We start from the raw sequence: 54,178 nt of genomic DNA on the forward strand, positions 1-54,178 counted from the left end.
GGGTCTAGAGGTCGCCGAAGGCGTCGTACCGGATGTTCTCCGGCGGTACGTCGTCCGCGGCCAGGGTCCGGAGCGCGGCGCGGACCAGCGCCGCCGAACCGGAGACGTAACAGTCGTGGGTGGTCCACGGGCCGTACCGGGCGAAGACCTCGGAGATCTCCCCCTGCTCGCCGACGAACCCGGGGTCGGCGCTGCAGGCCGGAATGATCGACAACCAGGGGTGGTTGGCCGCCAGTTCGTACAGCTCGGCGAGGCCGTACAACTCGTCACGGGTGGTCGCACCGGCGAAGACGTGCATCCACCGGGTGCGGTTGGTCCGGGCCAGTTCCTCGGCGAGCGCCTTGACCGGGGCGAGGCCGACCCCGCCGGCGACACAGAGCAGGTCCCGCTCCGAGTGCGGGTCCAGGACCATCGACCCCATCGGCGCGGCCAGTCGCAGCAGGTCACCGACCCGCACCCGGCGGACCAGCGCGCTGGAGACCCAACCGGCGCCGACCGACCGGACGTGGAACTCCAGGGTGTGGTCCTCGCGGGGCGCGTTCGCGATCGAGTACGTCCGCCACATCCGCGGCCGGTGCAGCGGCACCTCGACGCTGACGTACTGGCCGGCGCGGTACGGCAGCGGTCCGGTCAACGGTCGACAGGTCAGTACGGCGATGTCGCTGCCCCGCCGCTCGTGGCCGATCACCTCGGCGTGCCAGAACGGCGGATTCTCGTCGGCGGCCGCCCCGGCCTGCATCCTCTCCGCGATCGCCCGGTACGCGTCCCGCCACGCCTGGTCGTACTCGACACTCCACTGGTCGCCGGTGGCCTGTCGCAGCGCGTCCAGCAGCGCGGCGCCCATGGTGTCGTAGTGCTCTGGCTTGACGTGGTACTTCCGGTGGTCCCGGCCCAGGGCGCGGAGGTACTCGTCGAAGTTCTCCGGGTCGTCGATGGTCTGGACGGCGGTCACGATCGCCTCCAGCAGCCGGTCCCGCTGCCCGTCCATCTGGATCGGGAACAGGGCGCGCAGTGTGGGGTCGGAGAGGAACATCCGGGCGTAGAAGTATCCGGCGAGCTTGTCCCGCTGCTCCTCGACAAGGGTCCAGCTCTCCTTCAACAGCTGCGCGAGGTTGTCCATGACACCTTCCCGGTCGAGGGGCTCTGCGTGAGCCCGGTCAGGAGCCCTGCGCGAACAAGGATGACCACTCAGCGTTGATTCAGGTCGCACAGAGTGTGCGATCGGGGCGTACCGGGTGGGTGAACCGGTCGGCGGACCCCGGCCGCCGGCCCGATCGGGCACAGTTGTCGGGTGACGGTTGATCTCGCCCGGCCCCGCACCCGCCGGGTCCTGGGTACCGAGGTGCTGCTGGTCCTCGGGGTGTCGCTGGGCCAGTCCGCGATCTACTCGCTGGTGACGATCATCGCCCGGCTGACCGCCGACCGGCCACTGTCCCAGCAGACCGCGACGCTGAACGCCTCCCAGTCGACCCGGCCCTGGCTGGACCTCAGCTACCAGCTGCTGGGCATCCTCTTCGCGCTGGTGCCGGTGCTGCTCGCCGTACACCTGTTGAACCGGGACCGGGTCGGCGACCGGGCCGGGCTGCTGCTCGACCCGGCGCGGGTCCCGGGCCTCCCCGAGGCCCTCACCGGCCGGGCCCCGGCCCAGCCGGAACCCGCCGGCCAGACCGCAGGCCAGACCGCAGGCCAGCCGGAAGCCGCCGGGGCGCGGGTCCTGCTCGGCCTGGACCGACGGCGACCCGGCCACGACCTCGCCTGGGGGGCGGCGCTCGCCGCGGTGATCGGACTGCCCGGCCTCGGCCTGTTCTGGGTCGCCGCCCAGCTCGGCATCAACGCCACCGTCGTGCCGGCGAGCCTGCCGCAGCTCTGGTGGACGGTTCCGGTGCTGATCCTCTCCGCCGCGCAGAACGCGATCCTCGAAGAGGTCGTCGTGGTCGGTTACCTGATGACCCGACTACGGCAGATGGGCTGGCGGATCGGGGCGGTGATCGCGACCAGCGCCCTGCTGCGCGGCTCGTACCACCTCTACCAGGGATTCGGGGCGTTCCTCGGCAACGCGGTGATGGGCGTGGTCTTCGCGCTGTTCTTCCTGCGTACCCGACGGGTGCTGCCGCTGGTCGTGGCACACACCCTGCTCGACGTGGTCGCCTTCGTCGGCTATGCGCTACTGCCCCGCGACTGGTTCGACTGGCTCTGACCCGGCACCGCCGCCCGGTACAGGGTCGTGGCCCGGGCGGCGAGACGCTCGGTGGCGGTCGCGCCGGCGAGGCCGGCGGCCAGCGCCGTCGTCCCGGGCAGCCGCCGGGTGACCAGCCGCACCGCCAACCACCCGGTGGTACGCGCCAGCGTCGGCGCGCCGAGTCGCCAGGCGGCCTGGGTCATCCGGTCGGCCGGATCCGTGGTCGGCTCCACGTGGTGGCGGTTGCCCACCCGTTCGGCGGCGGCCAGGGCGGCGAGGGCGCTGGGCCGGTCCGGATGGATCCGGGTCAGCACCAGCAGGTCGGCGGCCCGGTCCGGCCCGGTCGGGTCGTGCCCGTACGCGGCGGCGAGCCGGAGCACCAGTTCGGTCTGGGACCAGACGAGTGTGACGAGTTCGGCGACCGGGGCGAGGACGCCGGTGCCGACCGAGAGGGCCGCCCCGACGGTGGAGAACCGGACATACCGCCGGGTGGCGAGCCGGGCCAGCCCGGCCGGGGTCGCGGCCGGGTAGGTCGCCCGCAGTCGCGCCGCCCAGGCCGCCGCCTCCGGCCCGAGCGCCTGTACGGCGGCCAGGGCGAGCAGTTCGGGGGCGTATCCCGGGTGGTCGAGGATCCACCGGGCCGCCGACGGTCGCGGTCCAGATTCCGGCGTACGTCCCGACGCCGCGTTTCCGCCGCCGACGGTTGCATCTTCCAGCAGGTTTGTTCCCGTGGTGGCGTTCTGCCTGCCCACAGCCTTCCCGGCTGGAGTCTTCCCAGTCGGAACTTCACTGGTCGGAGTCTCGCCGGCCGAGCCGGACAGTTCGGCCGAGCCTGCTACCCCGGCAGCCGTGGTCTTCCTCGCGGCCGGGGCTTTCTTGGCGGCCGTGGTCTTCTTGGCGGGGGCCTGCTTCGGGGTGCTCTCCGGCGGCTGTGGCGGGTTGTTTCCCGCCGAGGTGGCCTCGGTCACCTTTCCGGCCGCCTCTGGTGCGGCCTTCTTGACCGCCTTCCTGGTTGCCTTCTTCGCCACCTTCCGGACCGCACCGGCAGACGTGGGCGTCGCCGCGTCCGACGGCGGAACGCTCTGACCGGCGGCAGCGGCCTCGTCGGCTTCCGGTCGGTCTCCGGCGCCCGGGGTCGGCTCCTCGACCGGTACGGCCGTCGGCGGTGGTGTCCGCACGGCCGCCGGCGGCCTCGGATCAGCGCTCGGTGGCGGCTCCGGGCTCTCAGCCGGCGGCTTGAAGAGGACGGCCGGCGCGGTCTTCCGGCTCCGGGGCCGGGGCGCGGGAGCGGAGGACGGGGCCGCCTCCGGGTCAGCGTCAGGGTCCGCCGGCGGGGCGAAGGTGGCCTTGATCACCTCTGGGCGGCCTGGCGACCGTGGCTGTGAACGGCGGCGTGGAGACTCGGCGGGCGGCTGCTCCTCCATGGCACCCGAGCCTAGTCGCGGTGCGGCCTCCGCACCGGACGGGAATCGACGCAGATCGCCGGCGGGTCGGTGGGGCTGGTCACCGCCGAGGTCGTACGGCGGATCGGGCCCGCTCGGGAAAGCCGTTTTGCTCCGGTGGCGGCCTGCCCTGTATCCTCGGTCAACGTGGTCTGCTGACCACAGGGAGACTTCGCCTAGTCTGGTCTATGGCGCCGCACTGCTAATGCGGTTGGGGTCTTAAAGCCCCTCCCGGGTTCGAATCCCGGAGTCTCCGCGCTGAGATGGGTGTGTAGACTGACTCGGCACCTGCGCCCGTAGCTCAACGGATAGAGCATCTGACTACGGATCAGAAGGTTAGGGGTTCGAATCCCTTCGGGCGCACAAGTTTTACCAGGCAATACTCACGAGCTTAACTGGGATTCAGAGGCGTGTGGGGCACGTGTGGGTCACATCTGTGACCCACACGAGGGGCCTGGTTGGGCTGCGCTGAGCTGGGCTTTCGGGGTCGGCGCGCAGCGGAATCGCGTTTGGATGACGCCGATCCGCCCTTTTGTGCTGCGTTGATGATTCATTCGTCTGATGATCACGACGTGTGTGCTGCCTAGCCTGTCCCGGTGTCTTGGGGGATGAGTGGCTAGAGCTAACGAGTCGGGCCTGGTGTACCGGCGGTGCGGCTGTCGGTGCGAGCAGACCAATCGTCAGATGGGTGTGCGGTGCGAGCGTCTCGCCGAGTTCGACCACGGTCGCTGGTACTTCGCCGTGCAGTTGACCGGTGTTGATGAGCGGCGTGTCCGGGTGCGCCGCGGCGGTTTCACCAGCCGGGCGGACGCCGAGCGGGCCTGCTGGGCGCTGAGGGAGACGCCAGGGCACGAGGTGGCCGGCATGTGGACGCTGAGACGTTGGCTGGAGTTCTGGCTGTCGGACAACGAGGGGCGGCTGCGTCCCACGACCATGGTCAACTACCGCGGCATCGTGACCGATTACCTCATTCCGCAGCTCGGGCACCTGCAGATGCGGAAGTTGCGCACCCGGGATGCCCAGCGGGCGATGGACCGGATCTCGCACCGCCATGTTCGAGGTGGACGGTTGATCTCTCCGGGCACGCTGAACGGTATCCGTGCGGTGCTGCGCAGCGCGCTGTCCGCGGCGCGGCGGCAGGGCGTGATCGACCGCAATCCCGGTCGGGGACTGCGGCTGCCGAACGGGGCGCGCCCGCGGGCGGTGGTCTGGGACGCCGAGCGGGAGAAGGCCTGGAACAACACGGGCGTGCGCCCTCGGGTGGCGGTGTGGGGGCTGCATCAGGTCGGCCGGTTCCTGGAGTCCGTGCAGACCGATCCGCTGTTCGCGTTGTGGTGGCTGGTGGCGTTGCGAGGGCCGCGCCGGGGCGAGATCGCCGGGTTGCGGTGGGAGGACATCAACCTGACCGATGGCGAATTGACCATCCGGGAACAGGTGGTCGTCGTGCGTGGGGTGGAGCGGTTGGGTCCGCCGAAGTCGGCAGCCGGGGTGCGGACCTTGGCTTTGGACGGGTTCAGCGTGCGGTTGTTGACGGATCTGTGGCACCGGCAGCGTCGGCGGTTCGGCCGGGTCGACCCGAAGCAGCGGGTGTTCCTGCACGAGGATGGGCGGCCGGTACGCCCGGACTGGCTGACCCGCCGTTTCGCGAAGCTGGTCAAGGAGCTGGATTTGCCGCCGGTCCGGCTACACGACCTGCGGCACGGCGCCGCGGGGATCGCTTCGGCCGCCGGGGTGGACCTGAAGCAGATCCAGGAGGACATGGGCCACAACACCCCGCTGACCACCATCGAGACCTACATCTGCGTGTTCAAGCAGATGGCCAAGCAGGCGGTACGGGCGTCGGCCGAACTCCTCCTACAGCATGTGCGGGTCAGGGCGTCCCTGGCGGGGGCCTACCAAGCCTGATCTCTGAGGTGGGCGTTTCCCGGGTGGGGCCTGCCCAGAAGCAAGCGAAGGGGTTCCTGGCTTCGGGGCAGGCCGTTCGGTGGGTGAGGTTGATCAGCGAGTTCCGCGTCTGCGTCGGCCCGCGGGATTCGGTTGCATGTCGATCTTGCCGTCGGCTCTTGGCGGCACCTGCCGGTCCCGTTCGGAGAGGGACTTCGTCCTCGCGGTTGTTGTCGGGCGTCGCTTTCGGCTGTCGCGACGCCGGGCGGGTGGTCGCATCTCGGCACCGGGTTTGCCGGCGTTGAGGACGAGGTGGGCGGTCGCTTCGGCGGCCTTGTGTTGGGTGGCGGGGAGACTGGTGGTGTAGGTGTCGGCGGTGATCCGGATCGTGGCGTGGCCGAGCTGATGTTGGATGGTCTTGAGGTCCGCGCCGGCGGCGTGGGCGAGGGTGGCGGCGCCGTGGCGGAGGTCGTGCAGCCGGATCGGCGGTAGCCCGGCCCGGTCGACCAGGAGCCGCAGGCGTTGGGTGAGGTAGCCGGGATGGACGGGCAGCCCGTCGGGGCTGGTGAACACGTAGCCGCTGTCGTGGCAGACCTTCCCGCCCTCGGCTCGGCAGGTGCGGTGGTAGCGTTGCTTTTCCGCGTGCTGACGGAGTATCCGCACGGTGTGCCGGTCCAGGGCTATGGTGCGGCGGCTGGTCGCGGACTTGGGTGGGCCTTCGTGGACGTTGTAGCCGGCGGTGGTGCGCTGCCGTACGACGGACAGTTGGCGGGCTTGCAGGTCGATCTCAGTCCAGCGCAGGCCGGCGGCTTCGCCGCGGCGCAGCCCGCGCAGGGCGATCAGCCACCACAGGGCGAACAGGTTGTCGTCGCGGACGTCGTCGAGGAACGCGGCGAGCTGGACCGGTGTCCAGACCGCGACGGACGGCCGCTCGCCGGTGGCTTCCCACTCAGCGACCCTGTTCTCGGTCCACAGCCGTGCCAGGGGACGCTCCTGGGCGGGCAGTTCTACCCGCCGGGCGGGGTTGTCGACGATCAGGCCCTCGCGGATGGCGGCGTTGAGCGCGGCCCGCAGGGTCGTGTGGAGGTGCCGCAGCGTGCACGGCGTCTGGGGCTGGCCGGACCGGTTGCGGGTGGCGGCGATCTGCGCGAACGCCGCGTTGAGCTGCCGGGAGGTCAGGTCGCCGAGGATCAGGTGTCCGACGTGGGGGACGAGGAATCCCTCGACATCGCGCGTGTAGTGCATCATGGTCGTCGGCCGGATCCTGGTCCTAGTCGACAGCCAGTACCGCAACCACCGGGTGACCGTCCACGACCGGCCGGCCTGCTGCTCGCGAGACAGGATCAGGAGTTCGTCGCGGGCCTTCCGCGCGGCCGCCTCCGACGCGTACCCACCGCGACGTACCCGCTCGGCCTGTCCGAGCAGATTCCGCGTGGAGCAGTGGAAGTACCAGCTTCCGTGGTCAGGCTCCGGCAGCTTTGGGCAGCTCTTGCCCAGCGTCCGCCCGGTCGCTGGGTCCAGACAGCCGCACCGCTTCACAATCGCACCCTGGCTTTTCATCGTTTTCTCCCTTTGTTGGTGGTGGCCACACCCTCACCCAGGGAGATTGGGTAAAAATCGGTTTCCGGATTGGTTCACGATTTCCGTCGACTACGAGCCGTCCGGCGCGCGTAAGAGCTTCAGTTCAGTTCGTTGTCCGGGATTCGGTCTTGGCCCGGGATTCGGACTGGAGGAGGCAACGGGGTAGGCAAGCGGCTCTGTCGCATTAGCGGATCGGTGGGCACGCGCCGGGACGGGTCAGGCCACGCCTACGCGGCTGGCGAACTCGCGTACGCCTGGGAGGCTGTGGCTGCGGGTCAGCAAGTCGGTGGTGAGCTGTTGCGCCCACGGGCGGAAGCGGACCTCCTGCGGGGTGTCGCGTTCGGCGGCCAGCAGCGCTTGGAAAGTCGCCTGCGGGCGGCCCCGGCCGTGCAGTGCCAGAGCGGTGTCCTCCCAGTACCGGGCGCGGCGCTCCGGGGAGACGATGCGGGCGGGGTCGACCAGCCGGGCGTAGTCGACGGCGCTGCCGTAGTCGCCGAGCACCCGCGACACGCTGATCTTGTAGACGGCCAGTTCGAGCATGTTGAACCGGTCCGCCTTGGTACTGCCGACGCGACGAGCGGCGTCTTCGGCCTCACCGAGCAGCGCCCAGGCGGTCTCGCGGTCGTCGCGCACCGCCGCGGTGTAGGAGGCCGCCGCCAGCAGTTGGCCGTAGAGGGCGCTGTGGGCGGCATCGGGCAGGCCGGTGTCGACCTGCAGCGATCGGGCGGCGTCGAGCATGAGCTTCTGCGCACCGTCGCGGTGCTTGGTGCGGCGCATCACGGTCGCGGCCAGACGTCGGGCTTCGGCCAGCACCATCGGGTCGTCGCCGCCACGGGCGGCCTGCACCGCGCGGTCGGCGGTGGCCCACGCCATACCGTTGTCGTGCAGCTTGATCAGCAGCTGGGTGGCCACGTTGTACGCCTGGGCCAGACGGCCGGCCGCCAGCGGCACCTCGTCGACGGCGGCAGCCTCACGCCCAGCGATGGCCTGCGCGAGTAGCCGGGGCAGGCGGCGGGCGAGCTGGGTGTAGCGGGTGGCCCGAAAGTCGGCGCGGGCTGCGGCCAGCTGCGCGGCCAGCTGATTGCCGGGAATCGGCGCGACGCTGACCCTGCCGAACAGCACGTCCTCGACGGTGTCGGCCATCCCGTGCGCGGCTGCGGCTTGGTTCAGGGGCAGGACCAGCGCCCCGGTCACTACGGCGGTGGTCGTCGCGATCAGGTCGCGTCGGCGCATCGGGTCACCATCCTCATCGACACCTGTGCTCAGGCTATCGGCGCCGGTGTCGAAGGTCGATCGCGACAGCCCGAACAGGTGCGCCGGGATGGCGAACACCTCGGCCAGGCGGCGCAACTCGCGCACGTCCCAGTGGCGGTTGCGTTTGGTCTCCATCCGGCTCAGCGTCGAGGCGGAGAACCCGGCCAGGGCAGCGGCCTCCTCCAGGTTCAGCCCGGCCGCCACTCGCGCGGTGCGCAGCACGGCGCCGTAGTCGCCGTTGCTGGCTGCCTGCGCGACGGCCGGCATCGTGGTCCACGCGGTCCGGGTGCTCATCCGGCACCTCCATCCACGATGGCGAGAGTTTGAGCGTGACCGATGTTTGCGGGTTGTGCAAGCAGGTTGCACCCTGCCCGGCGACGTCTTCGATCCGGTCGGGCGGGCGGGTGTGCTGGATGCATCCACCAGGGCAAGACAAGGAGAACCCGCGATGATGCACCTGAGCACACCGGACGTGCCGATCACGGTCACCGACCTGATCCGGGCCGGGCTGCTGGAGCTCGGCGACGGCTGCCAGATCCACCCGTCGGCAGTGTTCCTGCCCGCCGACATGCTCGGCACGATCCGCCCGATCGCGCTCGGCGACCGGGTCGCCGTCGGCGCGTTCACGGTCGTGCACGGCGGCACCAGCATCGGCCGCGATACCCGCATCGGGCACCGGGCGACGGTGGGTGAGCCGGAGTACGGCTACGCCGTGCGCCGTGTCTACCAGGGCGCGGGCGCGCCCACCACGATCGGGTCCGGGGTGGTGCTGCGCGCCGGCGCGACCGTCTACGCCGGAGCTAGCGTCGGCGACGACACCACCATCGGCCACAACACCCTGCTGCGCACCAACGTCAAGGTCGGCTCGGCCAGCCAGCTCGCGGCGAACCTGACCGTCGAGCGCGGCTGTGCCATCGGCGACGGCGTGCGCTGCTCGCCCGGCTCGCACCTGACCGCCGACACCGTCGTCAAGGACCGGGCCTTCATCGGCGCGGGGGTGCGGACCATCAACGACAAGGAGCTGATCTGGCGCGACCCCGACAACGAGCAGCCACTGCTGCCGCCGAGCTTCGCCTACGGCTGTAAGGTCGGCTCCGGCGCGGTCATCCTCGCCGGTGTCAACGTCGGTGAGCACGCCCTGGTCGGCGCCGGATCGGTCGTCACCAAGGACGTGCGGTCCCGCGCCATCGTCTACGGCGTGCCCGCCACCCAGCACGGGGAGGTGACCCTGTGACCAGCGCAATGACCTGGCTCGACCCGCTGCGCACCAGCGTGCCCGAGATCGACGACACCGGCTGGCAGGAGCTGCACCGTCTTGCCAGCGACTTCGGCAGCCTGTGCGCGAACGGACCGGCGCCGCAGGACACACCCGCCTGGTCGCGGTGGCTACTCAATCTGCGTCGCGAGCTCGCCGGTCGTGGCCACCGCGCTCCGGCCGGGCGGGCCGGGCTGATCTGGCAGGCCCTCGCGCAGTTCACCGCCGGGTTCCACGACCTGGACCTGCGCGACGCCACCGGAGACGGACACGGCGCGATGATCCTGGCCGAGGGCACCCCGCAGGCCGCCATGCACTGGGCCGCTCGGCTGGCCGCCGGAGAACTGGTCGGGATCGCCGCGACCGAACGGCACGGCGGCTCCCGCATCCAGGAGATCACCACCAGAGCCACCGTTCGCCGTGACGGGACCTGGCGGCTCACCGGCGAGAAGTGCTGGGTGTCGCGGCTGATGGAGTCGGCCGGGTTCGTGGTGTTCTTCCGCGACCCCGACGGCCGGATCAGCGCCACGGTCGTCGACGCCGGCTCCCAACGGCTGGAGCGGGAGGTGATCGAGCCGTTCGGGCTGGGCGGCTGGTCCTGGGGCGTGCTACGCCTGCACGAGGTGCCCGTCGACCCGGCGACCGACCTGGTCGGCCGGACCGGGGACGGCCTCGGGGTGTTCCGACGCCACTTCGCCCGGTTCCGGCCCCTGGTGACCGCGACGGCGCTGGGCACCGCTGCCGGGGCACACACCCTGGTCACCTGCGCCCTGGCCGCCAAGACCAGGGTCGGCGTGCTGCCCCGGGTACGCGACAACGCCCTGGTGGTCCTCGGCCGCACCCACGCCGAAATCACCGCCGCGCTGCTGGCGGCGCTCACGACCAGCCGCCTGGCCACCGACTCGCATCCGCACGCCGACTTCGCCGCCAGGGTCGGCAAGGCCGCCGGCGTCGACACCGCCGTCCGCGCGGTCGCCGACCTGGCACCGCTGATCGGGGCGGCCGGGTTCCAGCGGGCCCACCCGATCGCCAAGGCCCGCGCCGACCTGACCGGGCTGCTGTACGCCGACGGCATCCACGACAGCCTCTACCGCTCCGGCGGCATCACCCTCCTGACCGAACCGGTCGCCGAGGTGGTACCGATCCGACCCGGCACCGCAGCCGCCAACCGCTACGACAAGGCAGCCTGAACAGCAAGACGGCGCGCACCCTCCTGACGAAGGTGCGCGCCGCCGGCGCATGTCAGTGCGGGTGAAAGCCGTTCTCCAAGTCGAACATCATGCCCTCGGCCTTGGCGCGCAGCGCGGCGATCACCCGGCGGGCCAGCAGCTCCGACATCCGCTCCCGGATCTGCGCCTGGTCGCACCAGGCCCAGCTGCGCAGCTCGTCCGGCGGCAGATGGATGTCAGCTGTGCCCAGCTCGTCGAGGGTGCCACCGTCGTAGACGAACATGACACCCTCGGTGCGTCCCGGCCGCGGCGGCACCCAGTCGGTCACCAACAGCCGGCCGGGGACGATCGACTTGCCCAACTCCTCCTTGACCTCACGGACCGCCGCCTGCCGGGGTGACTCGTCGGCGTCGACGCACCCGCCGACGATCTCCCAGTAGTCCTTGTAGGCGGGCTCGACCAGCAGAGCCCGCCTGGCAGCGTCGGTGAACAGAACCGCGGCGCCCATGCGTTTTCGTGGAAGCGTCGCCGTGTAGTCGCCGGATGGAGTGCTCACCACCGCAGGCTACCCGTGCCGGCGACCTCACCACGCACCTTCGGCACTCTTACGAGGCCAGCGTCGCCCACAGACAACCCGTTCCGCATCCATTGAATTGGAACACCTCACGCAGACACGGCATCCCTCCCGGCGCATCTGCTCTGACTGGTTGGCGCGGCGACAATCTGCTACCGTCTGCGACCGCATATTCTCCAACTGTGAGGCGGACCGGTGGACGGCTTCCATCGATGAAGCCGTGGCCGGGGGAGGAATGCCAGACAAAGCGCCGGCCTCGCCCAGTGCGCCCGAGGTCCTCGCTGCGGTGCCGACTCCTCGAGAGTCGGACGAGACCGGAAACCCGGGCCGGTGGATGGCGTCGGCGGGGTTGGCGGGCAGCGTGTCGCCCATCCGGGTCGCACCGAGCGTCTTGGCGAAGCGCAACCACAGCTGTCCTACTTATTTAGCGGTCAAGTCCCGCCCTGCGCTCGAGCCGCTTGGTTGGCCGCGCCTCGACAAGCCGCCGGTGCCGGTCCGCTGCGTGATGGACGCTTTGGACGCGGTGGAGTTCCGGGACAGGCCGGTCGATGACGCGGTGGCCGCGGTGACCTGCGAACAGATGCTGTCGGCTGGAGTCGAGGCATTCGTCCGTGCGGCCGTTGAGGGGGTATCTGACGATGGCTGAGAGCTCGCCACCGCTGGAGCCGGTGCCCTTCTGGTGGGTGGTTCAGTACGCCGATCAGGGGATACGCGAGCTATGGACGTGGGGCCGTCGTTACCGGTCTGACGACGGGTCCACGCGGGAGCTGAGACTGCTGCGCTTGAGCGGAGTGGTTGCGCGCCCGCGCAGCCAACCGGAGATCGCGGTGGCCGCGTACACCGCCGCGAGCTACCAGCATCCACTGGTCGGTCCGCTCACCCTCGATTCGCAGCAATTCGACGTCAGCGGCAAGTCCGACCAGCACCTCGTGGTGTTCACCGCCGAACCAGACAGCTCATCCCACGAGGCACTGAAGTTGCTCGCCCAGTGGACGAACACGCCGGTGGCTTGAAATCCCCGTTCCGAAAGTGCCCTTCCTCCGATTCAGCATCGTGGTTGTAGACCTGTTCTATGGCCGGGGCCGGGCGCGGACGCCCGATCACCCATCCACGTCGGGACGTGGTGGGCGCGATCCGCTACCTCGATCGCACCGGCTGCCAATGGAACGCGCTGCCTGCCGACTTTCCCCACCACAAGCTCGTCTACCACTACTTCAAGACCTGGAACGGGGACGGGACGCTCAACCGCATGCACAACAGCCTGCGCGAACAGGTCCGCGTGCAGGACCGCGACGCCGCCCGACCCCTGCTCTGGGCGCTACACGCCTGATTCCTCGGCATCCGCTTGGTCTGGGCCGACAGCGCCTACGCCGGCAGAGTCGTCGACTGGGCCGCCGCCCACCTCGTCCTGGCCGTGCGGATCGTCGCGAAGCTCGCGGGGCAGACCACCTTCGTCGTCCTGCACCGCCGCTGGTGCGTCGAACGCACCTTCTCCTGGATCAACCGGTGCCGACGCACCGTCCGCGACTACGAACGGCTACCCGAGCACCACGAGGCGATGGTCCAATGGGCCATGATCATCATGACCAGCCGCCTCGCCCGCCACCAAAACCCCTGATCCCCTTACTTACCAGGGTCTGAGCGTTCCGGGTTCTCTGCGAAGACCTGGGCCGCGACCTGGTAGCCGTCGAACGCGCGTGCTACGCCGGCGTAGGCCGCGACCTGAAGAAAGACTTCGGCGATCTCTTCCTTGGTGGCGCCGGCGTTGAGCGCGATGCGGAGTTGACCACGGAGGGGCTCCAGGACGCCGAGGGTCGCCGCGATGGTGACGGACACCAGTGCCCGCGTCCGTGTATCTAGGTGCTCGGTGCGCGGCCAGACGTCGCCGAAGGCGTGCATCGTCGCGATCCGTTTGAAGTCTGCGCCGTTAGCTGGCTCACCAGGGGTGGCGCCAAGAAAGCGCTCCAGGCGGAAGCCCAGCAGACGCTCAGCCGTGTCCAGCGCGGCGGCGTACCTCGGGTCTGTCGCCGCAGATGCCGGATCCTTCATCGTCACGATGCTCACTCTTCCATGTACAAGGACGAAGCGGCCGAGATCTGGCATTTCGATCGTGACTGAGGATCGCACCTAGTCAAGCTGATCAAGGAAGAGCGAGCCTGGGCCCATCAGCCCCGACGTAGCTGGCCTCGGACTCAGCCGTCAGCGGGCCACCCATGTCGACAGCGGCACTTGCCCAGATGGTGGAACCAGCGCGGATCAGAATCCCGCTACCACGGGCGCCGCTGCCCTTTTTGCCACGTCAACCCCGGCAATCGGCCCAGGTTGAGGTGGGGCTGTGGGTGCTCGGTGGGTGCTCGGACGTCGGGGAACTGACACGGACGCTCCGGGACGGGGCCGGACTTCTGGCCGCTCACGAGGCGGGCCAAACTATCGATCAACCTCCATGCGTGACGCTTCCGGGCCCTGGACCTGCACGGACGCGGTGGGATGCGGCCGGACTGAAGTGGTTGCCGTCGGACAGATTTTGCGATAGAGTCGAGCGTGGGAAAGTGGGCTACGGATCAGAAGGTTAGGGTTCGAATCCCTTCGGGCGCACAAGCTTGACCAGGCAATATTCAACTTCATCTCGGTGTTGTTGATCTTTGTGGCCCCGTGTGGGTCGCGTTTGTGACCCACCTCGGAAGCCAGGGTCAAGCCGTTGACCTGGCTTTTTGGCCAGAACGCAGGGGATTCGCGCAGGTCCTACTTTTGGTCAGCGCGAGTCCGCCACTTGTCGTACTGAAGGTCATCCGATCGGTAGCCTCTCATCTTGTTGCTCGCCGCCTACCTTGTCTCGGCGCGGTGGCGGAGCTGATGTCCAAGAACAAGGCCGGTCTGGTGTACAGGCGCTGCGGGTGCCGGTGCGAGCAGACGAACCAACAGCTCGGGGCGCGTTGTCCTCTCCGAGTCGAGTCGGATCATGGCAGCTGGTACTTCGCCGTCCAGGTGACGAGCCTGGACGATCGACGAGTACGCATCCGCAGGGGTGGCTTCCGCAGCAGTTGGGAGGCGGAGCGAGCGTCCTGGGAGTTCCTTCAGCTCCCCGACGCGCAGGTCGCGTCTGAGTCGTGGACGGTGGGACGCTGGTTGGAGTACTGGCTGTCAGGCTTGGACGGGCGGCTGCGCCCTACAACCCTCCTGAACTACCACAGCACCGTGAAGAACCACCTTGTACCGTTCGGAAACTCGGCCGTGGGCGCTGACGTGCGACTTTGTCCGCCGTGAGATCGACGAATGGTGTCATGCTGCCGGTCATGATCCTGTCGTGCGGCTACCTGATTCTTCGTCAGACACTGCGGTTGATCATCCTGTTGGTCCGCGGCGGGCACGCCAACGCGGTTGAGGTGCTCGTGCTGCGGCACGAGGTCGCGATACTGCGTCGGCAGGTGCGCCGTCCGGATCTGGAACCGGCCGACCGGGCGGTGCTGGCCGGCCGGTCGAGGCTGCTGCCGCGGGCGCGGTGGTCGGCGTTCTTCGTCACCCCGGCCACGTTGTTGCGCTGGCACCGCAGCCTGATCGCGCGGCGGTGGACCTACCCGAGACGGCGGCGGGGTCGCCCACCGGTCACGGCGGAGGTGCTGCGGCTGGCCCGGGACAACCCCGCCTGGGGATGCCGGCGCATTCAGGGCGAGTTGGCCAACCTGGACTACCGGTTGGCGGCCAGCACGGTCTGGGCGATCCTGACCAAGGCCGGTGTAGGTCCGGCACCACGGCGGGCGGGACCGACCTGGACCGGGTTCCTCACCGCGCAGGCCAAAGGCGTCCTGTCCTGCGACTTCCGGCACGTCGATACCATCGGTCTGACCCGCGTCTACGTCCTGTTTCTGATGGAGATCGCTAACCGGCGGGTACATCTGCTCAGAGCCACGACCAACCCGACCGGTGAGTGGGTGGCGCAGCAGGCCCGCAACCTCATGCTGGACCTGGGCGAGCGGGCCGATCGGTTCCGGTTTTTTTTATCCGGGACCGAGACGCCAGGTACACCGCCGGGTTCGACACCGTCTTCCACGCCGAGGGTGTCGAGGTGCTCCGGACGCCACCGCAGGCGCCCCGGGCGAACGCGTTCGCGGAGCGCTGGGTACGCACGCTCCGGCGGGAATGCCTGGACCGGATCCTGATCTACACCACCCGGCACCTGCTCGCCATGCTCGGCGCCTACCTCACGCACTACAACGGACATCGGCCGCATCAGGGCCGCGGACAACGTCCACCTGATCGAGACACGGCCCCAGCGCCGGTGACCGATCTGGGTGCCGTCCGAGTACGGCGCAGGAGGGTGGTCCATGGCTTGATCAACGAGTATGAGCAGGCCGCATGGCCGGAACCGAGTTCTCGAACGGCACAGGTGAACACTGCATCGGAGACAGGGGTTCGGCGTCACGCGCCTGCCCCTGTTAGCCAGTCAGGGTTTCGACTGGCTGGCCGGTGATCGCGGCGATGAGGTCGAAGTCCTTGTCGACGGCGAGGACGGTCAGTCCCGCCTTCTCGGCAGTCGCCGCGATCAAGAGGTCAGGGATTGACGGAGCGCGGTGCTGGCCGCGATCGGCAAGTAGCATCTGCACTTCCAGCGCCCGGTCCTCAATGGCGGGTGTCAGGTGCTCGACCGGCATCAAGGACAGTGGCGGCGTAGCGAACTGCCGGCGTCCCACCTCTCCGGAACGTGCCGAGTAGCCGAGTTCGAGCCGGGTGATGGTGGAGAGCCGAACGAGCCCTCGGCTGATGCGCGCGCTCCACTCGTCGCGGTTCGCCGCTTCGCCGAGTTGAAGCCGGATGTACGCGGACTTGTCGATCAGCCAACTCGTCACCGCCACGCGTTCTCCATCACCGCCGGGTCGGCAAGATCCGCGAATGCCTCTGCGGACCGTTGCCAGTCCTCGGCGGTAACCGTCCGCTCGCCGGCGGGGCTGAGGTTCTCCTCGAACTTGCGGCGTAGGTACTCGTTGCGGGATAGTCCGAGGTTAGCGGCTGCGGCGTCGATGCGGTCGATGGCTTCTTGACTGAGGTCGCGGACGAGGATGTTAGGCATGCGGCACCTCCGATTCCGGGCCAATGCTATCACGATATCACTACGGATAAGAAGGTTAGGGGTTCGGATCCCCCCCCCGGGGGCGCACAGGTTTCACCAGGCAATATTCATGATCGCCGCTGACTTTCGGGTTGGTGTGGGTCGCATGTGGGTCACGTCTGTGACCCACATGTCGGACCTGGTGGGGCCGCGTTGACCTGGGGCTTTGGGGTTGATGCGCAGCGGATTCGCGCACGGATGATGCGGATCCGCTCTTCTCGTCCGCGCTGACGAGCCCATCGGTTGATGATCATCATGTGCCTGTTGTCAGCCTGGGTCCGCCAGCTCGTGCGGTAGACAAGTTCGATCTTCAGCGTCGACCAGAAGTTCTCCATCAGCGCGTTGTCGAATGAGCCGCCGACCGACCCCATCGAGGGCAGGATCCCGTCGTCCTGTAAGCGTTCTGCGCACCGGAAGGACGTGTAGTTCGAGGCCCTGTCGCTGTGGTGGATCAACTGGCCGTCGCGGACGTCGCGGGACCAGATCCCGTATCCGAGGGCGACGAGGATGAGGTCGGTGTCGCAGCGGTCGGAGGTCTTCCACCCCGACGATCCGGCGGGAGAACGCGTCACGGACCGCGGCGAGCCAGAACACGCCCTCACCGCACGGGACGCGGGTGGCGTCGGCGACCCACAACCGGTTCGGCCCAGTAGCGGTGAACTGCCGGTTGACCAGATCCGGCGCCGGCGTCGCCCGTGGATCCTGTCGTGTGGGGCCGCCGCGCCAGCCACGACGCAGGAACGCCCCCGGCCAACCCTGGCCGGCCGTCAACCGCTCGACGCGCTTGCGGCCCACGTAGATGCCGTCGCGGCGTAGCTGCCGGTGGACCCGGTCCGCGCCGTACGTGCGCCCGGAGGTCTCCCAGATCTCGTGGATGTTGGAGATCAATCCCAGGTCGACCACGTCCCGGTCACAGGGCTGCTCGACCTGCTTCACCCACGCGTAGTAGGTCGAGGCTCCGATGTTGAGGACCCGTAGCAGGAGCGCGACCGCGAACTGGTCACGGTGTTCGTGGATGAACCTCATGACGTCGCCGGGTCGGGGCGAGCTCCGCCGCGAAATACGCGTTCGTCGCTTTCAGGATCTCGTTCGCCCGCCGCAACTCGGCGACCTCTTGCCGTAGCCGGTGGTTCTCCTCGACCATCTCGCTGGTCGGCCGGTCGATACGCTCACCGGCGTCGGCCTCGGCCTGGCGGATCCAGTTCCGCAACGCCTCGTGCTGAACGCCGAGTTGTTCGGCCAGGCGCCGGATCACCGGCTTCGGGTCCGACTCGCGGTACAACCGCACAGCGCGCTGACGTAGCTCGTCGGGGTACTTCCTCGGTGCTGCCACGAACGACTTCCTCCCCCACAGCCGTCAGACCATGGTCAAGAAGCTCCATGAAAGCGGGGGTAGCTCAGATTCGCCAACGCCCACTGATCAGAGCCGGCTCAGATGTCGAGGTCCTCCACGACGGGCTCGTCCTCGATGGTTCGTAGCGCGACCGCGTAGAGCTCCGCCGGCAGCAGCGCCTCGAGTTCCTCGACGGTGTCGGCGACCGAGAATGTGGCCTGGGCCGGTGTTCGCATCCATGCCTGGTCCGGCGACCAGTCACCGATCCAACCACGCCAGCCGGTCGCCCACCTCTTGCCGCGCTCCGCATTGGGTCCGACCGGAGTATGCAGCTCCGACTGGGAGTGGTGCACGGCGAAGCGGCCCTTGCTGGTTCGGAACAGCGAGTACGTCTCCTCGCCCTCCGCGGTCGACGAGGTCCACTCGCCCAGCGCGGTCCCGAGGAAGCGCTTGACCACGGTGCGCCCGACGCCCACCTTCACGGTGATCTCGTCGAATCCGGCGTGCCTGGCCTCCTCGACCTCGACCAGTCGGCGTAGTGCTGTGACGATCGCGGCCGAAAGGTTGCTGCCCGTCAGTTCCTGGGCGCGTACCAATAGCGGCAGGTCGTCGTCGGCGATGTAGATCGTCTTGTTCGGCATGTGCTCTTCACCTCTGGACAGCAGTCTACGCATACGTGTAAGACTACGTACATGCATACGTACACGGCTGTGAGGGTGTGGCTGTTGGCTTGCTGCGGTGCCCCCGGCTCGGTGGTCGGCCCGACTTCCGTTCCCTGCTATTCGTTGTTGCTAAGTACCGGTAGTCAGTGTTACTTTCTACCGGTAGTCAGCGACACTAAGTAGCTGGAAGGGAGGTGCTCCGTGGGCAGGCAGATGACCGAAATGCTCAAGGGCACGCTGGAGGGCATCGTCCTGGCGATCCTGGCCATGCGGCCCGCGTACGGCTACGAGATCACGGCCTGGCTGCGGGAGCGGGGCTTCTCCGACATCGCCGAGGGCACGATCTACGCCCTGCTGGTCAGGGTCGAGCAGAAGCGCCTCGTCGACGTGCAGAAGGTCCCGTCGGAGAAGGGGCCGCCGCGCAAGGTGTACACCCTCAACGCTCAGGGCCGGGAATACCTCGAGGAGTTCTGGAGGACCTGGAGCTTCCTCACGGAACGACTGGAGCAGCTCCAAGAAGGAGGCAGCTAGTTATGTCGGACGCGGAAAAGGGCGGCTTTCTCGCGAAGGTGATCGGCCCCAAGCGCCGGTGGCGGGAGTACAGGGCGCGGGTGAAACAGCTTCCCCCGCACTATCGGACGGCGGTCGACGCGATCGAACGGTACCTGATGCATTTCGGGCCGGTGACCGCCGACGGCGCGGCCTCGCTGTTCGAGGATGTCGCCGACCTGTTCGAGCGAGCTGCGGCGGACGGGACCCCGATTCGCGAGATCGTCGGGGAGGACCCGGTGGAGTTCGTGGAGGAGTTGGTCCGGAACTACCGCAGGGGCGGGTACGTCGACCGGGAACGGGCGCGGCTGACGCAGGCGATCGAGAGCATCGAGCGGGCGGAGGAGAACAGGTGACGAGTATGCAGGTTGCAGGACCCGCGATCCAGGTTCGGGGTCTGAAGAAGTCGTACAAGCAGTTGCACGTGCTGCGCGGCGTGGACTTCGACGTGGCGCGGGGCAGCATCTTCGCCCTGCTCGGCTCCAACGGAGCGGGCAAGACCACGGCCGTGAAGATCCTCTCCACGCTGCTCAAGGCCGACACCGGGACGGCCAGCGTCAACGGTTTCGACGTCGCCACCCAGGCAGCAAAGGTGCGGGAGTCCATCAGCCTCACCGGGCAGTTCGCCGCCGTCGACGAGATCCTCACCGGACGGGAGAACCTCGTCCTGGTCGCCCGCCTGCGGCACCTGAAGAACCCGGGTCGGGTCGCCGACGACCTGCTCGCCCGCTTCTCGCTGACCGACGCCGGGGCGCGGAAGGTGTCGACGTACTCCGGAGGCATGGGGCGCCGGCTCGACATCGCGATGAGCCTCATCGGGAATCCACCGGTCATCTTCCTCGACGAGCCGACAACCGGGCTCGACCCCCAGGCCCGGATCGAGGTGTGGCAGGCCGTCAAGAAACTCGCCGACCAGGGCACCACCGTACTGCTCACCACGCAGTACCTGGACGAGGCCGAACAACTCGCCGACCGGATCGCGATCCTCCACGAGGGCCGGATCATCGTCGACGGCACCCTCACCGAACTGAAGCAGCTACTCCCATCCGCCAAGGTCGAGTACGTCGAGAAGCAGCCGACCCTCGAAGACGTCTTCTTCGCCATTGTCGGCGCGGACACCACCACCGGCGCCGCCGACGACTCCCACGTCGGCGCAGAGAGGTAGAGAAACGACCATGACCAGGCACTTCTTCGGCGACACCGCCGTCCTGCTGGGCCGATCCCTGACCCATGTCACCCGCAGCGTCGACACCATCATCACCACCGCGGTCACGCCGATCGCCATGATGCTGCTCTTCGTCTACGTGCTCGGCGGCGCGATCAACACCGGCGCCGACTCGTACGTGAACTACCTGCTGCCCGGCATTCTCCTGATCACGATCGCCTCCGGCATCGCCTACACCGCGTTCCGGCTCTTCCTCGACATGAAGAGCGGCATCTTCGAACGATTCCAGTCCATGCCGATCGCCCGGTCGTCCGTACTGTGGGCACACGTGCTGACCTCGCTGGTCGCCAACCTGATCTCGCTCGTGGTGGTCGTCGGCGTCGCCCTCCTCATGGGCTTCCGCTCCGGAGCCGGAGTACTCGCCTGGCTCGCGGTCGCCGGCATCCTGACCCTGTTCACCCTCGCGCTGACCTGGCTCGCCGTCATCCCCGGCCTCACCGCCAAATCCGTCGACGGTGCGAGCGGATTTTCCTATCCACTCATCTTCCTGCCGTTCATCAGCTCGGCATTCGTACCCACCGACACCATGCCCGGCCCGGTACGCGCCTTCGCCGAACACCAGCCCGTGACAGCCATTGTCAACGCGATCCGCAACCTGTTCACCGAGCAACCCGTCGGCACCGACATCTGGATCGCTCTCGCCTGGTGCCTCGGCATGCTCATCGTCACCTACCTCTGCGCCACGATCATCTACCGCCGCAGAATCAGCTGACAACACCCTGAGTTGCCCGGCCGGACACCGAGGTCTCGTTGCCGACACCGCACGACCGCAACCTGCACCGCAAGACCTCACCAGCGGAGACACACGGCCGGCAGAAAGCCGCTCCCCCCGCTCACGTCCGCATCTTCCCGCCCTCGCCGTAACGGCGTCACCAGACGCCAGCCCGAGTGACGCGACGGCGTAAAAAGCGACCCGTCCAGCCGTGGATCAGGCGGCGAGCGCATCTCGTACCTCACCCGACAGCGCCGGCCCGGTGACGTGATTGTCGGCCGCTACACCGCGTCTTTCCGGAACTCCCGATGACCAGAAAGGGCTACGTCATGGCAGGCACGACAAGCGGGGCCGCCGGGCAGGAACACGATCGGCGCCGGACCGCGAACAACGGCGTGCAGGGCGCCGGTGCCCCCGTAGGCTCCGGCAACCACTTCGGCACCGGTACGGGCGACCATGTCGAGGAGGGCTGGGGGAAGGTCGCCGACGCGTTCCACGCGAACTTCGAGGGGAACCCCGGCGAGATCGGCGCGGCGTGCAGCGTCTACGTGGACGGGCGCCCCGTCGTCGACCTGTGGAACGGCTTCGCCGATCGCGAGACAGGACGGCGGTGGGACAACGCCACCGTCGTCCAGGTCGCATCCACGACGAAGGGCGCGACCGCGATCTGTGCCCACATCTTGGCGCAGCGCGGCGAGCTGGACCTGGATGCCCCGGTCGTCCAGTACTGGCCGGAGTTCGGCGCTGCCGGCAAGGACAAGATCCCGGTGCGGTGGTTGCTGTCCCACCAGGCCGGCCTGCCGCTCGTCGACGGACCGCTGACGTTTGCGCAGGCGTGCGCCTGGGACCCGGTCATCCGCGCACTCGAGGCGCAGAAGCCGCTGTGGCGGCCGGGCACCGAACACGTCTACCACAGCATGACCTATGGATACCTGGTCGGGGAGATCGTGCGTCGGATCTCCGGCAAGTCCCTCGGCACGTTTTTTGCCGACGAGGTGGCCGCCCCTCTCGGATTGAGCGCGTGGATCGGCTTGCCCGAGGAGCACGAGCCACGCGTGGCCAGGATCGAGTACGCCGCTCCGTTCACCATGGAGGAGTTCGTCGCTGGAATGATCGAGACGACCGGGCTCGACCCGGAGACGGTCACCGCTTGGATGACCGCCGTGTGGGGCCCGGACTCGGTGCAGGCCCGCGCCGGCGAACTCGGCGGCGCACTGGACAACACCACCGAATATCACACCACGCGGGCCTGGCGCGCGGCGGAGTTCCCGGCCGCCAACATGATCACCGACGCGCGGTCGGTGGCACGGATGTACGGCGCCACGGTGAGCGACGTCGACGGTGTGCGGCTGCTCGAGCCGTCAACGGTCGAGAGAATGACGGTCGTGCAGACGGACAGGAGCCGAATGCACGGGCTGCCACCGGAACTGAACGTCCCGGCTGACCGTTCCTTCTACATGTCACTGGGGTTCTGGCGGGCATGCCCGTCGATGCCGATGCTCGGGCCGGGGTCGTTCGGCCACCCGGGATCCGGCGGGTCGATCGCTTTCGCGGACCCTGATGCGGGCGTCGGCTTCGGCTACGTCACGAACCTCTGGTCCTTCCGCCAGGGCGAGCCACGGGCGTCGAATCTGATCAAAGCCGTCCGCTCCTGTCTCACCTGAATGCTCCGGCCGGCCGCGCCGGGCAACGGCCGGTAGCCCCGTCCCGTCGATGGTCGTCAATCCCGAAGTGGCGGCCACCGTCACGCCTGGTCAGCCCAACCCAGTCGGTCCAGGCCCGACGGTGGCCGCTTACCACCCATGCACGGAACCGCACACCTCTGGCTCAGGCCCTGCTGGTCAGGCAAGCCTGCTTGCGCTACCGCCTCCGCTGCGCTGCTTGCTGGGCACCGCCGCTACTCGGTGGTACGGTATACCGGTACCCGGTGTCACCGAGTACCGGTGCGGTCAGGAGGAACGGATTGGACGACCTGACGGAGATGCTGAAGGGCACGCTCGAAGGCTGTGTGCTCGAGATCATTCGCAGCGAGGAAACCTACGGGTACGCCATCACGCGTCGGCTGAACGACCTCGGCTTCGTTGACGTCATCGAAGGAACGGTATACACCATCCTGCTGCGACTGGAGAAAAACGGGCTCGTCCAGGTCACGAAACGACCGTCCGGGCTGGGTCCGCCGCGCAAGTTCTATGCACTCAACGACGCAGGGCGCGAAGAACTCACGACCTTCTGGGCGAAGTGGGAGTACGTCTCGTCGCGCATCGACAAACTCAAGGAGGGCGGGGAATGAGCTTCTGGGAGACCATCACAGGCAGCGATCTGACCCGGGAGTGGAAAGCGTTCGAGGCCCGGGCCGAGGCATTGCCGGCCGACTACCGGGCGGCATGGGGACAGATCGTGATCCACCTCTTTCCGTACGGCGGCTTCACGGGTCGCAACCTGACGCCGATCGCCGACGGCGCCCTGGGGCTACTCGAGGAGACGGCGGCGGAGGGGCAGAGCATTCACGAGGTGCTGGGTGACGACATCGAAGGCTTCTGCGCGGCGCTGGCCGGCGGGCAAGGAGCCCGAACCTACCGCGACCGGTGGCGCGAGCAGCTGAACCGGAACGTCGCAAGGAAACTGGGCCAGCTAGGAGGCTGACGTGGGTATCCAGGACATCATCGAGGGCAAGAGGCAGTGGCGGGCGCACATGGCCCGGGTCGGGGCACTCCCACGGGACTACCAGATCGTCTACAGAGAAATACAGAAGTACTACTTCAAGGTCGGGCCAGTCGGGCTGACGGACGGATCCCTCCTCGCGGGTATCCTCGACTTCTTCGAGGAAGGCGTGGCGGCCGGCAAGGGAGTCCTGAATCTCATCGGCAACGACGTCGCCGCCTTCTGCGACGGACTGGTGAAAGACTCCCGCACCTACGCCGACATCTACCAGGAGTCCATCAGCGGCGCACCCGGCACGGCCGAGAAGTAACACCTGGCGACCCAAGGCCCCGCCGGGCGCCCCTCAACCACCGGGTGCACCTTTCTCCCGTGTCCCGGCCAGCCCTGTTGCTCCGGGGGTGCGGGGGTGGGTGGCGGCAGGTGGAGCGGCCCAGGCAAGGCCTGCACCGTCCTCGACGGAGGGGGTGCCTGCCCACCCGGAGACGTCGGCGGTCACCCGGGGCACGATGACGCGTTCGATACCCTCGGCCGGGATTTCGACCCGCATCGCTATCCCGGGTGAGACGGCCGCGGCCCCGAGGCCCGGGCTTCTATGCCCTGGTGAAGCCGGGGCGGTCGGTCCGGGTGGACACGTAGCCGCTGTCGGACGATGCGTGGTGGCGGGTGCGTTACCGGTTCGGCGGCTCGTTCGCGCCGGTGTCGGGTGCCGGGCAGCAGCGTCCGAGGTAGTTCTGTAGGTCGGTGAGTCGGGCGGTGATGCTGGGCGTGTCGGCGCGATAACGGACGAGTTTGCCGTGACGGGTGGAGCTGAGCAGCCCGCCCCGGCGGAGCAGGGCGAGCTGTTCGGACGCGGTGGACTGGCCGAGTCCGCAGCGGTCGGCGACTTCGCCGACGGTGAGCTGTTGACCGCCGGCGAACAGCATCATGATCTGTTGGCGGGTTTCGCTGGCGAGGGCCTTGAGGAAGTCCTGCGTCGGCCCGTCGAGGGCTGCCGGTGTGTTCATCGCGTTCCAGTGTCCGTCACCACATCATTTCGTATCTTCGCGATATGACGATACTTTGACGTCATGGATGTTGTCGACGTGCTGGTGGTCGGGGGCGGTCAGGCGGGTCTGGCAACCGCCCAGGTGGCGGTGACCCGTGGCCTGTCGCCGGTGGTGTTGGATGCGTCGCCCGGGCCGGGTGGGTCGTGGCCGCGCTACTACGACAGTTTGACGTTGTTCTCCCCGGCCCGGTTCTCGTCGCTGCCGGCGAAGCCGTTTCCAGGCGATCCCGGACGGTATCCGGTGCGGGACGAGGTAATCAGCTACCTGACCTCGTACGCCGCACGGCTGGATGTTGATCTGCGGTGGGGTCGGCGGGTGGCGCGGGTCGCCCGGGTCGGGGACGGGTTCGAGGTGGTCACGGCGGACGGTGGTGTGCTGCGGACCCGGGTGGTGGTGGCGGCCAGTGGGGGGTTCGGCCGTCCGTACCGGCCGCCGTTGCCGGGATTGGAGACGTTCGCGGGTCGGGTGCTGCACTCGGCGGAGTATCGGGAGCCATCGCCGTTTTCGGGGGCTCGGGTGGTGGTGGTCGGGGGTGGGAACTCGGCGGTCCAGATCGGGGTGGAACTCGCGGCGGTGGCGCGGGTGAGCCTGGCGACGCGGGGACCGTTGCGGTGGCAGCCGCAACGCATCCTGGGCCGGGACTTCCACTGGTGGTTGACCCGTACCGGGTTGGATTCCTCCCGGTGGGGGCCGCGGCTGGTGAAGGGCACGGTGCCGGTGATCGACGATGGTCGGTACCGGGCGGCGGTGCGGGCCGGTCAGCCGGATCACCGGCCGGTGTTCGCCCGTGTCGACGGCGACGGTGTGGTGTGGGCCGACGGGGTGCGGGAGCGGGTTGATGTGCTGATTCTGGCGACCGGGTTCCGGCCCGACCTGGCATACCTGGCGGACACGGCGGCGGTGGACGAGCGGGGCCGGCCGCTGCATCAGCGGGGTGTGTCGATCACGGTGCCCGGGTTGGGGTACGTCGGCCTGGAGCATCAGCGCAGTTTCGCCTCTGCGACGATGCGTGGCGTGGGCAGGGACGCTGGCTACGTCCTTCGGCGGCTGGCCCGTTGAGGCCCTGCGCCGCAGGGTCGGTCATGCTGCCCCGGCCGCCGCAGTCTGGGGGCCGCAGCCACGGAACCGGTGGTCACCCTCTGGTCGGGTGGCCACCGGTTCCGTGGTCGTCGGCATGAGGTCAGCTGGCGCAGCAGCCGCCGGCGGATTCGTTACCGGGTGAGGTGGCGACATCGACGAGAGTCAGAGGCGCGGCGAGGAGACCGCCGGAGATTCCGGTGGCGAGCCCGCGTCCGCTGGTGACCGGGGTGGTGTCGGCGGTCGGGGTGCCGCAGCAGCCGCCGCCGCTGTCGGTGGTGTCGTCGAGGATCGGGTTGCTGCTGCAGACGCCCGTTTCGGGCAGGTCGAGTTGGACGTCGCGGGCCGCCGTCCAGTCGCCGGCGAGGGCGGCGACCACGGAGCGGGCCTGTTCGTAGCCGGTGGCCATCAGGAACGTCGGGGCGCGGCCGTAGCTCTTGACCCCGATGGCGTGGTAGCCGGGTTCGGGGTGGGTGAGTTCGTCGACGCCGTGGGGCGGGACGGTGCCGCAGGAGTGCTGGTTGGGGTCGATCAGTGGGGCGAGGGCCCGGGTGGAGCCCATGATCGGGTCCAGGTCGAGCCGCAGTTCGGCGGCGATGCTGTGGTCGGGTCGGAAGCCGGTCGCCGAGACGATCCGGTCGATGGTGAGGGTCCGGGTTCCGTCGGACACCGTCACGGCGCCGTCGGCTGCCGGGGTGAGCTGGTGTACGGAGAATCCGGTGACGAGGTTGATGCGGCCGGCTTCGACGTGTTCGCGCAGCCGGGTGCCGAGGGCACCGCGGGCGGGTAGGGCGTCGGCGGCCTCGCCGCCGTAGGTCCGTGCCGGGCTGGTGGCCCGGATCGCCCAGCTGACCTTCGTGCCCGGTGCCTGCTCGGCAAGTTCGGCCAGGGCGAGCAGGGTGTTCGCGGCGGAGTGGCCGGCGCCGACGACCAGGACCCGCTTTCCGGCGAACCGGTCCCGATCGGCGTCGAGCACGTCGGGCAGCGCGTGCGAGATGACGTCGGTGGCGGTGGCTTCTCCGTGGGCGGGGACGCCGGCGGCGCCGAGGACGTTGGGGGTGTGCCAGGTCCCGGAGGCGTCGATGACCGCGCGGGCGAGCAGGTCCGTACCGGAGGCGAGCCGGATCAGGAACGGGGTGGTGTCCCGTCCGGTGGTGCGGAGCCGGTCCAGGCCGAGCCGGGTCACGGCGACCACTCGGGTGCCGTACCGGATGTTCGGCTTCATCGCGGGCAGGTCAGCCAGCGGGCGTAGGTAGTCCGCGACGAGTTGACCACCGGTCGGCAGGACGTCCGGGTCGGGTTCGACCCAGCCGGCGTCGCGCAGCAGTCCGGCGGCGGTCTGGTCGACGTTGTACCGCCACGGCGAGAACAGCCGCACGTGCCCCCACTGCGTGACGGCCGCGGCGGGTCCGTCGCCGGCCTCGAGCACGGTGAACGGCAGCCCGCGCTGGTGGAGGTGGGCGGCGGCGGCCAGGCCCACCGGCCCGGCGCCGATCACGACCACGGGCAGGTCTTCCAGACGGTCGTTCATGACATCTCCTCTATCTTGAAGATACTCGAAACAGCAGGTCGGGCGGTGCCAAAGCCCGGAAGTCGAGGGCTGGCGGGGTCAGGTGATGGTGGGGCTTCGGCGTTCGATCGCCACGACGTCGCGCCACCTGTTCCGGTGCCGGCCGATCCGCTCCCGGACGCCGATGATCCGGAAGCCGGCCCGCTGGTGCAGCGTCAGACTGGCGACGTTCTCCGGGAAGATCCCGGACTGGATGGTCCAGATCCCGGCGGCCTCGGTCGAGGCGATCAACGCGTCGAGCAGGGCCGCACCGACCCCGGCGCCTTGTGCGGTGGGATGGACGTAGACGGAGTGTTCGACGACCCCGGCGTAGACGGCACGGCTGGACACCGGGGAGACAGCCACCCAGCCGATCACGGTGCCGTCGTCGTCGACGGCGACCATGCGGTGGTCGGGCAGCTTGCCGGTGTCGAAGGCCGCCCAGGTCGGCGCCGTGGTCTCGAAGCTGGCATCGCCGCCGTCCAGACCGGCCTGGTAGATCGCCAACACCACGTCGGCGTCGGCGGGCCGCAACGGGCGGATCCGCATCAGCAGCCGCCGATCGGCGCCGGTGCGGGCCTGGCCATCACGACGTCGGCGGCGGAGGGGAAGCAGCTGATGCAGGCGTTGTTGATCCGGTAGTGGCGGGCGGTGCCGACCTGGTCGACGAGGACGAACCGGACGTCGGCGAGGATCTTCAGGTGCTGGGACACGGTCGACTGCGCGAGCCCGACGGCCGTCACGATCTCTCCGACGCTCATCGGTCGGCCCGCCCGGGCCAGGTACTCCACGATCTGCACCCGGCTCGGGTCCGCTAGGGCCCGGAACCAGGACGCGTACTGCGCCGCGACCGCCCGGTCCAGCAACTCCGCCACCACGAACCACCTCATCGCCATCATCTATCGTCCATCGCCGATAGACGATTGAAGTGTAGTCGGTGCGGTGGAGGCGAGCCATACGGTCGCGACGACGAGCCGGGTGATCGCGGCCAGGGTGGTGGGCTCGACGCGCTCAGGTGTGTCGGCCGGGCTGTGGTAGCCGGCCATCCCGGCCCCGATGCCGAGCGCCGCGAGGCCGGCGCCGGCGTAGCGGCGGTTGTCCGAGGCGACCGGCCCCGCGACCAGGGGTACGCCGGTGTGCCGGCCGGCCTGGTCGAGGACGGCAAGCAGGCCGTACGCGGGGCCGCCGGCCTCCACGGCGGCGGCTTGGTGAAGGTGCCCGGCTCCGTCGACGTTGACCACGAGCGGAGTCGCGCCGGTCTCGGCCAGTCGGGCGGCGTGGTGGGCGGAGCCGAGCGCGCCGACCTCCTCGCCGTCGAGCAGCGCCACGGACAGACCGGCGCCCTCGGGCAGGGCGGTGGACAAAATCCGGGCGGCCTCGAGAACGACGGCGACACCGCTGCCGTTGTCGGCCGCGCCCGGCTGCCGCAGGCCCGGGTGGTCACCGACGCCGTCGAAGTGCGCGGTCAGCAACAGGTCCGGGTGTCCCGGTGACGGCTGCCGGAGCCGGCCGTACAGGTTCGTCGCGGTGACGTCGACGCGGCGGATCGGGGTGTCGGCCGCGAACCAGGCATCCCCGGCGCGTGCCGCCTCGTGTACCGCCTGGTGGATCGCGGTGGACAGGGCCAGGACCGGCACGGGGCCGGGGTTCGGACCGGACAGCATCGTGAACTGCCACCCGTCGCCGTCGACGTGGCGCGCAAGCAGGAGCCCGGCCGCCCGTTCGGCCTGGGCGTACGCGTCGAACAGGCTCATCCCGGCAGGCACCACGAGCCAGCGACCGTCGGGGTCATCCGTACCCGCGATACCGAGGGGGCCGCGTCGGGGTGACGGAAGGTCGGCGGAGGCGAGGTGTGGTGCGACGTCACTGCCGAACGACAGATCGGCTGTCATGGTCCCGGTGCCCCACCGCGCGGTCGGCGCGGCGTAGATGACGGGCACCGCCCGTACCGGAAGGGAATCGCCCGTCACGGCCGCGCCGATGTCGGTCAGTTCTGTGCCGAGCCAGCCCCGGGCGGCGATGTTGCCCGGTGTGCCGACCCGGCGTCCGGTGAACGCGTCGCTGGCCAGCGCGGTGACCGTCGCGGTCAGCCGGTCCCGCGACACCCTGCCCAGCGTCGCGTCCAGGTCGGCGGTGGGCGCCGGACGGGCGGCAGGATTGGGGCGGGTGGTCATCCGCAGCACCCCGTCGCGGACGCGACGGCCTCGGCCTTGGCCGCCGGCGCGCAACAGGAGTTCGCGGCGACGGCAGCGGCCGGGGTACCGCAGCACGTGCCACTGGCCGGGTCGGCGGGGTCGGGCAGGGCCATCGTCGCCTGGGCGGGGTTGCCACAGCAGCCGGCGGAGCCGGCGACGTTCAGCGCGGCGGCCGGGTCTCCGGCGAAACCGCCGGTGCGCTCGTTTCCGGTCATGGCGGGACTCCTCAACTGTCAGCGGGGCAGGGTCAACGGGTAGATGTCGGTGTGGCCGCGGTCGTAGCGGCGCCGGGCGCGCTGTTCGGCGGTGGTCACCTCGGCGCAGCCGTCGCAGAAGCGGACCCCTGCGGCACGGAAACGTCGGCGGAACAGGCGGAGCATGGCGTCCTCCTCACGTCGAATCTGTCTCGACGTTCTTCGAATCAGAGAGTTGCACGCTGATTCGAGATCTGTCAACCTAGACGCATGTCGAAGCAAATGCCGGCGCTCACCCTGGCGGACCTCAACGCCGGGAAGCCCTGCTGTGCGCCGATCAGCGAACAGCGGATCCCGGCGGAGACCGCCGCCGTACTCGCCCCGGCCTTCAAGGCTCTCGGAGACCCGGTACGCCTCCGGTTGATGTCGATGATCGCCTCGGCGCCCGCCGGGGAGATCTGTGTCTGCGATCTCACCCCGGCATTCGACCTGTCCGGGCCGACGATCTCCCACCACCTCAAGACCCTGCGGGAGGCCGGCCTCGTCGACGCCGAGCGCCGAGGGACCTGGGTCTACTACCGGGCGTGCCCCGGGATCATGCGGCAGCTCGCGAGCCTGCTCCACGTCGGGACCCCGGCGGGCGTGTGACCGGCCGAGTCCCTGGTCGCGTCGGCGGCTCGTCGGGTTGCGTTCCGATGGCCCGTACACCTGATGTTCACTCCGGGCGACTGGACGGTTCCCGACCGCGTATGGTTGCATCAGGCCGTGCTGATATCAGATACGCCTGATGTGATCAAACTTCTGGCCGACCCGCTCCGGGCGCAGATCGTCGACCTCCTCGCCCAGGGACCGGCCTGCACCTGCCACCTGGTCGCCGACACCGGCGCGAAGCAGCCCAACGTCTCCGGACACCTGCGGCAACTGCGCGACGCCGGCCTCGTCGTCGCCGAACCACACGGCCGGTTCACCTACTACCGGCTACTGCCCGACGCCCTGGAAGCCGCCGCCACCCAACTGGCCGACCTCGCCGCCCAGGCCCGCGCCAACGCCGAATCCCGCCGGGAGTGCTGATGACCACCACCGCCCCCACCGCCGACGCGGCACCCGCGGTCGTCGCCCGGCTCTCCCGCCTCGACCGGTTCCTGCCCCTCTGGATCGGCCTCGCCATGGTCGCCGGACTGCTCCTCGGCCGCGTCATCCCCGGCCTGAACACCGCCCTGGAAGCGGTCAAGGTCGGCGGAATCTCCCTGCCCATCGCCGTCGGCCTGCTGGTCATGATGTACCCGGTACTGGCCAAGGTCCGCTATGACCGACTCGACACCGTCACCGGTGACCGCCGCCTGCTCATCTCCTCCCTCGTACTGAACTGGCTGATCGGCCCGGCGGTCATGTTCGCCCTGGCCTGGATCTTCCTGGCCGACCACGCCGAGTACCGCACCGGCCTGATCATCGTCGGACTCGCCCGCTGCATCGCCATGGTGATCATCTGGAACGATCTCGCCTGCGGCGACCGGGAAGCCGCCGCCGTCCTCGTCGCCCTCAACTCCGTCTTCCAGGTCCTCGCCTTCGGCGTACTCGGCTGGTTCTACCTGTCAGTCCTGCCGGACTGGCTCGGCCTGTCCGGAGCGGCGCTGCAGGTCTCCGGCTGGGACATCGCCGGCAACGTACTGATCTTCCTCGGCATCCCGCTGCTCGCCGGCTACCTCACCCGCCACCTCGGCGAACGTACGAAGGGCCGTACCTGGTACGAGGGCAAGTTCCTGCCGAAGATCGGCCCGGTCGCCCTCTACGGGCTGCTGTTCACCATTGTCATCCTCTTCGCGCTGCAGGGCGACGCGATCACCAGCCAGCCGTGGGATGTCGTGCTGATCGCCGCACCGCTGTTGGCCTACTTCGCGATCATGTGGGCCGGCTCCTACGGCCTCGGCCGGGCGATCGGGCTGAGCTACGAACGGACGACCACCCTCGCCTTCACCGCCGCCGGGAACAACTTCGAACTGGCCATCGCCGTGGCGATCGGCACCTTCGGCGTCACCAGCGGCCAAGCCCTCGCCGGTGTCGTCGGACCACTGATCGAGGTACCCGTCCTCGTCGCACTGGTCTACGTCAGCCTCGCCCTGCGCCGACGTCTGTTTCCGGCCTCGCCCGCCGAAGCGAGAAGTCCGTCATGACGAGGCTCCCGGGCCCGATGTGCAACGAGGCCACACCGGCCGGCCGGGCGTCCGTTCGGGTGAAGGACGACGTCACGGTCCACCTCCGCTCCGAAACAGTCGGCCGTCACATCAACGAGCCCTACGTCCCGCACTTCCGTACGGCGCGGCTGGATCAGCACCTGCCGCCGCTGCCTGAACGGGGTGCCGCGTGTCGAGACACCGTCTCGGCCGAGCCCCTCGCAACCATCGGCGACGGTCCTACCCGCCGTCCTCACCGCCTGATCTCGAAGGAACCGATCATGTCCGACAAGCCCAGCGTCCTGTTCGTCTGCGTTCACAACGCCGGCCGTTCCCAGATGGCCGCCGGCTGGCTGCGCCACCTCGCCGGAGACACGGTCGAGGTCCGCTCCGCCGGCTCCGCACCCGCGAACCAGATCAATCCCGCCGCCGTCGAGGCGATGCGCGAGGTCGGCATTGACATCACCGACCAGACCCCAAAGAAGCTCGAATGGGAAACCGCTGAATCCTCCGACGTGATCGTCACCATGGGCTGCGGCGACGCCTGCCCCGTCTTTCCCGGAAAGCGGTACGAGGACTGGCAGCTGGACGATCCGGCCGGCCAAGGCGTCGAGGCGGTCCGCCGGATCCGCGACGAGATCCGTACCCGGGTCGAGAAGTTGGTGGCCGAACTGGCAGCGGGGCGGGTAGCAGGCTGAGCCTGCTGCTGGTTGTTCAGCAGCAGGTGAGGAGGTACGTCCGGAGGTCGTCCAGGACCCCGAGGACGCCATCGCGGTCGGCACGGTAGAGGACGATCTTGCCCTCCCGGCGGGAGGTGAGGATGCCGCCGCGTCGTAGCAGCGTCAGCTGCTCCGAAGCTGTGGACTGTCCGATGCCGGCCCGCTCGGCGACCTCACCGACCGACAGTTCCGCACCCTGGGAGAACAGCAGCATGATGCGTTGACGGGACGAGCTGGCCAGCGCCTTGAGGAACTCGTGGGTCTTCTCCGACAACTCCGGCGGGCCGCCATCCTGAGCGCCGCACGCGCCGGGCTGTGCCTTGGACGCCTCCTGGCTGCCTGGTTCTGCCATGCCATCAGCCTAGAACAGACAGTCATATCGCGATTTCGCGAGATAACGATATGATCGACCTCATGAACATCGAATCACGACCCGTGGTCGTTGTCGGTGGCGGCCAGTCGGGTCTGGCAGCCGCCCGCGCGATACAGCAGGCAGGACTGCGTCCCCTGGTGCTCGAAGCCGCAGACCGGGCCGCAGGATCCTGGCCCAGCTACTACGACAGCCTGACCCTCTTCTCCCCCGCCCGATACAGCGGCATGCCGGGCATGCCGTTCCCCGGCGACCCGGATCGCTACCCGACTCGGGATGAGGTGGTGGCCTACCTCGAGCGTTACGCCGCCAGCCTGGACGCGGAGATCCGCACCGGCACCCGGGTCGAGACTGTGCAGCGGGGCGAGGGTGCCGGCGCGGGGTTTGTGGTGCGGACCGTCGGCGGCGAGAGCATCGAAGCGGCCGGCGTGGTGGCCGCCAGCGGCTCCTTCGGCAACCCGTACCTGCCCGTCCTGTCTGGTCACGAGGACTTCGCCGGTGAGGTGCTGCACGTGGCGGCCTACCGGGATCCGAAACCGTACGCCGGCAAGCGGGTCGTGGTGGTCGGGGGCGGCAACTCCGCTGTCCAGGTCGGCTACGAGTTGGCCGAGGTCGCGACCGTGGCTCTGGCGACCCGGCAGCCGGTCCGGTTCGTCCCGCAGGTCCACGGCGGCCATGACCTGCACCACTGGCTGGGGGTCACCGGGTTCGACTCGTTGCCACCGGCGTGGTTGGCGCACTTCGTCGACCAGACGCTGGTCCTCGACACTGGTACCTACCAGGACGCGGTGAACTCCGGCCGGCTCGCGCGGCGGCCGATGTTCACCGCGTTCACGCCCGAGGGTGTCCTGTGGCCGGACGGGGCGTCGGAGAAGGTCGACGTGGTGATCTTCGCGACCGGGTACCGGCCCCGCCTGGACTACCTGCGTCCGCTCGGCGCTCTGGACGCCTCCGGTGCACCTCTGCACGCGGGAGGCGTCTCGGTCACCCACCCCGGGCTGGTGTACGTGGGGCTGGAGTTCCAACGCTCCTTCTCCTCAAACACGCTGCGCGGCGTGGCCCGCGACGCCGAACACGTGACGGCACCGCTGGCGGCGTACGCCAGCGGCGCCGCCGCCCTCGTTGGCGCCTGACCGCTCTGTCACTCGTCGGTGCCATCGTCACCCGGAGTTTGATGTGTCCTTGGCCGCCGGGCCGGAGCCGGTGGCCAAGGACCGCATTGTGCCGGCAGGAAAGGCTTCGATGCTGGGGGGACCTTTTCGGGCCGTCGTGGGTCAGTCCTCTGGTCCGGTCGCTGCCGCATGCCGCCCGTGTCTTGTCCGCTGTTCCACCGTGGTGCTGACCCGTAGGGTCCGGGCGATGCACAGGCACCGCGGGCCGGACGCCGCCGAGCCGTTCGTTCATCGCTGCCGCTGGCGTTCACGGCCGGCGCGGTCGGGGTACTCGGCGGCATGATCGGCCTCGGCGGCGCCGAGTTCCGGCTGCCGCTACTGATCATGCTGTTCGGGTTCGCCGCCCTGCAGGCCGTCATTCTCAATAAGGCGCTCAGCCTGGTCGTGGTCCTCACCGCCCTGCCGGCCCGCCTCGCCGCAGTTCCCGTCTCGGCGCTGACGCCGCACTGGACCGTGGTGGTCAATCTGCTGGTCGGCAGCGTGGCCGGGGCATGGGTTGGCGCGTCGTGGGCCACCCGGATGCGCGTCCACCCTCTACCGCCTCCTGGCCGCGCTCCTGGTGCTCATCGCTGTGGTGTTGATCGGCAATCACGCCGGCACGTTTCGTGCTCTCTCTGGCCCCAGCTGCGGTCATCGCGGCCGGCGTGGTCGCAGGCTTCTTCATCGGCGTGGTAGCCGCGATCATGGGCGTTGCTGGCGGCGAACTACTGATCCCCACGATCGTGCTGCTGTTCGGCACCGACATCAAGATCGCCGGGAGTCTCTGCCTGATCGTGTCGCTGCCAACGATGCTCGTCGCGTTCGCGCGCTACAGCCGCGATGGAAGCTTCATCGTTCTGCGGCGCCACGCCCGCCTCGGCGCTCGCCTCGCGGTTGAGACGGATCAGACTCGGATCGAGTCCAGCGACGAGCGACAGGCGGACCTGACTACTCCATCGCCTCGTTGACTTCTGATGATGCCTCAAGCATCATTGACTCAATGAATACTGAGCTATCATCTCTGGAGTTGCGTGCCCGAGTGCATGCCGCCTTGGGGGACCCGGCCCGGTTGGCGATCGTCGACACTCTGATCTTGGGCGACGCGTCACCAGGCGAGGTCGGCGAGGCACTGCGCATGCCGACCAACCTGGTCGCCCACCACCTGAAGGTCCTCCAGGACACCGGGCTGGTCGTCCGTACCCGCTCGGAGGGCGACCGCCGTCGTACCTACCTGCGACTCGTCCCGGAAACCCTGGCGGTGATCGCGTCGTCGACTGTTCCAACCGTCCCACGGGTGGTGTTCGTCTGTACCCACAACTCGGCCCGCTCGCAGTTGGCCGCCGCCCTGTGGGCAACCCGCAGCCGGGTGCCGGCCGAGTCTGCGGGTACGGAGCCGGCCGAGCGGGTCCACCCCCGGGCGTTGCGGGTGGCCCGCCGGCACGGCCTGCACCTGGACCCGGCCCGCACGGCCCACGTCGGCGACGTGGTTCGGGACGACGACCTGGTGATCGCGGTGTGCGACAACGCGCACGAGCATCTGCCCGCCCCTACCCGACCGCGGCTGCACTGGTCGGTGCCGGATCCCGCGCGCGCCGACACCGACGCCGCGTTCGAGGCCGCGTTCGCCGACATCGCCGCCCGCGTCGAGCGGCTGGCGCCCATCCTGCCCAGTGGAGGCGACCATGACTGACCTCACCGCTAACCGCCGCCCCGGCGTCTCGATCGACCAGCAGCTCGCCCTGCACACCGCGGCCGTACGGCTCGGCGACGAGTTCACCGGCGTCTACGGCGTCGAGACGATCGAACGGTTCCTGTACACCAGCTACGACCAGTTCGCGCTGGCCAGCACCGTCCCGCACTTTCTGCCGCTGCTCGCCGAACGGTTCGCCCGGCAGCGGCTGTACGCCCTGGCCCGGATGGAGGGCCTGCATCAGGACGGTCGGCCCGTTGTGCTGTTCCTGTGCGTCCACAACGCCGGGCGCAGCCAGATGGCCCTGGGGTTCTTCCAACACCTGGCCGGCGACGGCGCGGTCGCCTGGTCCGGCGGCTCCGAGCCGGGCATCGAGGTCAACCCCGCCGCGGTCGCCGCGATGGCCGAACGCGGCATCGACATCGCCACCGAGTACCCGAAACCGTGGACCGACGAGGTTGTCCGGGCCGCCGACGTCGTGGTCACCATGGGCTGCGGGGACGCCTGCCCGATCTTTCCCGGCGCCCGCTACGAGAACTGGGACCTCGACGACCCCGCCGGCAGGACCGCGGAACAGATCCGCCCGATCCGTGACGAGATCGAGCGCCGGGTCCGCCGTCTGCTCGACCAGCTTGCCGTACCCACCGAGCACTGACCTCTGCCGCAGTCCGAACGGACCTCGGGCGCCCGATGAGGCACCTCGCGCCCAGGATCTAAGGCCGGGGCAGTCCAGACTGCGGTCCGGATTGGACGGTGTCCACATCTTGCCAATCGGGGTTCCACGAGACGGGTCTGAGTGTGTGCTCGCCAGCACCCCCGAAGAGTGAATCAAAAATGAACGAACAATGACTTCAAGTGAAGTAGCGCGTCTCTGACCTGGTGATATAAACGGGTCTTTATGTTCACGTGCCGTTCATCTGGCAGCTGGAATCGGATCACATAAGCACCTTCTTATGAGCGGTGTCGGCGGGTCACTGCCGGCCACGAGGAAGCGTCCGGCAGGGACACTGCCGGACCGTCTGAAGAGGACTGATTGTGATCAAGACGGTGCGTGGACTGGGCGTCGCATCAGCCGCGCTGGTCCTGACGGTGGGTTTGGCCGCCTGCGGTAGCGGTGGCGATGACAACGCGGCGGGCGGAGACACCGGGGCCGAGTTGTCCGGTGAGGTGAAGGTCGACGGCTCGAGTACGGTCGGCCCGTTGAGCAAGGCGGCGGCGGACATCTACGCCGATGAACAGCCGAAGGTGAACGTCACGGTGGGTATCTCCGGCACCGGTGGCGGGTTCAAGCGGTTCTGCAACGGCGAGACGGACATCTCCGACGCCTCTCGTCCGATCAAGGACGAGGAAAAGGCCGCCTGTGAGGCCAACGGCGTCAAGTACGTCGAGCTGATCGTCGCCAACGACGCCCTGTCAGCGGTGGTCTCCAAGGAGAACACCTGGGCCGACTGCCTGACCGTGGACCAGCTCAAGAAGATCTGGGAGCCCGGCTCGAAGGTCAACAACTGGAACCAGGTGGACCCGGCGTTCCCGAACGAGCCGCTGAAGCTGTTCGGGGCGGGCACCGACTCGGGCACCTTCGACTACTGGACCGACGCGATCAACGGTGAGGAGGGCGCCCACCGCACCGACTACACCCCGTCCGAGGACGACAACGTCATCGTTCAGGGTGTCAGCGGGTCCAAGGGTGGCCTCGGCTACTTCGGCTTCACCTACTACGAGGAGAACGCCGACAAGCTTAAGGTCCTCAAGGTCGACGGTGGCGCGGGGTGCGTCGAGCCCAGCGTCGCCACCGCCCAGGACAACTCCTACAAGCCGCTGTCCCGGCCGCTGTTCATCTACGTCTCCGACAAGGGTGTGGCCAAGCCGCAGGTCAAGAACTTCGTCGACTTCTACATCGCGAACATCGACGAGGTGGTCAAGGAAGCCAAGTACGTGCCGCTGACCGAGGCGCAGAAGACCACGCTGAAGTCCGAGTACGACTCGCTGCCGAAGGCTTGAGATAAGTGTCCATCCTGTCCGGTTCCAACGTCCCCGCCGCCGCCGTGCGGCGGGGGCGCCGCCGAGTCGGCGAGCGGATCATCGAAGCCCTGCTGGTGATCGCGGCGGTCGTGTCGATCGCCACCACCATCGGGATCGTGATCTCCCTCGCGGTGCCGACGGTGGAGTTCTTCGGCGAGGTCAGCATCGTCGAGTTCTTCACCAACACGCAGTGGACCGCGCTGTTCGCCGACAAGAACTACGGCGTGGCCCCGCTGCTGGTCGCCACCCTGTGGGTGACCGCGATCGCCACGCTGATCGCCGTACCACTCGGGCTCGGTGCCGCGATCTACCTGTCCGAGTACGCCCGCCCGGGCACCCGCAGGCTACTCAAGCCGATCCTGGAGATTCTCGCCGGCATCCCGACGGTGGTGTACGGGTTCTTCGCCCTCACCTTCCTCAACCCCGGCCTGGTGGAGCTGTGGCCCGGCGCCACGAAACCGGAGTTCCAGAACCTCCTGGTCGCCGGAATCGCCATGGGCATCATGATCGTGCCCACCGTGGCCAGCCTCTCCGAGGACGCGATGAGCGCGGTGCCGCACGCGCTGCGGGAGGGCGCCTACGCCCTCGCCTCGACGAAGATGCAGGTCGCCACCCGGGTGGTCGTACCGGCCGCGCTGTCCGGGATCGTCGCCGCGATCGTGCTCGGGGTCTCCCGGGCCCTCGGGGAGACGATGATCGTCACCATCGCCGCCGGTCTGAAAACCGCCGGGATCCCCGCCTCCCCGACCGAGGGAGCGGCGACGATGACCGGCTACATCGCTGGCGCCGGTCAGGGCGACCTGCCGGTCGACTCGCTGGACTACCTGACCATCTTCGCCGTCGGCGCCACCCTGTTCGCGTTCACGTTCGTGCTCAACGCGATCTCCATCCGGCTGGTTCGCCGCTTCCGGGAGGTGTACGAGTGAGCACCACAACCACCACCGGCACGCCCGCTGCCGTCGGCGACGACGTCGCCCGGGTCCACGCCGCCCTGACCAGCCGCCAGAACCGTCCCGCCGAAGTCCTGTTCAAACTCGCCCTGCAGTTCTGCCTGCTGGTCGCGTTCGCGTTCCTGATCGCACTGATCACCTTCGCCCTCTACAAGGGCTGGCACCGGCTCGACGCACGGCTCTGGGAGAACATGCCCACCGGCCGGGCCTCCCGCGCCGCGCAGGCCGGCGTGCAGTCCGCGATCACCGGCACCCTGTGGGTGATCGGCCTGACCGCGCTGATCTGCCTGCCGGTCGGGATCGCCTCCGCGATCTACCTGGAGGAGTACGCCGACAACACCCGCTGGTACAACCGGCTGCTGGAGCTCAACATCCAGAACCTCGCCGGCGTGCCGTCGATCGTGTTCGGCATCCTCGGCCTCGGCCTCATCGCCCGCGTCATCGGCCTCGGCTTCACCGTCATCACCGCCGCGATCGTCCTGTCGCTGCTCGTGCTCCCGACCGTGATCATCGCCTCGCGGGAGGCGCTGCGGGCGGTACCACAATCGATCCGGCACGCCTCCTACGCCCTCGGCGCCACCCGATGGCAGACCATCTGGCGCCAGGTCCTGCCCGCCGGCGTGCCGGGCATGGCGACCGGAGCGATCCTCGCCCTGTCTCGCGCCCTCGGGGAGGCCGCCCCGCTGATCCTGCTCGGCGCCGTCACCTTCATCCGCTTCAACCCCGACAGCCTGCTGTCCAGCTACACCACCCTGCCGATCCAGATCTACAACCTGATCAAGGAACCGCAGGCCGAGTTCCAGGAACTCGCCGCCGCCGCCATCGTGCTGCTGCTGGTCATCCTCCTGCTGATGAACTCCGCCGCGATCGGAATCCGCAACCGGTTCCAGAAGCGCTGGTAGCCGCGATGAGCAGCCACGACCCGAAGGACCCCGACATGAACGACACCACGGTGAACACCCGGCCGGCGGCAGGGCCCGTCACCCTGACCATCCCCAACCCGAGCCAGCGCGAACGCGCCAACAGCGAACCCGTACTGCAACTGCAGGGCGTCTCCGTCTCCTACGGCGACTACCAGGCCGTCCGCGGCGTCGACATGACCATCGGCCGCAACGAGATCACCGCCCTGATCGGCCCGTCAGGCTGCGGCAAGTCAACCGTGCTCCGCTCCCTGAACCGGATGAACGACCTCATCCCCGGCGCCCGCGTCGCCGGCCGCATCGCCTACCACGGCCAGGACCTCTACGCCCGCGACGTCAACCCGATCGACGTACGCCGGCTCATCGGCATGGTATTCCAGAAGCCGAACCCATTCCCCAAGTCGATCTACGACAACATCGCCTACGGTCCCCGGATCCTCGGCTGGCGAGTCCCCGACATGGACGCCCTGGTCCAGCAGGCCCTGACCAGCGCCGCCCTGTGGGACGAGGTCAAAGACAAGCTGAAGACCTCCGCCCTCGCCCTGTCCGGCGGACAGCAGCAACGCCTGTGCATCGCCCGCACCATCGCCGTACGCCCCGAGGTCATCCTTATGGACGAACCCTGCTCCGCGCTCGACCCGATCGCCACCGGCAAGATCGAAGACCTGATGCACGAACTGTCCCGCAGCTACACCATCGTCATCGTCACCCACAACATGCAGCAGGCCGCCCGGGTCTCCCACCGCACCGCGTTCTTCACCGCCGAGGTCGACCCCGCCGGCGTCCGGCACGGCCGCCTCGTCGAGTACGACGACACCAACAAGATCTTCACCAATCCGGCGGAGAAGCGTACCGAGGACTACATCACCGGACGGTTCGGCTGATGCCCGTGACCCACGACAGCCACGGCACCCCCGTGCAGTCCCAGACCGAGAACCCACCCGCCTGTCGGCCGCTGGCTCCCCGCACCGTCCGGGCCCGATTCCTGCTTCTCATCGTCGACCCCGACGTCACCGCGGCCAAAACGGTTGCCGCCGCCCTGCAGGACCGGCAGATCGACGTCGTCTGCACCGACGACCCGGCCGACGCCCTATTGCAAGCCGGTGCTCTGCTGCCCGACGCCGTCCTCACCGCCGCCGACGTCCCACCCATGCGAGGCTCCGCCATCGCCCGCGCCCTACACAGCCGCAGCTGCATCCCCACCCTCGTCGGCGTCGGCGAACACGACGGCCCCGAAGCCAGCCTCGCCCTCGCCAACGGCGCCACCGCCTGCGTCCCCCGCCCCTACCGCATCGGCGACATCCTGCCCATCCTCCGTGCGATATCCCCCGACACCGCCGCTGACTTCCACGCACCGATGCAGGTCGGTGCCCTACGTCTCGACCCCGCCGCCGTCGAGGTCCGTTTCCACGGCCGGCGCGTCGACCTACCCATGCGCGAGTTCCAACTCCTGCACCTGCTCATGCTGCACGCCGGACGGGTCGTCACCCGCGCCCAGATCAACCAACTCGTGTGGAGCCGCGACGACGAGGCCTCCAACACCCTCAACGTCCACATCCGCCGCCTCCGCACCCGCCTCGGCGACGACCTCCGCGACCCGAAGATCATCGTCTCCGTCCGGGGCCTCGGCTACCGCCTCGACGCCCCCGGCCGCAAGACATGATCAGCGTCATTCTCTGTTCACTCGGCGGTCACTCCACCGGCGTTGGACGGTTCCTACACTCGCCCCATGCCCGCCGCTGACCAGGCCACACCACCGCACACCTGCCTACCCGACCCCATCCGCCCACCCCTGGCCCGCGCGGACGCCGAACAGATCGCCCGACTCCTCAAAGCCCTCTCCGACCCCACCCGACTGCAAATCCTGTCGATCATCGAGGCAACCGGCGAGGCCTGCGTCTGCGACCTCACCGCACCATTCGACATGACCCAACCCGCGATCAGCCACCACCTCAAGATCCTCGTCGACGCCGGAGTCCTGCAACGGGACAAGCGCGGCAGCTGGGCCTGGTACTCACTCAACCCCAGCCAGCTCGAACCGGTCCGGCACCTGCTGCCGGGTCCCCAGTTCCTGCAACCAGCCGCCGTCTAACCAGCAGGCGACACCCGCCGACCGTGGATGGCATCGGTGTCCGCCTAGAACCACTGGTCAAAGCCTCCACCCGTCCAGCAGTTCCGCCAGCCACCCATCGCGAAGCGGCCGAGGGTCTGCGCCCCTTCCCCGGTGGGAGCGACGCACCGACGGCAGCACGTCAGGCGGTTGCCAGGCACGTCCGACCGCCCTGAACGCCCCCATCGACTCGCAACGGCCTCGGCCGGACTTGCGTGCCAGCGAGCCCTCCGAATCTTCGGATCCCTTCGGTGAGTGGTGACAGGCTGCCCCGCGAAGCTGCGATGTCGGGGCCTCAATGAGCCGATAGGCGGGCGCGGATCATCCGATCTACCGTTCCTGCGGTGACCGGAGGCCCTGCGTCGTGGCCGAGGCTCCGGATGGCTGGCCAGGCATGTACAAGGTCGTACTCACCGAAGCCGTCACGGTTGGCGACCTGAACACCTGGCTCAACGCGGACCTGCTGCTGTGGTTCTGGCCCGACCTGTGGCTGCCACCCCGGCTACGTGAGCGGTGGAAGGAAGCCTTTCCCGAACTCGCCGCGACCCGCGCGAGTGCCGCAAAGGCATGGATCCCTTTCACGAGTCCGGTACTCAAGATCGGCAAGGTCATTGGCGCGTACCTCGGCCCGTACCCCTGACACGACTTTGCTGTTCGTGGGATCCCGCAGCGAAAATACATCTATGATTGTCAATGTGTTCGCGCGTGTGTTCCGTCCCATCCATCCGAGTCAGGACAGGCCCATGAAACACATCCCACTGAGAGCCATCCTCCCCGTCGGGCTCGCGACCGTTTTGATCGCCGGTCCGCTGGAGGCGTCGGCCAGCGCGCAGGCGACCGTTCCGATCACGCTGACCGGCGCCACTGCCACCAGCCCCAGCGCCGACGTCAGCATCGCCGGGCGGGTCGTGACCATCACCGCGCCAGGCACCTACGAGATCACCGGCACCCTCAACGACGGCTACCTGACCGTCGACACCTCCGCCTCAGGCACCGTCGAACTGATCCTCAACGGCGCCACCATCACCAACTCCAGCAACGCGCCGCTGCAGGTCGCCGACGCCGACCAGGTCGTGATCACACTCGCCGCCGGCACCACCAGCCGACTCACCGACGCGGCCAGCTACGTCTATCCGGACCCGAGCACGGACGAACCGAACGCCGCCCTGTTCAGCACCGCCGACCTGCGGATCACGGGAACCGGGGCGCTGGCCGTACGGGGCAACGCGTACGACGGCATCACCAGCAAGGACGGGCTGGTCATCGAGTCGGGGACGATCACGGTGAACGCGGCCGACGACGGCATCCGGGGCAAGGACTTCCTCGACATCGCCGGGGGAAGCGTCGACGTGACCGCCGGCGGCGACGGCATCAAGTCCGACGACACCGAGGTCGACCGGGGCCGGCTAGCCATCACGAACGGCACCGTGCGGGTGAACGCGGGTGACGACGCCGTCAAGGGCGAGAACACCGTCAACATCTCCGGCGGCAGCGTCACCGTCACCAACTCCCTGGAGGGGATCGAGAGCCGGCAGGTCACCATCGGCGGAGGCACCGTCAACGTCACCGCCCGGGACGACGCGATCAACGCCGCCGAGGACGGGTACGGCGACTTCGACGTGGCGCCGAACGCGTTCGTCCGCTTCACCGGCGGGACGACCGTGGTCAACTCCACCATCGACGGCATCGACTCGAACGGCTCGGTGACCTTCGCCGGTGGCACGGTCGTGGTCAGCGGGCCGAGCACCGGCAGCCCCGGCGAGGGTGCGATCGACTCGAACGGTCCGGTCCACTTCACCGGCGGCACGGTGCTCGGGGCGGGATCGACCTCGATGGCGGTGCTGAGCCTGCCGCCGACCTCGGGTCAGGGCTGGGTGGCCCCCCAGCTGTCCAGCGGCCAGCCGGCCAATGCCCTGCTCCACCTGGTCTCCGGCGGCCAGGTGCTCGCCTCCTACCGCGCCCCGAAGAACTTCCGGGAGGTGGTCTTCTCCTCCAACCGGATCCAGCACGGGCAGACCTACGAGGTCTACCTGGGCGGCAGCCTCTCCGGCTCGACGATCGGCGGCATGGCCACCAGCGGGGGCAGCATCGCGGGAGCCACCCGACTCATGACCGTCACCGCCGGGCAGTACCGTGGCGGCCTCATCGGCTGGCCGCCCGGCGGACCCGGCTGGCCGCCACCGACCACGCCAGCACCCACCACCCCACCCCCGAATCCGACCGCGCCGCCGCCGAACCCGACGACCCCGCCGCCGGGCGCCGGCGGTTGCACGGCGACCTACTCCGTCGCCGGCCAGTGGCAGGGCGGCTTCCAGGGTGACGTACGGGTCACCGCCGGCTCGTCCGCGATCAACGGTTGGCGGGTGACCTGGAGCTTTGCCAACGGCCAGACGATCAGCCAGTCCTGGAACGCGACCATCAGCGCCAGTGGTTCGGCGGTGACCGCGACCAACGTCTCCTTCAACGGCGCACTCGGCGCCGGGGCCAGCACCACGTTCGGATTCCTCGGCACCTGGAACGGCAGCAACACCGTCCCGACGCTGACCTGCACCGCGACCTGACCGGGTAACCCCGTTTCCCGATCGCGGCGCCCCGGTGGAGCCCGGTACCAACTGGTACCGGGCTCCACCGGTGATGTCGGCGACCACGACGACCGCGCCGGTCCGTCGAGCGGGCGGCCCGATTATGCGTACGTCGATGTTAGCGCCAACAACACGGCTGGCTCGGCGATCGACGCCGCATCTGGGTCGGCGGATCGCTGGCGGACCGCTCGATGACCACGGGAGGGGTGGGCGCGTCCCGAGCCGTGGTGCGTCAGCGGTGGATCGACGTTGAAAGTTACGACTTGACGAACGACATGTTATCGCTCACAGTCGATGGTCAAGGACGGCGATTCCGGTTGCTCACCGGGCGAGCCCGGATCGCCGGACCGTGGATCAGGCGTGCGTCCCGGGCGTGGCGGACGCTTTGTTAGCGCTAACACTTCGGATGCACGCGCCTGGCCGTGCGTCCCGGTACGCCCGTCTCCGGCCAGGCGGTTCGGTTCCCGGTCTGGAGGAGGATCATGTCTGCCCTCGATAGGTCTCCGTCCATCACCTCGCCGCCACGGCGACGCGGGTGGCGGCGGTTCGCCGCCGCCGGCCTGATGACGGTGGTGGTCGCCGGCGCGGCCGCAGCGGTGGTGTCGACCCCGGCCGCCGCGGCCACGGTCGATACCAGCGCGTGGTACGTGCTGGTCAACCGCAACAGTGGCAAGGCGCTGGACGTGTACAACCTGGCCACGAACGACGGCGCGCGGATCGTGCAGTGGGCGCGGAACAACGGCAACCAGCAGCAGTGGCAGTTCGTCGACTCCGGCGGCGGCTACTACCGGTTGAAGTCGCGGCTGTCCGGCAAGGTGCTGGACGTATACAACTGGTCGACCGCCAACGGCGCCAGCATCGTGCAGTGGGCCGACACCAACGGGGCGAACCAGCAGTTCCGGCTGGCCGACTCCGACGTTGGCTACGTCCGGCTGATCAACCGGAACAGCAACCGGGTGGTGGAGGTGCAGGGCGCCTCGACCGCCGACGGCGGGAACATCGTGCAGTACGACGACTGGAACGGCAGTAACCAGCAGTGGCAACTCGTCCGTGTCGACGGCGGGGGCAACCCGACCACGCCACCGACGACGCCACCGCCGACCGGCACGTGTGACCTGCCGTCGACCTACCGTTGGTCGTCGACGGGTGCGTTGGCGCAGCCGAGGTCGGGGTGGGTGTCGTTGAAGGACTTCACCCACGCCCCGTACAACGGTCAGCAGTTGGTCTACGCGACGACGCACGACACGGGTACGACGTGGGGGTCGATGAACTTCGGCCTGTTCTCGAACTGGAACCAGATGGGTTCGGCCAGCCAGAACCAGATGCCGTTCGCCGCTGTCGCGCCGTCGCTGTTCTACTTCGCCCCGCGCAACGTCTGGGTGCTCGCGTACCAGTGGGGTGGGCCGGCCTTCTCGTACCGGACCTCGACCAACCCGACCAACGTGAACAGTTGGTCGGCGCACCAGACGCTCTTCACCGGCAGTATCTCCAACTCGGGTACCGGGCCGATCGACCAGGCGTTGATCGGTGACGACCAGAACATGTACCTGTTCTTCGCCGGGGACAACGGTCGGATCTACCGGGCCAGCATGCCCATCGGGAACTTCCCGGGCAGTTTCGGCTCCAACTACACGACGATCATGACCGACTCGACAAACAACCTGTTCGAGGGTGTTCAGGTCTACAAGCTCCAGGGCCAGAACCGGTACCTCATGCTGGTCGAGGCGATCGGCGCGAACGGGCGCTACTTCCGTTCGTTCACGGCCACCAGCCTGGGCGGTTCGTGGACGCCGCAGGCCGCGTCCGAGAGCAACCCCTTCGCCGGCAAGGCCAACAGCGGCGCGACCTGGACCAACGACATCAGCCACGGCGAACTGATCCGCAGCAACGCCGACCAGACCATGACCGTCGACCCCTGCAACCTGCAGCTGCTCTACCAGGGACGGTCCCCCAACTCCGGCGGTGACTACGGGCTGCTGCCGTACCGGCCAGGGCTGTTGACGCTGCAGCGCTGATGGTGTGACGGAGTCCGGCACGGGGGCAACCGGAGCGGCGGGCTCGGCGCAGGCCGAGCCCGCCAGCCCGGGCTCGGCCCGGCTCAGTCCGGGGCGGTCCGGGGCGGGCCGAGGGCCTGACCGCTGAGGGCGATGCCACCGAAATAACCGCCGATGAGCAGGCCGACTGCCAGGTAGAACGGCACCACGCCCCGGGGGTCGTCAGGGTCGACGGGTACGGCGTCGGTCACGGTGAGCGGCACCTGGGTGCGTTCAGCCGCGATCGTCAGGGTGCGCGTGATCAACTCACCGGCCAGCGGTGCGGCGGCGCTGGCGGTGGTCAGGGTCAGGCCGGGCGTTCTCGTCTGGCCGGCCAGCACCGCGTAGACGTCACGTCGGTCCAGGGCCCGGTCGGCGTCGGCGTGGCTGTGGTACTCGACTGCCTTGAGCTCCCGGCCCTGGGTCCGTACGGCGGCCAACAGGCCCGCTGCGACCTGCTCGCCGCGCACCACGCCGACCGGCACGTCCTTCGGCCTGGGGTGGTGCAGGGCGCCGACATAGGCGGCGACGAACCCGGTCCCGATGACCAGCGCGACGAGCAGCGGGCCGACGGCACTGGTGATCGCGCGGCGCAGGGGCATCGGTGCGGGCGGCTCGCGGTGCGGGCGGACGGTCTCCTCCACACGCTCCCGCTGGCCGTCGGGCCGCTCCGGCTCCGGATCGGCTCTGTGCATATGGTCATGCTATGGAGCTAATTATCCAATCAGCTGATTAATGCGAATCATCCGACTTCGCATCGCGTCACGGATGCGCGGGGGACGGTCGACTCGGCGCGCTGGCGGGACCCGCGCTCACCGGGCGGTACGCGTGCGCCGTGCGGCGACGTAGCGCCGGATCTTCTCGGCGGTTCCGCAGTCGTCCATGCTGCACCAGCGGCGGCTACGGTTCTTGCTCTCGTCGACGAAGACGAAGCGGCAGCCGCCGCATCCCTTGATCCGGTCCAGGGTGCCGGTGGTGAGGAGTTGGACCGCCGCGTGCACCACCGGGCGTAGCGGTCGGACCAGCGTCCGGTCGTCGTGCCAGGTCCAGGCGTACGGGGTTCCCGGGTCGAGTTCTGCGTGCGCGAGCGCGTCCGCTTCGTCGTCCCGTAGTCGGGCCAGTGCGGAGGTGCTCGGGTTCCCGTCGGCGGCCAGTGCCCGGAAGATCTCGTCGAGGAGGTCGCGGGTGCGCAGCGACCGCGCGAAGACGGCCTGGGCGGCGTCGGGATCCTCGCCGGCCAGTCGGTCCAGCGTCGCTGCGGCTGTGGTGTCGAGGACGCCCGCGTACCGGCCCCAGGCGACCAACTCGGGGTAGCCGGTGAGCGTGTCGTCGTCCGGTGGGCCGTCAGGCGGTCCGCTGCGGGTGTTGACGAAGTCCAGGGCGGGGTTGCCGCCCACCAGGCGCATCCGTCTGACGTCCCCGACTGTTTCCATCAAAACTCACTTTACCAGTTGCCCCGGATCGGAGGGCGTCACTACGATGTTGCCATCGTAAGCGATTTAGGGGGTAACTATGGCAGGGTCGGGTCCGCGCTGGCGGGCGGTGGGGGCACTGATCGGCCTGTCCGCCGGGACGTTCCTCTACACCACCGCCGAGGCGCTGCCGATCGGGTTGCTGCTGCCGATGGCCGGCGACCTGGCGGTGCCACCGTCTCAGGTGGGCATGCTGGTCACCGTGTACGGCGCGGTGGTCATGGTCGCCTCGGTCCCGTTGACCGCGCTGGTCCGGCGGGTCCCACGCCGATGGCTGCTCTCGGCGCTCCTGGCCGGCTTTGTGGTCAGCAACGCGGTCACGGTCTTCGCGGACACGTTCACACTGATGCTGGTGGCCAGGATGGCGACCGCCGCGACGCACGCGTTGTTCTGGGCGGTGGTCGTGCCGGCCGCCGCCGAACTGTTCCGACCCGGACTGCGCGGGCGGGTGGTCTCGGTCGTGTTCGCCGGGGGCACCGTCGCGCTCACCCTGGGCGTTCCGGCCGGCACCTGGCTGGGTGAGCGGGCCGGTTGGCGGGCGTCGTACCTGGCGGTGGCCGGACTCGGTGCGGTCGTGCTGGTCACGGTGGCGTCGCTGCTGCCCTCGGGACGGCCGGAGGAGGGCCACGCCGCCCGAGGAGCGACCCCCGACGTCCGTCGATTCTGGTTGCTGGTGACGGTGGCCGTGCTGGCGACCGCCGGTGCCATCGCCGCCTACACCTATGTCGCCCTGTTCGTCACCGAGGTGAGCGGGTTCTCCGCCTCGTCGATCGGGGCCATCCTGTTGGCGCGCGGCATCGCCAGCGTGCTCGGCATCCTGGTCATCGGCGCAGCGGTGGACCGCAACCCGTGGCTCGCCCTGACCGCGACCGTGGCGGTGCAGTCGGCGGCGCTCCTCGGGCTCTACACGTTCGGTCAGACACCGGCGGTCGCCGTGGGCCTGATAGCGCTCGCCGGGCTGGCGTTCGCCGCCTTCACCGCCACGCTCGGCGGTCTTGTGCTGCAGGTGGCACCCGGGCGCTCCGACCTCGCCGCCGCCACGGTCTCCGCGGCGGTCAACGTCGGCATCACCGGTGGCGCCTTTGTCGGTGGCCTCGCGCTGCCGAGGCACGGCGTGGCCAGCACGGTGCTGATCGGCGCGCTGATCGGCGCCGTCGCCCTGGCGCTGGCTCTCGGTGAACGACTCGTCCGACCCGCCGCCCCTCACCGGGCCGGGTCCGACGCTGCCGACGTCGACGCCGGCATCAGCGTCGACGCCGGCATCAGCGTCGACGCCGGCATCAGCGTCGACGCCGGCATCAGCGTCGGCGTCGGACCTGCCGGTGGAGACGCCGGCGTCGGACCTGCCGGTGGCGGTCGGCCCGGGGCGTCGGTCGAGGAGCGGGGGCCCGGCCGGCGGCGGACAGTGCGGCCACCGGCCGTCGGACCACGTTCTGTCGGGACGGACGCCCGCAGCCCGGTCAGCCGGTGACGGCGGGGAAGCGGTGGATGTTCTGCTCCACCCACACCCGCAGCCGGGTCAGGGGTTCGCAGGCGTCCCGGCCGAGCGGGGTGAGGGCGTACTCGACGTGCAACGGGACCGCCGGATAGACGGTGCGTTCGACCAGACCGTGCTGCTCCAGGCGGCGTAGCGTCTGGGTGAGGACCTTCGGACTGATCCCCTCCAGCCGGTCCCGGATGGCGCCGAACCGGCGCGGACCCTCCTCCAACGCGCCGAGGGCGAGCGCGCTCCACTTGTTGGCGAGCAGGTCGAGCATGTCCCGGCAGGGGCAGGCGGCGGCGTACACGTCGCGGGGTCCGCAGGTCTCGGGCATGTCCACCACCGTACTACCCGTTGGGAACTACTGTCCCTTGACGGTAACCACCAATCGGGGCATACCGTGCGGGTATGACCGAACTGATGCCGGCGGTCGGCTACCGCCGCAGCCTTCCTGTGAACGATCCGGAGAGTCTCGTCGACACCGAGCTCCCGGTGCCCGTACCCGGCCCGCACGACCTGCTGGTCCGGGTCGAGGCGGTGTCGGTGAACCCGGTCGACACCAAGGTCCGGGCCAACGTCGCCCCGGCGGGCGACGAGATCAAGGTGCTCGGCTACGACGCCGCCGGTGTGGTGGTGGCGGTCGGGTCCGAGGTCACCCGGTTCCGGGTCGGCGACGAGGTCTACTACGCCGGCTCGATCGGCCGACCGGGCAGCAACTCCCGCTTCCACGCCGTCGACGAGCACGTGGTGGGGCACAAGCCGACGAGCCTCAGCTTCGCCGAGGCGGCGGCGATCCCGCTGACCGCGATCACCGCCTGGGAGGCGCTGTTCGACTCGTTCGCCCTGACCCGACAGAGCACCGGCACCCTGCTGGTGCTCGGCGGGGCCGGCGGCGTCGGATCGATGGCGATCCAGCTCGCCCGTACCCTCACCGACCTGACCGTGGTCGCCACCGCGTCCCGGCCCGAGTCCCGGCAGTGGGCCACCGACCTCGGCGCGCACCACGTGGCCGACCACCGGGACCTGGTCGAGTCGGTCCGCGCCGTCGCCCCGGCCGGGGTGGACTACCTGATCAGCCCGTTCACCGCCGGCAACATCGAGCGGTACGCCGAGATCGTCCGTCCCCGGGGCCACATCGTCGCCCTCGACGAGCCGGCGGGCCTGGAACTGCTACCGCTCAAGGCCAAGAGCATCGGCTGGCACTGGGAGTTCATGTTCACCCGACCGCTGTTCCTGCCCACCGACCCGACCCAGCACGACCTGCTGGAGCAGGTGGCGCGACTGGTCGACGAGGGGCGGATCCGGACCACGCTGACCACACAGCTCGGCCCGATCGACGCGGCGAACCTGCGTCACGCGCACGAACTGCTGGAAAGCTCCACGACGATCGGCAAGGTGGTCCTCGCCGGCTTCTGACCGCCGGCGCCGGGCGTCACCCGCCGAATCCCCCGGACGAGTGTCGTCGGGCAACCGTGGTGGTCGATGCGACGTACCATCCGGGTGTCCGACGAACCTCCGCCCGGCCGAAGGAAGACCGTGGACTCGTCCCTCGTGATCCTTGTCGGCGGCACCGCCCTCTTCGCCGGCGCCGTCGCCTACCTGGGTCTGCTGCGTGACCTCGGCCGGCGGCGGGCGGGGTGGGCCGCCGCCGGTGCGACGGCGGCCGTCGCGGTGCTCTTCGCGCTCATGATCTATCTCGCCCACCTGGCGCTGCCCGCCGTGCTGGGCGTTGTCGCCCTGTCCAGCGGCGCGCTCGCCTACCTGGTCCTGCAGCGTGACCTCGGCCGACGGCGGGCGGTGCTGGCCGCCGTCGGCGCGGCGGCCGTGGTCACCGCCAGTTTCCTGCTGGTGCTCTACCTCGCGGTCATCGCCTTCATCGGAGCCGTCGGCGTCTACCTGGTGGCGCGGACCCGGCTCCGGACCGCCCCGGCACTCGCCTTCATGGGCAGCACCCTCGGTGGCCTGCTCGCCGCCTCCGTCCTCGTCTTCTGGGCGAGTCTCACCTACGTGATGTGAGCCCCACGCCGAAAGGCCGGGTGGGGGCACCGCGCGGCGATGCCCCCACCCGACGCCTCAACCGGCGCGTACCTCGCGTGCGGCGGCGACCAGGTGTCGCAGTGACGCCTCGACCTCGGGATAACCACGGGTCTTGAGGCCGCAGTCCGGGTTCACCCACAGTCGCTGCGCGGGCACGGCGGCGACCGCCCGGCGTAGGGCGTCGACCACCTCGTCGGGCGACGGCACCCGCGGTGAGTGAATGTCCCAGACGCCCGGACCCACGCCCCGGGAGTAGCCGACCGCCGCCAGGTCGTCGAGCACCTCCATCTTCGACCGGGACGCCTCGATGCTGGTGACGTCCGCGTCCAGGGCGTCGATGGCGGTGATGACCTCCCCGAACTCGCTGTAGCAGAGGTGGGTGTGGATCTGCGTGTCGTCGGCGACACCGCTGGTGGCCAGCCGGAACGCGCCGACCGCCCAGTCCAGGTACGCCTTCTGGTCCGCAGCCCGCAGCGGCAGCGTCTCCCGCAGCGCGGGCTCGTCGACCTGGATCACCCCGATTCCGGCGGCCTCGAGGTCGTGACACTCGTCGCGCAGGGCGAGGGCGACCTGGTCGGCGGTGTCGGCGAGCGGCTGGTCGGTACGGACGAACGACCAGGCCAGGATGGTGACCGGGCCGGTGAGCATGCCCTTGACCGGCTGCTCGGTCAACGACTGGGCGTACCGGGACCACTCGACCGTCATCGGAGCCCGGCGGGCCACGTCGGCGTGGATGATCGGCGGGCGGACGCAGCGCGAGCCGTACGACTGCACCCAACCGTGCTCGGTGGCGGCGAACCCGGCCAGTTGCTCGCCGAAGTACTGGACCATGTCGTTGCGTTCCGGCTCGCCGTGTACCAGCACGTCCAGGCCCAGCCGTTCCTGCAGCCGGATCACCTGTTCGACCTCGGTACGCATCCGCTGGCGGTAACCGGCCTCGTCGAGCCGGCCGGCCCGGAACTCGGCGCGGGCCCGACGCAACTCGTCGGTCTGCGGAAACGAGCCGATGGTGGTGGTCGGCAGCGGCGGCAGCGCGAGCCGGGCCTGCTGGGCGGCAGCCCGCTCCGGGTACGGGCCACGTCGCCGGTCCGCCGGGGTCAGGGTGGCCAGCCGCGACCGTACCGTGTTGTCGCGCCATTCGGCCGGAACGGCCGGCAGCGGCTCGGGCAGCAGGGTGGTGCCGTCGCGCAGCGCGCGGCTGAGCAGCACCACCTCGTCGACCTTCTGCCGGGCGAAGGCGAGTCGCCGGCGCAGGTCGGGGTCGAGTGCCGTCTCGGTGGCGAGGTCCACCGGCACGTGCAGCAGCGAGCACGAGGTGGCGACGGCGACGTGGTCGGCGAGTCCGGTGACGACAGCGCCGGCGGTGATCGCGGCCCGCAGGTCGGTACGCCAGATGTTGCGGCCGTCGACGAGTCCGGCGACGATCGTCCGGCCGCGCAGCGGGCCGGCACCGGCGAGCCTGGTCAGGTTGCCGGGGCCGCCGGCGACCAGGTCCAGGCCGATCGCCTCGACCGGCGTGTCGAGCAGGGCGGGCAACGCGTCGCCGAGTTCGCCGAAGTAGCTGGCGACGAAGATCTTCGGTCGGTGTGGCGCGGCGCAGAGTCGGGTGTAGGCGTCGCGCAGCGCGCTGATCTCGGCCGGGCTGCGGTCGGCGACGTAGCCGGGCTCGTCGAGCTGCACCCACTCGACGCCGGCCCCGGCCAGCACCCGCAGGATCTCGGCGTACGTCCCGACCAGGTCGTCGAGCCGGTCGAACGGGTCACCGTCCGGGGCGGTGGGCTTGGCGAGCAGCAGGAACGTGGCCGGCCCGACCAGTACGGGCCGGGTTCGTATTCCCAGCTCCCGGGCTTCGGCGTACTCGGCCAGCGCCTTTGCCGGGTTCGCCGCGAAGACGGTCTCCGGGCCGATCTCCGGCACGAGGTAGTGGTAGTTCGTGTCGAACCACTTGGTCAGCTCCAGCGCCGGCTCGGCCGCCACCCCACGAGCCATCGCGAAGTACGTGTCCAGCTCGCCCAGTCCGAGCCGGGCGAACCGGTCCGGCACCGCGCCGACCGCCACCGCGGTGTCGAGCACGTGGTCGTAGTAGGAGAACGTGTTGGACGGGATCGAGTCGAGGCGCGCGTCACGCAGCGTCTGCCAGACCTCGGCACGCAGCCCGGCCGCGGTGCGCTCCAGCGCGGCGGCGTCGATCCGGCCCGCCCAGTACGCCTCGACGGCTCTCTTGAGTTCGCGGTTCCCGCCGATGCGCGGGTAGCCGAGCACGGTGCTCTGTCCGAATCCGGTGGTCACAAAGGATTCCCTCCCTCGAAGTGCCCGACGGTCGCTCGGCACGGGCACGGGGGAAGGGCACGCCAGGCGCGCTTCCGCCCTGGCCCTCCCGAGAGGCCGTCGGCGGCGCACACCCTCGGTGTACGCGGTGCGGGCAGGTCTTCGGACTCGTGGGCGCGACCGGCGTACCGGTCTCCTACTGGCCGTCGCTTCCCAGACCCCGTACGGGGTCCAGTGCTCGATGACGGCGGTCGTTCCCACTCACCGCTGCGGGGCAGTCCCGGACTCGCACCGGGTTCCCTCTTACGACGCCCCGACTCGGAAGACGGGGCGAACCAGCACTGTCGAGCATCGTACGTCGTCGCCGTACCGGAGTCGGTGAACCGCACCGAGGTCGGTGAACCGCACCGAGGTCGGTGAACCGCACCGAGGTCGGTGAACCGCGCCGAAGACAACGGTCATCCGGCGGAACCGTTGTCCCGTGAGGGAGGGTTCCGCCGGATGACCGTGGTCCACCGCTGGTGGGTGGGGTGCCGGTTGTCGTCGGCACCCCACCGC

The 54,178-nt window shown here is 69.3% G+C and carries 62 protein-coding genes, 2 tRNA genes, 1 pseudogene and 1 riboswitch; of the genes and pseudogenes, 42 read left to right on the forward strand and 23 right to left on the reverse strand.

Annotation, left to right across the window (positions count from 1 at the left end):
• Window positions 1-4 precede the first annotated feature (4 nt).
• Entirely contained in the window at window positions 5-1,120 is a 1,116-nt protein-coding gene (locus ABGB05_RS17710; RefSeq protein WP_347654514.1) for a globin domain-containing protein, read from the reverse strand.
• Window positions 1,121-1,291: 171 nt separating this feature from the next.
• Between ABGB05_RS17710 and ABGB05_RS17715 the strand changes: the two genes are divergently transcribed.
• On the forward strand, window positions 1,292-2,197 hold the full coding sequence (locus tag ABGB05_RS17715) for a CPBP family intramembrane glutamic endopeptidase (RefSeq protein WP_347654515.1): 906 nt from the start codon (window positions 1,292-1,294) through the stop codon (window positions 2,195-2,197).
• On the opposite strand, the gene ABGB05_RS17720 is transcribed toward ABGB05_RS17715, so the two are convergent.
• Complete coding sequence (locus ABGB05_RS17720; protein ID WP_347654516.1) at window positions 2,158-2,931, reverse strand: hypothetical protein; 774 nt, start codon at window positions 2,929-2,931, stop codon at window positions 2,158-2,160. The genes ABGB05_RS17715 and ABGB05_RS17720 overlap by 40 nt on opposite strands.
• Window positions 2,932-3,028: 97 nt before the next feature.
• Here ABGB05_RS17720 and ABGB05_RS17725 point away from each other — a divergent pair, with 97 nt between their 5' ends.
• The 4 genes from ABGB05_RS17725 to ABGB05_RS17740 all read left to right on the forward strand — a co-directional run bounded on the left by ABGB05_RS17725 (window position 3,029) and on the right by ABGB05_RS17740 (window position 5,526).
• Window positions 3,029-3,265, forward strand: a complete 237-nt coding sequence (locus ABGB05_RS17725; RefSeq protein WP_347654517.1) for a hypothetical protein — start codon at window positions 3,029-3,031, stop codon at window positions 3,263-3,265.
• Window positions 3,266-3,786: 521 nt separating this feature from the next.
• A tRNA-Ser gene (locus ABGB05_RS17730) sits at window positions 3,787-3,877 on the forward strand.
• 34 nt (window positions 3,878-3,911) lie between these two features.
• Window positions 3,912-3,984 (forward strand) — tRNA-Arg (locus tag ABGB05_RS17735).
• A gap of 378 nt (window positions 3,985-4,362) precedes the next feature.
• Entirely contained in the window at window positions 4,363-5,526 is a 1,164-nt protein-coding gene (locus ABGB05_RS17740) for a site-specific integrase (protein ID WP_347654518.1), read from the forward strand.
• A gap of 93 nt (window positions 5,527-5,619) precedes the next feature.
• Here ABGB05_RS17740 and ABGB05_RS17745 read toward each other — a convergent pair whose 3' ends face one another.
• The gene (locus ABGB05_RS17745; protein ID WP_347654519.1) at window positions 5,620-7,065 is read right to left on the reverse strand and encodes a tyrosine-type recombinase/integrase; all 1,446 of its coding nucleotides are present in this window, start codon (window positions 7,063-7,065) and stop codon (window positions 5,620-5,622) included.
• 237 nt (window positions 7,066-7,302) lie between these two features.
• Window positions 7,303-8,634, reverse strand: a complete 1,332-nt coding sequence (locus ABGB05_RS17750; protein WP_347654520.1) for a helix-turn-helix transcriptional regulator — start codon at window positions 8,632-8,634, stop codon at window positions 7,303-7,305.
• Between the two features lie 154 nt (window positions 8,635-8,788).
• On the opposite strand from ABGB05_RS17750, the gene ABGB05_RS17755 reads away from it, so the two are divergent.
• Entirely contained in the window at window positions 8,789-9,574 is a 786-nt protein-coding gene (locus tag ABGB05_RS17755) for a DapH/DapD/GlmU-related protein (protein WP_347654521.1), read from the forward strand.
• Window positions 9,571-10,785, forward strand: a complete 1,215-nt coding sequence (locus ABGB05_RS17760) for an acyl-CoA dehydrogenase family protein (protein WP_347654522.1) — start codon at window positions 9,571-9,573, stop codon at window positions 10,783-10,785. Before ABGB05_RS17755 ends, ABGB05_RS17760 begins: the two co-directional genes overlap by 4 nt.
• A gap of 52 nt (window positions 10,786-10,837) precedes the next feature.
• Here ABGB05_RS17760 and ABGB05_RS17765 read toward each other — a convergent pair whose 3' ends face one another.
• The gene (locus tag ABGB05_RS17765; protein WP_347654523.1) at window positions 10,838-11,320 is read right to left on the reverse strand and encodes an NUDIX hydrolase; all 483 of its coding nucleotides are present in this window, start codon (window positions 11,318-11,320) and stop codon (window positions 10,838-10,840) included.
• 656 nt (window positions 11,321-11,976) lie between these two features.
• Between ABGB05_RS17765 and ABGB05_RS17770 the strand changes: the two genes are divergently transcribed.
• The 3 genes from ABGB05_RS17770 to ABGB05_RS17780 are packed head-to-tail and all read left to right on the forward strand — an operon-like array spanning window position 11,977 to window position 12,956.
• Window positions 11,977-12,351: a hypothetical protein gene (locus ABGB05_RS17770; RefSeq protein ID WP_347654524.1), complete on the forward strand. Its 375-nt coding sequence runs from the start codon at window positions 11,977-11,979 to the stop codon at window positions 12,349-12,351.
• Between the two features lie 59 nt (window positions 12,352-12,410).
• Window positions 12,411-12,668, forward strand: a complete 258-nt coding sequence (locus ABGB05_RS17775; RefSeq protein WP_347654525.1) for a transposase — start codon at window positions 12,411-12,413, stop codon at window positions 12,666-12,668.
• 15 nt (window positions 12,669-12,683) lie between these two features.
• A complete protein-coding gene (locus ABGB05_RS17780) occupies window positions 12,684-12,956 on the forward strand; it encodes a transposase (RefSeq protein WP_347654526.1) in 273 nt (90 codons plus the stop codon).
• A 5-nt stretch (window positions 12,957-12,961) separates the two neighbouring features.
• On the opposite strand, the gene ABGB05_RS17785 is transcribed toward ABGB05_RS17780, so the two are convergent.
• A complete protein-coding gene (locus ABGB05_RS17785) occupies window positions 12,962-13,402 on the reverse strand; it encodes a carboxymuconolactone decarboxylase family protein (RefSeq protein ID WP_347654527.1) in 441 nt (146 codons plus the stop codon).
• A gap of 1,229 nt (window positions 13,403-14,631) precedes the next feature.
• Here ABGB05_RS17785 and ABGB05_RS17790 point away from each other — a divergent pair.
• The gene (locus ABGB05_RS17790) at window positions 14,632-15,495 is read left to right on the forward strand and encodes an integrase catalytic region (protein WP_347654528.1); all 864 of its coding nucleotides are present in this window, start codon (window positions 14,632-14,634) and stop codon (window positions 15,493-15,495) included.
• Window positions 15,402-15,806 carry an integrase core domain-containing protein gene (locus ABGB05_RS17795; protein ID WP_347654529.1) on the forward strand — a complete coding sequence of 135 codons (405 nt, stop codon included), beginning with the start codon at window positions 15,402-15,404 and terminating at the stop codon, window positions 15,804-15,806. The genes ABGB05_RS17790 and ABGB05_RS17795 overlap by 94 nt, the downstream gene beginning before the upstream one ends.
• Here ABGB05_RS17795 and ABGB05_RS17800 read toward each other — a convergent pair.
• From ABGB05_RS17800 to ABGB05_RS17820, 5 genes are all read right to left on the reverse strand, one after another.
• Window positions 15,772-16,188 (reverse strand): PIN domain nuclease, encoded by a 417-nt coding sequence (locus ABGB05_RS17800; RefSeq protein WP_347654530.1) that lies wholly within the window; start codon window positions 16,186-16,188, stop codon window positions 15,772-15,774. The genes ABGB05_RS17795 and ABGB05_RS17800 overlap by 35 nt on opposite strands.
• The gene (locus ABGB05_RS17805) at window positions 16,179-16,403 is read right to left on the reverse strand and encodes a hypothetical protein (protein ID WP_347654531.1); all 225 of its coding nucleotides are present in this window, start codon (window positions 16,401-16,403) and stop codon (window positions 16,179-16,181) included. Before ABGB05_RS17805 ends, ABGB05_RS17800 begins: the two co-directional genes overlap by 10 nt.
• 152 nt (window positions 16,404-16,555) lie before the next feature.
• Entirely contained in the window at window positions 16,556-17,014 is a 459-nt protein-coding gene (locus ABGB05_RS17810; RefSeq protein WP_347654532.1) for a hypothetical protein, read from the reverse strand.
• 428 nt (window positions 17,015-17,442) lie between these two features.
• Window positions 17,443-17,775 (reverse strand): transposase, encoded by a 333-nt coding sequence (locus ABGB05_RS17815; RefSeq protein WP_347654533.1) that lies wholly within the window; start codon window positions 17,773-17,775, stop codon window positions 17,443-17,445.
• Between the two features lie 98 nt (window positions 17,776-17,873).
• Complete coding sequence (locus tag ABGB05_RS17820; RefSeq protein WP_347654534.1) at window positions 17,874-18,416, reverse strand: EXLDI protein; 543 nt, start codon at window positions 18,414-18,416, stop codon at window positions 17,874-17,876.
• 222 nt (window positions 18,417-18,638) lie between these two features.
• On the opposite strand from ABGB05_RS17820, the gene ABGB05_RS17825 reads away from it, so the two are divergent.
• From ABGB05_RS17825 to ABGB05_RS17860, 8 genes are all read left to right on the forward strand, one after another.
• Window positions 18,639-18,968 (forward strand): PadR family transcriptional regulator, encoded by a 330-nt coding sequence (locus ABGB05_RS17825; RefSeq protein ID WP_347654535.1) that lies wholly within the window; start codon window positions 18,639-18,641, stop codon window positions 18,966-18,968.
• A gap of 2 nt (window positions 18,969-18,970) precedes the next feature.
• Window positions 18,971-19,342: a DUF1048 domain-containing protein gene (locus tag ABGB05_RS17830; protein ID WP_347654536.1), complete on the forward strand. Its 372-nt coding sequence runs from the start codon at window positions 18,971-18,973 to the stop codon at window positions 19,340-19,342.
• Between the two features lie 5 nt (window positions 19,343-19,347).
• Window positions 19,348-20,151: an ATP-binding cassette domain-containing protein gene (locus ABGB05_RS17835; protein WP_347654596.1), complete on the forward strand. Its 804-nt coding sequence runs from the start codon at window positions 19,348-19,350 to the stop codon at window positions 20,149-20,151.
• Window positions 20,152-20,161: 10 nt separating this feature from the next.
• Window positions 20,162-20,923: an ABC transporter permease gene (locus tag ABGB05_RS17840; RefSeq protein ID WP_347654537.1), complete on the forward strand. Its 762-nt coding sequence runs from the start codon at window positions 20,162-20,164 to the stop codon at window positions 20,921-20,923.
• A 308-nt stretch (window positions 20,924-21,231) separates the two neighbouring features.
• A complete protein-coding gene (locus ABGB05_RS17845; RefSeq protein ID WP_347654538.1) occupies window positions 21,232-22,587 on the forward strand; it encodes a serine hydrolase domain-containing protein in 1,356 nt (451 codons plus the stop codon).
• Between the two features lie 299 nt (window positions 22,588-22,886).
• Window positions 22,887-23,213, forward strand: a complete 327-nt coding sequence (locus tag ABGB05_RS17850) for a PadR family transcriptional regulator (RefSeq protein ID WP_347654539.1) — start codon at window positions 22,887-22,889, stop codon at window positions 23,211-23,213.
• Window positions 23,210-23,566: a DUF1048 domain-containing protein gene (locus ABGB05_RS17855; RefSeq protein ID WP_347654540.1), complete on the forward strand. Its 357-nt coding sequence runs from the start codon at window positions 23,210-23,212 to the stop codon at window positions 23,564-23,566. The genes ABGB05_RS17850 and ABGB05_RS17855 overlap by 4 nt, the downstream gene beginning before the upstream one ends.
• Before the next feature lies 1 nt (window position 23,567).
• Window positions 23,568-23,894 (forward strand): DUF1048 domain-containing protein, encoded by a 327-nt coding sequence (locus ABGB05_RS17860; protein ID WP_347654541.1) that lies wholly within the window; start codon window positions 23,568-23,570, stop codon window positions 23,892-23,894.
• 358 nt (window positions 23,895-24,252) lie between these two features.
• Here the strand turns inward: ABGB05_RS17860 and ABGB05_RS17865 are convergent, their stop codons facing one another.
• On the reverse strand, window positions 24,253-24,588 hold the full coding sequence (locus ABGB05_RS17865) for a metalloregulator ArsR/SmtB family transcription factor (protein WP_347654542.1): 336 nt from the start codon (window positions 24,586-24,588) through the stop codon (window positions 24,253-24,255).
• 63 nt (window positions 24,589-24,651) lie between these two features.
• Here ABGB05_RS17865 and ABGB05_RS17870 point away from each other — a divergent pair, with 63 nt between their 5' ends.
• A complete protein-coding gene (locus tag ABGB05_RS17870; RefSeq protein WP_347654543.1) occupies window positions 24,652-25,689 on the forward strand; it encodes an NAD(P)/FAD-dependent oxidoreductase in 1,038 nt (345 codons plus the stop codon).
• Between the two features lie 121 nt (window positions 25,690-25,810).
• Here the strand turns inward: ABGB05_RS17870 and ABGB05_RS17875 are convergent, their stop codons facing one another.
• The 6 genes from ABGB05_RS17875 to ABGB05_RS17900 form a co-directional block, all read right to left on the reverse strand.
• Window positions 25,811-27,238, reverse strand: a complete 1,428-nt coding sequence (locus tag ABGB05_RS17875) for an FAD-dependent oxidoreductase (protein ID WP_347654544.1) — start codon at window positions 27,236-27,238, stop codon at window positions 25,811-25,813.
• 78 nt (window positions 27,239-27,316) lie between these two features.
• Window positions 27,317-27,805, reverse strand: a complete 489-nt coding sequence (locus ABGB05_RS17880; RefSeq protein ID WP_347654545.1) for an N-acetyltransferase family protein — start codon at window positions 27,803-27,805, stop codon at window positions 27,317-27,319.
• Window positions 27,805-28,146 (reverse strand): metalloregulator ArsR/SmtB family transcription factor, encoded by a 342-nt coding sequence (locus ABGB05_RS17885; protein WP_347654597.1) that lies wholly within the window; start codon window positions 28,144-28,146, stop codon window positions 27,805-27,807. Before ABGB05_RS17885 ends, ABGB05_RS17880 begins: the two co-directional genes overlap by 1 nt.
• A gap of 9 nt (window positions 28,147-28,155) precedes the next feature.
• Window positions 28,156-29,430, reverse strand: coding sequence for a M28 family peptidase (locus ABGB05_RS17890; protein ID WP_347654546.1), 1,275 nt, complete (start codon window positions 29,428-29,430; stop codon window positions 28,156-28,158).
• Entirely contained in the window at window positions 29,427-29,666 is a 240-nt protein-coding gene (locus ABGB05_RS17895) for a hypothetical protein (protein WP_347654547.1), read from the reverse strand. Before ABGB05_RS17895 ends, ABGB05_RS17890 begins: the two co-directional genes overlap by 4 nt.
• 18 nt (window positions 29,667-29,684) lie before the next feature.
• The gene (locus ABGB05_RS17900; protein ID WP_347654548.1) at window positions 29,685-29,831 is read right to left on the reverse strand and encodes a hypothetical protein; all 147 of its coding nucleotides are present in this window, start codon (window positions 29,829-29,831) and stop codon (window positions 29,685-29,687) included.
• A gap of 84 nt (window positions 29,832-29,915) precedes the next feature.
• On the opposite strand from ABGB05_RS17900, the gene ABGB05_RS17905 reads away from it, so the two are divergent.
• From ABGB05_RS17905 to ABGB05_RS17920, 4 genes are all read left to right on the forward strand, one after another.
• Window positions 29,916-30,293, forward strand: a complete 378-nt coding sequence (locus ABGB05_RS17905; protein ID WP_347654549.1) for a metalloregulator ArsR/SmtB family transcription factor — start codon at window positions 29,916-29,918, stop codon at window positions 30,291-30,293.
• Window positions 30,294-30,410: 117 nt separating this feature from the next.
• Window positions 30,411-30,716: a metalloregulator ArsR/SmtB family transcription factor gene (locus ABGB05_RS17910; RefSeq protein ID WP_347654550.1), complete on the forward strand. Its 306-nt coding sequence runs from the start codon at window positions 30,411-30,413 to the stop codon at window positions 30,714-30,716.
• Entirely contained in the window at window positions 30,716-31,816 is a 1,101-nt protein-coding gene (arsB, locus tag ABGB05_RS17915) for an ACR3 family arsenite efflux transporter (protein ID WP_347654551.1), read from the forward strand. Before ABGB05_RS17910 ends, arsB begins: the two co-directional genes overlap by 1 nt.
• A gap of 281 nt (window positions 31,817-32,097) precedes the next feature.
• Window positions 32,098-32,514 (forward strand): arsenate reductase ArsC, encoded by a 417-nt coding sequence (locus ABGB05_RS17920; RefSeq protein WP_347654598.1) that lies wholly within the window; start codon window positions 32,098-32,100, stop codon window positions 32,512-32,514.
• A 16-nt stretch (window positions 32,515-32,530) separates the two neighbouring features.
• On the opposite strand, the gene ABGB05_RS17925 is transcribed toward ABGB05_RS17920, so the two are convergent.
• Entirely contained in the window at window positions 32,531-32,887 is a 357-nt protein-coding gene (locus ABGB05_RS17925) for a metalloregulator ArsR/SmtB family transcription factor (protein ID WP_347654552.1), read from the reverse strand.
• A gap of 62 nt (window positions 32,888-32,949) precedes the next feature.
• Here ABGB05_RS17925 and ABGB05_RS17930 point away from each other — a divergent pair, with 62 nt between their 5' ends.
• The 14 genes and pseudogenes from ABGB05_RS17930 to ABGB05_RS17995 all read left to right on the forward strand — a co-directional run bounded on the left by ABGB05_RS17930 (window position 32,950) and on the right by ABGB05_RS17995 (window position 46,345).
• Complete coding sequence (locus ABGB05_RS17930) at window positions 32,950-34,038, forward strand: NAD(P)/FAD-dependent oxidoreductase (RefSeq protein ID WP_347654553.1); 1,089 nt, start codon at window positions 32,950-32,952, stop codon at window positions 34,036-34,038.
• Window positions 34,039-34,302: 264 nt separating this feature from the next.
• Window positions 34,303-34,752 (forward strand): annotated as a pseudogene (locus ABGB05_RS17935) (sulfite exporter TauE/SafE family protein); the annotation flags it as partial.
• Window positions 34,722-35,024 (forward strand): sulfite exporter TauE/SafE family protein, encoded by a 303-nt coding sequence (locus tag ABGB05_RS17940; protein ID WP_347654554.1) that lies wholly within the window; start codon window positions 34,722-34,724, stop codon window positions 35,022-35,024. The pseudogene ABGB05_RS17935 and the gene ABGB05_RS17940, both read left to right, overlap by 31 nt.
• 59 nt (window positions 35,025-35,083) lie before the next feature.
• A complete protein-coding gene (locus ABGB05_RS17945) occupies window positions 35,084-35,746 on the forward strand; it encodes a MarR family transcriptional regulator (protein WP_347654555.1) in 663 nt (220 codons plus the stop codon).
• Complete coding sequence (locus ABGB05_RS17950) at window positions 35,739-36,401, forward strand: arsenate reductase ArsC (protein WP_347654556.1); 663 nt, start codon at window positions 35,739-35,741, stop codon at window positions 36,399-36,401. Before ABGB05_RS17945 ends, ABGB05_RS17950 begins: the two co-directional genes overlap by 8 nt.
• Window positions 36,402-36,823: 422 nt before the next feature.
• Window positions 36,824-37,747 carry a PstS family phosphate ABC transporter substrate-binding protein gene (locus ABGB05_RS17955; protein ID WP_347654599.1) on the forward strand — a complete coding sequence of 308 codons (924 nt, stop codon included), beginning with the start codon at window positions 36,824-36,826 and terminating at the stop codon, window positions 37,745-37,747.
• Between the two features lie 5 nt (window positions 37,748-37,752).
• Window positions 37,753-38,694 (forward strand): phosphate ABC transporter permease subunit PstC, encoded by a 942-nt coding sequence (gene pstC / locus ABGB05_RS17960; protein WP_347654557.1) that lies wholly within the window; start codon window positions 37,753-37,755, stop codon window positions 38,692-38,694.
• A complete protein-coding gene (gene pstA / locus ABGB05_RS17965) occupies window positions 38,691-39,620 on the forward strand; it encodes a phosphate ABC transporter permease PstA (RefSeq protein ID WP_347654558.1) in 930 nt (309 codons plus the stop codon). The genes pstC and pstA overlap by 4 nt, the downstream gene beginning before the upstream one ends.
• A gap of 35 nt (window positions 39,621-39,655) precedes the next feature.
• Window positions 39,656-40,522 carry a phosphate ABC transporter ATP-binding protein PstB gene (gene pstB, locus ABGB05_RS17970; RefSeq protein WP_347654559.1) on the forward strand — a complete coding sequence of 289 codons (867 nt, stop codon included), beginning with the start codon at window positions 39,656-39,658 and terminating at the stop codon, window positions 40,520-40,522.
• Complete coding sequence (locus tag ABGB05_RS17975) at window positions 40,522-41,301, forward strand: response regulator transcription factor (RefSeq protein WP_347654560.1); 780 nt, start codon at window positions 40,522-40,524, stop codon at window positions 41,299-41,301. The genes pstB and ABGB05_RS17975 overlap by 1 nt, the downstream gene beginning before the upstream one ends.
• 66 nt (window positions 41,302-41,367) lie before the next feature.
• A complete protein-coding gene (locus tag ABGB05_RS17980; RefSeq protein ID WP_347654561.1) occupies window positions 41,368-41,730 on the forward strand; it encodes a metalloregulator ArsR/SmtB family transcription factor in 363 nt (120 codons plus the stop codon).
• A gap of 382 nt (window positions 41,731-42,112) precedes the next feature.
• Window positions 42,113-42,388, forward strand: a complete 276-nt coding sequence (locus ABGB05_RS17985) for a hypothetical protein (RefSeq protein WP_347654562.1) — start codon at window positions 42,113-42,115, stop codon at window positions 42,386-42,388.
• A 103-nt stretch (window positions 42,389-42,491) separates the two neighbouring features.
• Entirely contained in the window at window positions 42,492-44,309 is a 1,818-nt protein-coding gene (locus ABGB05_RS17990; RefSeq protein ID WP_347654563.1) for a carbohydrate-binding domain-containing protein, read from the forward strand.
• Between the two features lie 503 nt (window positions 44,310-44,812).
• Window positions 44,813-46,345: a non-reducing end alpha-L-arabinofuranosidase family hydrolase gene (locus tag ABGB05_RS17995; protein WP_347654564.1), complete on the forward strand. Its 1,533-nt coding sequence runs from the start codon at window positions 44,813-44,815 to the stop codon at window positions 46,343-46,345.
• Window positions 46,346-46,428: 83 nt separating this feature from the next.
• Here the strand turns inward: ABGB05_RS17995 and ABGB05_RS18000 are convergent, their stop codons facing one another.
• Both ABGB05_RS18000 and ABGB05_RS18005 read right to left on the reverse strand, forming a co-directional pair.
• A complete protein-coding gene (locus ABGB05_RS18000; RefSeq protein WP_347654565.1) occupies window positions 46,429-47,058 on the reverse strand; it encodes a hypothetical protein in 630 nt (209 codons plus the stop codon).
• A 117-nt stretch (window positions 47,059-47,175) separates the two neighbouring features.
• Window positions 47,176-47,796 (reverse strand): ABATE domain-containing protein, encoded by a 621-nt coding sequence (locus ABGB05_RS18005; protein ID WP_347654566.1) that lies wholly within the window; start codon window positions 47,794-47,796, stop codon window positions 47,176-47,178.
• Window positions 47,797-47,875: 79 nt separating this feature from the next.
• Between ABGB05_RS18005 and ABGB05_RS18010 the strand changes: the two genes are divergently transcribed.
• Window positions 47,876-49,306 carry an MFS transporter gene (locus ABGB05_RS18010; protein WP_347654567.1) on the forward strand — a complete coding sequence of 477 codons (1,431 nt, stop codon included), beginning with the start codon at window positions 47,876-47,878 and terminating at the stop codon, window positions 49,304-49,306.
• Here ABGB05_RS18010 and ABGB05_RS18015 read toward each other — a convergent pair.
• Window positions 49,296-49,649: a helix-turn-helix domain-containing protein gene (locus ABGB05_RS18015; RefSeq protein WP_347654568.1), complete on the reverse strand. Its 354-nt coding sequence runs from the start codon at window positions 49,647-49,649 to the stop codon at window positions 49,296-49,298. The two genes, ABGB05_RS18010 and ABGB05_RS18015, sit on opposite strands and share 11 nt — an antisense overlap.
• A 74-nt stretch (window positions 49,650-49,723) precedes the next feature.
• On the opposite strand from ABGB05_RS18015, the gene ABGB05_RS18020 reads away from it, so the two are divergent.
• Together ABGB05_RS18020 and ABGB05_RS18025 are read left to right on the forward strand one after the other, a co-directional pair.
• Window positions 49,724-50,731: a zinc-binding alcohol dehydrogenase family protein gene (locus ABGB05_RS18020; RefSeq protein WP_347654569.1), complete on the forward strand. Its 1,008-nt coding sequence runs from the start codon at window positions 49,724-49,726 to the stop codon at window positions 50,729-50,731.
• Window positions 50,732-50,851: 120 nt separating this feature from the next.
• Window positions 50,852-51,331: a hypothetical protein gene (locus ABGB05_RS18025; RefSeq protein ID WP_347654570.1), complete on the forward strand. Its 480-nt coding sequence runs from the start codon at window positions 50,852-50,854 to the stop codon at window positions 51,329-51,331.
• Window positions 51,332-51,388: 57 nt separating this feature from the next.
• On the opposite strand, the gene metE is transcribed toward ABGB05_RS18025, so the two are convergent.
• Window positions 51,389-53,641, reverse strand: a complete 2,253-nt coding sequence (gene metE / locus ABGB05_RS18030; protein ID WP_347654571.1) for a 5-methyltetrahydropteroyltriglutamate--homocysteine S-methyltransferase — start codon at window positions 53,639-53,641, stop codon at window positions 51,389-51,391.
• 114 nt (window positions 53,642-53,755) lie between these two features.
• Window positions 53,756-53,975: riboswitch (cobalamin riboswitch) on the reverse strand.
• Window positions 53,976-54,178: the final 203 nt, after the last annotated feature.

It is taken from the genome of Plantactinospora sp. B5E13 (assembly GCF_039871775.1).
Lineage (GTDB): Bacteria > Actinomycetota > Actinomycetes > Mycobacteriales > Micromonosporaceae > Plantactinospora.

Excerpts from the sequence above, each read along its gene's own strand:
- ABGB05_RS17710 (WP_347654514.1), bottom strand. The coding sequence starts at position 1,120 with ATGGACAACCTCGCGCAGCTGTTGAAGGAGAGCTGGACCCTTGTCGAG.
- ABGB05_RS17745 (WP_347654519.1), bottom strand. The coding sequence starts at position 7,065 with ATGAAAAGCCAGGGTGCGATTGTGAAGCGGTGCGGCTGTCTGGACCCA.
- ABGB05_RS17750 (WP_347654520.1), bottom strand. The coding sequence starts at position 8,634 with ATGAGCACCCGGACCGCGTGGACCACGATGCCGGCCGTCGCGCAGGCA.
- ABGB05_RS17755 (WP_347654521.1), top strand. The coding sequence starts at position 8,789 with ATGATGCACCTGAGCACACCGGACGTGCCGATCACGGTCACCGACCTG.
- ABGB05_RS17770 (WP_347654524.1), top strand. The coding sequence starts at position 11,977 with ATGGCTGAGAGCTCGCCACCGCTGGAGCCGGTGCCCTTCTGGTGGGTG.
- ABGB05_RS17775 (WP_347654525.1), top strand. The coding sequence starts at position 12,411 with ATGGCCGGGGCCGGGCGCGGACGCCCGATCACCCATCCACGTCGGGAC.
- ABGB05_RS17790 (WP_347654528.1), top strand. The coding sequence starts at position 14,632 with ATGATCCTGTCGTGCGGCTACCTGATTCTTCGTCAGACACTGCGGTTG.
- ABGB05_RS17805 (WP_347654531.1), bottom strand. The coding sequence starts at position 16,403 with ATGCCTAACATCCTCGTCCGCGACCTCAGTCAAGAAGCCATCGACCGC.
- ABGB05_RS17820 (WP_347654534.1), bottom strand. The coding sequence starts at position 18,416 with ATGCCGAACAAGACGATCTACATCGCCGACGACGACCTGCCGCTATTG.
- ABGB05_RS17830 (WP_347654536.1), top strand. The coding sequence starts at position 18,971 with ATGTCGGACGCGGAAAAGGGCGGCTTTCTCGCGAAGGTGATCGGCCCC.
- ABGB05_RS17835 (WP_347654596.1), top strand. The coding sequence starts at position 19,348 with ATGCAGGTTGCAGGACCCGCGATCCAGGTTCGGGGTCTGAAGAAGTCG.
- ABGB05_RS17840 (WP_347654537.1), top strand. The coding sequence starts at position 20,162 with ATGACCAGGCACTTCTTCGGCGACACCGCCGTCCTGCTGGGCCGATCC.
- ABGB05_RS17845 (WP_347654538.1), top strand. The coding sequence starts at position 21,232 with ATGACCAGAAAGGGCTACGTCATGGCAGGCACGACAAGCGGGGCCGCC.
- ABGB05_RS17855 (WP_347654540.1), top strand. The coding sequence starts at position 23,210 with ATGAGCTTCTGGGAGACCATCACAGGCAGCGATCTGACCCGGGAGTGG.
- ABGB05_RS17865 (WP_347654542.1), bottom strand. The coding sequence starts at position 24,588 with ATGAACACACCGGCAGCCCTCGACGGGCCGACGCAGGACTTCCTCAAG.
- ABGB05_RS17870 (WP_347654543.1), top strand. The coding sequence starts at position 24,652 with ATGGATGTTGTCGACGTGCTGGTGGTCGGGGGCGGTCAGGCGGGTCTG.
- ABGB05_RS17875 (WP_347654544.1), bottom strand. The coding sequence starts at position 27,238 with ATGAACGACCGTCTGGAAGACCTGCCCGTGGTCGTGATCGGCGCCGGG.
- ABGB05_RS17880 (WP_347654545.1), bottom strand. The coding sequence starts at position 27,805 with ATGCGGATCCGCCCGTTGCGGCCCGCCGACGCCGACGTGGTGTTGGCG.
- ABGB05_RS17885 (WP_347654597.1), bottom strand. The coding sequence starts at position 28,146 with ATGAGGTGGTTCGTGGTGGCGGAGTTGCTGGACCGGGCGGTCGCGGCG.
- ABGB05_RS17890 (WP_347654546.1), bottom strand. The coding sequence starts at position 29,430 with ATGACCACCCGCCCCAATCCTGCCGCCCGTCCGGCGCCCACCGCCGAC.
- ABGB05_RS17895 (WP_347654547.1), bottom strand. The coding sequence starts at position 29,666 with ATGACCGGAAACGAGCGCACCGGCGGTTTCGCCGGAGACCCGGCCGCC.
- ABGB05_RS17900 (WP_347654548.1), bottom strand. The coding sequence starts at position 29,831 with ATGCTCCGCCTGTTCCGCCGACGTTTCCGTGCCGCAGGGGTCCGCTTC.
- ABGB05_RS17905 (WP_347654549.1), top strand. The coding sequence starts at position 29,916 with ATGTCGAAGCAAATGCCGGCGCTCACCCTGGCGGACCTCAACGCCGGG.
- arsB (WP_347654551.1), top strand. The coding sequence starts at position 30,716 with ATGACCACCACCGCCCCCACCGCCGACGCGGCACCCGCGGTCGTCGCC.
- ABGB05_RS17920 (WP_347654598.1), top strand. The coding sequence starts at position 32,098 with ATGTCCGACAAGCCCAGCGTCCTGTTCGTCTGCGTTCACAACGCCGGC.
- ABGB05_RS17925 (WP_347654552.1), bottom strand. The coding sequence starts at position 32,887 with ATGGCAGAACCAGGCAGCCAGGAGGCGTCCAAGGCACAGCCCGGCGCG.
- ABGB05_RS17930 (WP_347654553.1), top strand. The coding sequence starts at position 32,950 with ATGAACATCGAATCACGACCCGTGGTCGTTGTCGGTGGCGGCCAGTCG.
- ABGB05_RS17950 (WP_347654556.1), top strand. The coding sequence starts at position 35,739 with ATGACTGACCTCACCGCTAACCGCCGCCCCGGCGTCTCGATCGACCAG.
- pstB (WP_347654559.1), top strand. The coding sequence starts at position 39,656 with ATGAACGACACCACGGTGAACACCCGGCCGGCGGCAGGGCCCGTCACC.
- ABGB05_RS17975 (WP_347654560.1), top strand. The coding sequence starts at position 40,522 with ATGCCCGTGACCCACGACAGCCACGGCACCCCCGTGCAGTCCCAGACC.
- ABGB05_RS17980 (WP_347654561.1), top strand. The coding sequence starts at position 41,368 with ATGCCCGCCGCTGACCAGGCCACACCACCGCACACCTGCCTACCCGAC.
- ABGB05_RS17990 (WP_347654563.1), top strand. The coding sequence starts at position 42,492 with ATGAAACACATCCCACTGAGAGCCATCCTCCCCGTCGGGCTCGCGACC.
- ABGB05_RS17995 (WP_347654564.1), top strand. The coding sequence starts at position 44,813 with ATGTCTGCCCTCGATAGGTCTCCGTCCATCACCTCGCCGCCACGGCGA.
- ABGB05_RS18000 (WP_347654565.1), bottom strand. The coding sequence starts at position 47,058 with ATGCACAGAGCCGATCCGGAGCCGGAGCGGCCCGACGGCCAGCGGGAG.
- ABGB05_RS18005 (WP_347654566.1), bottom strand. The coding sequence starts at position 47,796 with ATGGAAACAGTCGGGGACGTCAGACGGATGCGCCTGGTGGGCGGCAAC.
- ABGB05_RS18010 (WP_347654567.1), top strand. The coding sequence starts at position 47,876 with ATGGCAGGGTCGGGTCCGCGCTGGCGGGCGGTGGGGGCACTGATCGGC.
- ABGB05_RS18015 (WP_347654568.1), bottom strand. The coding sequence starts at position 49,649 with ATGCCCGAGACCTGCGGACCCCGCGACGTGTACGCCGCCGCCTGCCCC.
- ABGB05_RS18020 (WP_347654569.1), top strand. The coding sequence starts at position 49,724 with ATGACCGAACTGATGCCGGCGGTCGGCTACCGCCGCAGCCTTCCTGTG.